Origin of the sequence: Tenacibaculum sp. SZ-18 (genome assembly GCF_002813915.1) — a bacterium.
GTDB lineage: Bacteria > Bacteroidota > Bacteroidia > Flavobacteriales > Flavobacteriaceae > Polaribacter.
The window spans coordinates 2026850-2084520 of the sequence record NZ_CP019335.1 but is presented as its reverse complement, the minus strand read 5'-3'; the positions used below and the strand labels follow the sequence as shown (position 1 = coordinate 2084520).

General features: G+C 32.7%; 33 protein-coding genes (2 of these 33 running past the window's edge). 16 read left to right on the top strand and 17 right to left on the bottom strand.

Going from position 1 to position 57671, the window contains the following annotated elements:
• From BTO06_RS09165 to BTO06_RS09135, 7 genes are all read left to right on the top strand, one after another.
• On the top strand, nucleotides 1-14992 hold the 3' portion of the coding sequence (locus tag BTO06_RS09165; RefSeq protein ID WP_100925015.1) for a T9SS type B sorting domain-containing protein. 10604 nt of this gene lie to the left of the window's left edge; 14992 of the gene's 25596 nt are visible here — the last part of the coding sequence; its start codon lies off the left edge, out of view; the stop codon is at nucleotides 14990-14992.
• A gap of 9 nt (nucleotides 14993-15001) precedes the next feature.
• A complete protein-coding gene (locus tag BTO06_RS09160; RefSeq protein WP_100925014.1) occupies nucleotides 15002-15949 on the top strand; it encodes a PorP/SprF family type IX secretion system membrane protein in 948 nt (315 codons plus the stop codon).
• Nucleotides 15950-16017: 68 nt separating this feature from the next.
• Nucleotides 16018-16842 (top strand): 23S rRNA pseudouridine(2604) synthase RluF, encoded by an 825-nt coding sequence (rluF, locus tag BTO06_RS09155; RefSeq protein WP_100925013.1) that lies wholly within the window; start codon nucleotides 16018-16020, stop codon nucleotides 16840-16842.
• Nucleotides 16843-16896: 54 nt separating this feature from the next.
• Nucleotides 16897-18027 (top strand): tRNA guanosine(34) transglycosylase Tgt, encoded by a 1131-nt coding sequence (tgt, locus tag BTO06_RS09150; protein ID WP_100925012.1) that lies wholly within the window; start codon nucleotides 16897-16899, stop codon nucleotides 18025-18027.
• A 2-nt stretch (nucleotides 18028-18029) separates the two neighbouring features.
• Nucleotides 18030-19109: an LptF/LptG family permease gene (locus tag BTO06_RS09145; RefSeq protein WP_100925011.1), complete on the top strand. Its 1080-nt coding sequence runs from the start codon at nucleotides 18030-18032 to the stop codon at nucleotides 19107-19109.
• Complete coding sequence (locus BTO06_RS09140; protein ID WP_100925010.1) at nucleotides 19096-19992, top strand: DMT family transporter; 897 nt, start codon at nucleotides 19096-19098, stop codon at nucleotides 19990-19992. The genes BTO06_RS09145 and BTO06_RS09140 overlap by 14 nt, the downstream gene beginning before the upstream one ends.
• A 46-nt stretch (nucleotides 19993-20038) precedes the next feature.
• Entirely contained in the window at nucleotides 20039-20992 is a 954-nt protein-coding gene (locus tag BTO06_RS09135; RefSeq protein ID WP_100925009.1) for an acetyl-CoA carboxylase carboxyltransferase subunit alpha, read from the top strand.
• 531 nt (nucleotides 20993-21523) lie between these two features.
• Here BTO06_RS09135 and BTO06_RS09130 read toward each other — a convergent pair.
• The 5 genes from BTO06_RS09130 to BTO06_RS09110 form a co-directional block, all read right to left on the bottom strand.
• Nucleotides 21524-22207: a response regulator gene (locus BTO06_RS09130; RefSeq protein ID WP_100925008.1), complete on the bottom strand. Its 684-nt coding sequence runs from the start codon at nucleotides 22205-22207 to the stop codon at nucleotides 21524-21526.
• Complete coding sequence (locus BTO06_RS09125; protein ID WP_100925007.1) at nucleotides 22197-24197, bottom strand: tetratricopeptide repeat-containing sensor histidine kinase; 2001 nt, start codon at nucleotides 24195-24197, stop codon at nucleotides 22197-22199. Before BTO06_RS09125 ends, BTO06_RS09130 begins: the two co-directional genes overlap by 11 nt.
• A gap of 76 nt (nucleotides 24198-24273) precedes the next feature.
• Nucleotides 24274-24468 carry a hypothetical protein gene (locus BTO06_RS09120; protein ID WP_100925006.1) on the bottom strand — a complete coding sequence of 65 codons (195 nt, stop codon included), beginning with the start codon at nucleotides 24466-24468 and terminating at the stop codon, nucleotides 24274-24276.
• A 1412-nt stretch (nucleotides 24469-25880) separates the two neighbouring features.
• Nucleotides 25881-26510, bottom strand: a complete 630-nt coding sequence (locus BTO06_RS09115; RefSeq protein WP_100925005.1) for a 7-carboxy-7-deazaguanine synthase QueE — start codon at nucleotides 26508-26510, stop codon at nucleotides 25881-25883.
• A complete protein-coding gene (locus BTO06_RS09110) occupies nucleotides 26482-26979 on the bottom strand; it encodes a RidA family protein (RefSeq protein ID WP_100925004.1) in 498 nt (165 codons plus the stop codon). The genes BTO06_RS09115 and BTO06_RS09110 overlap by 29 nt, the downstream gene beginning before the upstream one ends.
• Nucleotides 26980-27089: 110 nt before the next feature.
• Between BTO06_RS09110 and BTO06_RS09105 the strand changes: the two genes are divergently transcribed.
• From BTO06_RS09105 to BTO06_RS09095, 3 genes are all read left to right on the top strand, one after another.
• Entirely contained in the window at nucleotides 27090-28613 is a 1524-nt protein-coding gene (locus BTO06_RS09105; protein WP_100925003.1) for a helicase HerA-like domain-containing protein, read from the top strand.
• Between the two features lie 43 nt (nucleotides 28614-28656).
• Nucleotides 28657-29217 carry a hypothetical protein gene (locus BTO06_RS09100; protein WP_100925002.1) on the top strand — a complete coding sequence of 187 codons (561 nt, stop codon included), beginning with the start codon at nucleotides 28657-28659 and terminating at the stop codon, nucleotides 29215-29217.
• Nucleotides 29218-29307: 90 nt separating this feature from the next.
• Nucleotides 29308-30288, top strand: coding sequence for a PLP-dependent cysteine synthase family protein (locus tag BTO06_RS09095; protein WP_100925001.1), 981 nt, complete (start codon nucleotides 29308-29310; stop codon nucleotides 30286-30288).
• 467 nt (nucleotides 30289-30755) lie between these two features.
• On the opposite strand, the gene lipA is transcribed toward BTO06_RS09095, so the two are convergent.
• The 7 genes from lipA to BTO06_RS09060 all read right to left on the bottom strand — a co-directional run bounded on the left by lipA (nucleotide 30756) and on the right by BTO06_RS09060 (nucleotide 37515).
• Complete coding sequence (gene lipA, locus BTO06_RS09090) at nucleotides 30756-31655, bottom strand: lipoyl synthase (RefSeq protein WP_232731435.1); 900 nt, start codon at nucleotides 31653-31655, stop codon at nucleotides 30756-30758.
• A 44-nt stretch (nucleotides 31656-31699) separates the two neighbouring features.
• Nucleotides 31700-32155: a hypothetical protein gene (locus tag BTO06_RS09085; protein ID WP_157811791.1), complete on the bottom strand. Its 456-nt coding sequence runs from the start codon at nucleotides 32153-32155 to the stop codon at nucleotides 31700-31702.
• Between the two features lie 132 nt (nucleotides 32156-32287).
• Complete coding sequence (locus tag BTO06_RS09080; protein ID WP_100924999.1) at nucleotides 32288-33502, bottom strand: Nramp family divalent metal transporter; 1215 nt, start codon at nucleotides 33500-33502, stop codon at nucleotides 32288-32290.
• The gene (locus BTO06_RS09075) at nucleotides 33499-34005 is read right to left on the bottom strand and encodes an RNA polymerase sigma factor (RefSeq protein WP_100924998.1); all 507 of its coding nucleotides are present in this window, start codon (nucleotides 34003-34005) and stop codon (nucleotides 33499-33501) included. The genes BTO06_RS09080 and BTO06_RS09075 overlap by 4 nt, the downstream gene beginning before the upstream one ends.
• A gap of 63 nt (nucleotides 34006-34068) precedes the next feature.
• Nucleotides 34069-34272, bottom strand: a complete 204-nt coding sequence (locus BTO06_RS09070) for a membrane or secreted protein (RefSeq protein WP_100924997.1) — start codon at nucleotides 34270-34272, stop codon at nucleotides 34069-34071.
• Between the two features lie 1040 nt (nucleotides 34273-35312).
• Nucleotides 35313-36323: a UDP-N-acetylmuramate dehydrogenase gene (gene murB / locus BTO06_RS09065; RefSeq protein ID WP_100924996.1), complete on the bottom strand. Its 1011-nt coding sequence runs from the start codon at nucleotides 36321-36323 to the stop codon at nucleotides 35313-35315.
• Nucleotide 36324: 1 nt separating this feature from the next.
• The gene (locus BTO06_RS09060) at nucleotides 36325-37515 is read right to left on the bottom strand and encodes a pyridoxal phosphate-dependent aminotransferase (protein ID WP_100926760.1); all 1191 of its coding nucleotides are present in this window, start codon (nucleotides 37513-37515) and stop codon (nucleotides 36325-36327) included.
• A gap of 170 nt (nucleotides 37516-37685) precedes the next feature.
• Here BTO06_RS09060 and BTO06_RS09055 point away from each other — a divergent pair, with 170 nt between their 5' ends.
• Nucleotides 37686-39023 carry a retropepsin-like aspartic protease gene (locus BTO06_RS09055; RefSeq protein ID WP_100924995.1) on the top strand — a complete coding sequence of 446 codons (1338 nt, stop codon included), beginning with the start codon at nucleotides 37686-37688 and terminating at the stop codon, nucleotides 39021-39023.
• Nucleotides 39024-39077: 54 nt separating this feature from the next.
• Here the strand turns inward: BTO06_RS09055 and BTO06_RS09050 are convergent, their stop codons facing one another.
• Nucleotides 39078-39464, bottom strand: coding sequence for a DUF1573 domain-containing protein (locus BTO06_RS09050; RefSeq protein WP_100924994.1), 387 nt, complete (start codon nucleotides 39462-39464; stop codon nucleotides 39078-39080).
• A gap of 198 nt (nucleotides 39465-39662) precedes the next feature.
• Between BTO06_RS09050 and BTO06_RS09045 the strand changes: the two genes are divergently transcribed.
• Nucleotides 39663-42299, top strand: a complete 2637-nt coding sequence (locus BTO06_RS09045) for a valine--tRNA ligase (protein WP_100924993.1) — start codon at nucleotides 39663-39665, stop codon at nucleotides 42297-42299.
• Nucleotides 42300-42382: 83 nt separating this feature from the next.
• Here BTO06_RS09045 and BTO06_RS09040 read toward each other — a convergent pair whose 3' ends face one another.
• Complete coding sequence (locus BTO06_RS09040; RefSeq protein WP_100924992.1) at nucleotides 42383-43165, bottom strand: class I SAM-dependent methyltransferase; 783 nt, start codon at nucleotides 43163-43165, stop codon at nucleotides 42383-42385.
• A gap of 9 nt (nucleotides 43166-43174) precedes the next feature.
• The gene (locus BTO06_RS09035; RefSeq protein WP_157811790.1) at nucleotides 43175-46225 is read right to left on the bottom strand and encodes a glycosyltransferase family 117 protein; all 3051 of its coding nucleotides are present in this window, start codon (nucleotides 46223-46225) and stop codon (nucleotides 43175-43177) included.
• Between the two features lie 450 nt (nucleotides 46226-46675).
• Here BTO06_RS09035 and BTO06_RS09030 point away from each other — a divergent pair, with 450 nt between their 5' ends.
• The gene (locus tag BTO06_RS09030; RefSeq protein WP_100924990.1) at nucleotides 46676-49672 is read left to right on the top strand and encodes a T9SS type A sorting domain-containing protein; all 2997 of its coding nucleotides are present in this window, start codon (nucleotides 46676-46678) and stop codon (nucleotides 49670-49672) included.
• 159 nt (nucleotides 49673-49831) lie between these two features.
• Here the strand turns inward: BTO06_RS09030 and BTO06_RS09025 are convergent, their stop codons facing one another.
• Nucleotides 49832-50227 carry a hypothetical protein gene (locus BTO06_RS09025; RefSeq protein ID WP_100924989.1) on the bottom strand — a complete coding sequence of 132 codons (396 nt, stop codon included), beginning with the start codon at nucleotides 50225-50227 and terminating at the stop codon, nucleotides 49832-49834.
• 698 nt (nucleotides 50228-50925) lie between these two features.
• Here BTO06_RS09025 and BTO06_RS09020 point away from each other — a divergent pair.
• The gene (locus BTO06_RS09020; RefSeq protein WP_100924988.1) at nucleotides 50926-54393 is read left to right on the top strand and encodes a T9SS type A sorting domain-containing protein; all 3468 of its coding nucleotides are present in this window, start codon (nucleotides 50926-50928) and stop codon (nucleotides 54391-54393) included.
• Nucleotides 54394-54454: 61 nt separating this feature from the next.
• A complete protein-coding gene (locus BTO06_RS09015) occupies nucleotides 54455-55474 on the top strand; it encodes a hypothetical protein (protein ID WP_100924987.1) in 1020 nt (339 codons plus the stop codon).
• On the opposite strand, the gene BTO06_RS09010 is transcribed toward BTO06_RS09015, so the two are convergent.
• Nucleotides 55471-57018, bottom strand: coding sequence for a hypothetical protein (locus tag BTO06_RS09010; protein WP_100924986.1), 1548 nt, complete (start codon nucleotides 57016-57018; stop codon nucleotides 55471-55473). The genes BTO06_RS09015 and BTO06_RS09010 overlap by 4 nt on opposite strands.
• A gap of 133 nt (nucleotides 57019-57151) precedes the next feature.
• Between BTO06_RS09010 and BTO06_RS09005 the strand changes: the two genes are divergently transcribed.
• Nucleotides 57152-57671: the 5' portion of a 2-isopropylmalate synthase gene (locus BTO06_RS09005; RefSeq protein WP_100924985.1), read on the top strand. 656 nt of this gene lie beyond the right edge of the window; only the first 520 of its 1176 coding nucleotides appear in the window; its start codon is at nucleotides 57152-57154; its stop codon lies off the right edge, out of view.

Sequence of the window (57671 nt, the reverse complement as noted above, 5' to 3'; positions counted from 1 at the left end):
TCCATTCACAAATGTTGCGGCGGGAGCTCATACAATTATAGCTCAAGATACAAATGGATGTTTATCAGCAGTATTTAATATTACGGTAAATCCTTCAACTAATCCAACACATACAGCTGTTCCAACAGCATGTTATGATGGAACAAATGGTCAGATAGCAATTACAGCATCAGGAGGATCAGGAAGTGATTACAATTTTAGTATTGATAACGGAGCAAGCTGGCAAGTTCCAAGTCCAACAACTGCAACGAGTTATACGTTTACTGGATTAGCACCAGGAACATTTACAGTTTTAGTTAGAGATGGATTTGGTTGTGTATCAACAGCTTCAACAGAGACAATCAATACACAATTATTAGGAACAGTTGCAAGTACACCAGTTACATGTAATGACGGAAGTGTGACAGTTACAGCAAGTGGAGGAGATGGAAGTTATGAATATTCTGTTGTACCTACAGGAGATGCTACTTCTTTCCAGACAGGTAACGTTTTTGCTATTTCTACAGCTGGAGATTACGATGTCACGATACGAGATGGATTAAGTTGTACCTATACAGAGACGATTACAGTTGGATCGATTACAAGTCCAAGTGTTGTTGCAACTGCAACACAGCCAAGTTGTTCTGGCGATACAGGTTCGATTAGTATCAATATTTCAGATGGAATTGCAGACTATACAGTTACTGTTACAAGTACAGGAACAGCGATACCAGCAGCAACTTCAAGTGATGTTGTTCGTAATTACACTGGATTAGCTGACGGAGATTATGATTTTGTAGTAACAGATGCTAATGGATGTATATCCTCTACAGCAAGTGTTACTATAGCAACACCAAATCCTATAATAAGTAGTGCAAGCTTAACTCAGTCATATAGTTGTTTACAAAATGGTGAGATCACTTTCGTAGGAGCTACAGGAGGAACAGGACCATATACATATGGAGTAAATGGAGTTTACTCTACCGATTTAGTTTATAATAATTTAACTGAAGGTACTTATGTTTTAACCGTACGCGATTCAAATGGCTGTCAGTTAAATTTAGCAGATATTGTAATTGCACCATTACCAACAGAGCCTACATTTAGTTATAGTGTTTCATACAATTGTGATGGAAGTGGAAATGCAACACTTACACCGACAGACCCAAGTTATACTTATACTTTAGGCGGAAGTACCCAGACTTCAAATGTATTTAACAATTTACCAGTAGGAAATAGTACAATCACAATTGACTACGGAAGTTCATGTACAACAGATGTTATAGTAACTATTCAATCAAATCAGGAATTCCAGGCACAAGTAGTTAGTGCAAGTATTACGGATGCTACGTGTAACGGAGGAAGTGACGGAGAGTTTACAATAAATGTTTTAAACTTCTCAGGTACCTATGAATATAGTACTGATGGAGGAGCTACTTACACTTCAACTTCAACTTCACCAATTACAATTACTGGACTTTCTGCCGCAACATATGACGTTAGAGTAAGACCAGATGCAGCATCAGCGGCTTGTGAAAGAACACTTTCTGTAAATATTGGGGAAGCAACTCCAGTTTTAGCAAATGCTACAATAACGAAAGACGTAACATGTGATCCAGCTATTGGTGCAACAATAGAACCTACCGCTACTGGCGGTACAGGACCTTACACATATCAATTAGATGGTACTGGAGCATTCCAGACTGGGTCATTTACAGATGTAGCAGCAGGGGCACATACTCTTATAGCTCAAGATACAAATGGTTGTTTATCCGCAGTATTTAATATTAATGTGGCCGCTATAACTCCAGTTATATTTGATGCTGTTCCAACAAATTGTTATGATGGAACTAATGGAGAAATAGTTGTTACAATTACATCTGGTAACGGCGACTATCAATATATATTAAATGGAGGAGCGCCACAAGTACCTGGTACTCCAACTTATACTTTTACAGGTTTAGGAGCTGGTTCATATACAATTGATGTAATAGACGGAAGTGGATGTACTACGACACAATTAGTAAGAATTATTAATGATGAGCTTATAGCATCAGTTGATGTTATCGATGAAAGTTGTAATAACGGTTCTATTAATGTGAATGCATTAGGTGGTGATGGATCTTATGTATACTCTGTTACCGCAACTGGAGCAGGTACACCAGCAGACGTAACTTTTAATACAACAAATCCTATCAGTCTGCCATCTGGAACTTATGATGTTTATGTAAGAGATAATGCAGGAGCTACTGGTTATTGTGAGACGGTTGTGGCAAATGTTACAATTAATACTGTAACAGCTGTTTCTATATCTTTAACTGATACGCAACCGACATGTAATGGAGATTCTGGTAGTATAGAAGTGACTATATCAAATGGATTATCTCCTCATGATTTAACAATAACAGACGGTACTACAACTACTAATGTTAATGATTTCGCAGGAACAACATATACTTTTACAAACTTGTCAGCAGGGAACTATACTGTAAGTATTACGGATGATTTAGGGTGTACTGATAGTGAATCTGTAATTTTAACAGATCCACCATTATTAACTGCAACGTTAGCCCCTATTTTACCTACATGTGGTACACCATTTGTTGGAAATGAATCATTATTTGGTTTTGAATTTACTGGAGTGCCTGCAGTTACACCTTATACTTTAGAGTATAGTTCAGATAATGGAACTACATGGCAACCATCTCCTATATTTACAGGAATCAATCAAGGAACTATTGTAAATCCAGCTATTCGAATTGTAGATGGCGCAACAGTTCGTTGTTTAACAACTTTTGCTCCTTATACCATCCCATTTAATGTTGAAGGTCTTATTGTTGATCCAGTAGCGAATCCAGCGACATGTGCGAGCGGGTTTAGTGTGACTGTCGAAGCAATTAATGGAGTTGGACCTTTCGAGTTTGCAATTGATGATCCAACTATTTGGTTCCCAGCTGATGCATCAGGAATACCAGACCCTACAAGAACAAGAACATTTACTGGTTTAACGCCAGGTCTAACATATACTTTTTATGTACGTGACGCTTCTGGTTGTATCGAGGAAAATAATGAAGATGTTTATGATACATTTACACCAGGGGTTACAATTACAGGAACAGCTACTAATAATGATTGTGCTGGTGGACCATCAGATACAGGTGCTATTACTTTTGTAATTAATGATACTTCTGGAGATTTATCAGATCCATTCGATTACACATTATACGTTAGAGATCCATCAACCAATGCAGGTACTCCCGTAGTTGGTTATACTGGTATTACGCAAGTAGGCTTTGCTGATATTGTAGTCACAGGACTTGCGGCAGGAAGATATTATATTGAAACGACCTCTAGTCCATCAGGATGTTTATTTGGTAGTGAAGATGTACAAATACTAGAAGGAATAGCTATAGATGCAGATTTGACACTTATTAATAATATTGGGTGCTCTGTTCCTGGAGCTATAAGAATTGATAATGTTGTTGGTGGTTTTCCTCCATATTCGTATTCTGTATCTTCATTAACAAATGCTTCTACGGCTACAATTACAGGAAATTTAATTGAAGTGGCTTTTGCAGATGTCACGGATATTAATTTGCCAGTAGATGTTACAGTTACAATAACAGATAGCAACGGAATTTCATGTACAACGGTTATAGGTCCTCAATCATTAACAGTTGTTCCACCAGTCGTATTAGAAGGTGCAGATGTTACTTCTAATTCATGTGGTCCGAATAAGAGTATAACTATCGATACTACAAATGGTTTAGAAACAATCGGAGGTACTGGACCATACGAATTTTCTATTGATGGAGGAATTACATATTCTGCTCCAACAATGGATGTTACATATACGGAAACAGGTTTAACTGCTGGTAATTATAATGTTATAATTCGTGATGCTAGCGGATGTACAAGCTCTATTGTCCCCGTTATAATTTACGATGAGTTAGATTTCAGTTTGTCAGTTCAACAAAATTTAGACTGTACTTCTGGAAATGCTTTAATAAGAGTTTCAGTTACTTCAGGAGCTAATTTAGGGGCAACTGGAAATTTTACTTATACGATTAACGGTGTTGCTCCAACTACAGATCCAGCTACTACAACGGGAAGTATAACAGGTACTGATACTTTTACAGATCACTCTGTAGGAGCAGGTGGAACTTATGAAGTTGTTGTTACGGATGTAACCTCAGGCTGTATTATAACTAGACAGATTTCAGTTGAACCAGCAATAACACCAGTATTTACGGCAGTTGCAGTAGATAATGCTAATTGTGATGGAAGCAGTTCTGGTATTATTGAGATGACAGCTACAGATAATGGTTTGTTACCATTGAGTTATACCATTAGTCCAGATCCAAATGGAGTTGGAAGTATTACGACGAATCAGTTTACTAATTTACCAGCGGGTAGTTATGTAATAACAGCTACAGGAAGTAATGGATGTACAACAGTTTCATCACCAGTTTCAATCACAGAATTACCACCAGTAAGTTTTACATCTACTCCAGTTGTAACTGAGTTTGGTTGTACTACGGGTAATAATGCAGATGCAGCATTAGTAACGGTTAATACTGCAGATGTATCAGGAGGAAGTGGGACGTATGTAAGAGTAGTATTTACGTATACACCATTAGTTGGATCAGTTGAGACACAGGATAGCACCAGCTTTACTTTTGCAACATCAAATACATCGGGGGGTACAGTAAGTATTGATGTTTATGATGATGAAGGTTGTACGGCTAACACAAGTGTTAATATTGCAGCATTTAATGCATTAAGTTTACCAGTTGTTACAGTTGATAAGGCAATTGATTGTTCAACCGGAGAGGATATTACAGTAACGTACACATCTACAAGTTCACTTGTAGCGGACTTTGCTATCAGTGGAGCGAATACAGGATTTAGTGCTACTAACACTACTGGAGTATTTACAGGATTAGTAGAGGATATTTATGAGATTACGGTTACCAATCCAGCTACGGGTTGTGTATTAACGACGAGTCATCAGGTGAGTGCTGAGCCAGTATTTAATTTAGATATTAGTTTAGATAGCAATATTGTTTGTTTCGGAGATACAAATGGGGCAATTACTTTTGATTTTGCAACAAGTAGTCCATATGCAGGATTATATGATTACCAAGTAATGAATACAAATGGTACAGTTGCTACAGGAGATGATACAGTTGAGACCTCTGCTACAGGAGTTACAGGATCTACAACAGTTAACACTTTAGGAGCAGGTAGCTACTATGTAAGTATTACGATGACAGATAGTCCATTCTGTCCAGTAGTTTCACCAGAGGTTACTATTAATGAGCCAACAGCAGCATTAGATTTTACTACAGTTGATGGTCCAGTAAGTTGTAGTGGTGGAAGTGATGGAAGTATTACAGTAAATGCTACAGACGGATGGGGCAGTTATGAATATGAGTTAGCTGATGCAGCAGGAACAACGATTATCACTGCTTACGGAACTAGCAATGTATTTAGCGGTTTATCAGCAGGTACATATACTGTACGAGTAAGAGATGCTAATGGATGTGTTGCTGAAGCTACAAGAACTCTTACAGATCCAGTTCCAGTTACCTTTACTTTATTGAAAGATGACAATGTATGTGATTTAACGGGAGGCGGAAGTATCACTGTAACAGCAGTTGGCGGAACAGGAGTTTACACCTATATTTTATTAGATGCGACCAATACAGAGATTCGTAACCAGACGACAAATGTATTTACAAACTTACCAGCAGGGACCTACACAGTTCAGGTAGTTGATAGCAACAGTTGTCCAGGTACAAGTCCAAGTCCATCGATTACATTATTACCAAACTTAGAGTTTAGTTTAACAGAGACGAAGAAATTAGATTGTACAGTAAGTCCAGATGCTACGGTTGAATTATCGATTAGTTCGGGCTCTGGAAACTATGAATACGAAGTATTAGATAGTGGATCAGGAACAGTTGTAGCTAGAGTTGCGATTGTGGGCAGTACTGTTACTTTCTCAGTATCTACCGCTGATACTTATACTGTAGATGTTTATGATGTTGGAGTCACACCAGTTTGTTCACGCACAAGAGATATTACGATTGATCCAATTATCAATCCAGTATTTACGGCTGTTGCAGTAGATAATGCTAATTGTGACGGAAGCAGTTCTGGTATTATTGAGATGACAACTACAGATAATGGTTTATTACCATTGAGTTACGAAATTAATGGAACATTAACAGCAGGAGGAACTTATAATGCAACGACAACAGGAATACAATTTACAGGTTTAGCACCAGGAGATTATTTAATAACAGCTACAGGAAGTAATGGATGTACAACAGTTTCATCACCAGTTTCAATCACAGAATTACCACCAGTAAGTTTTACATCTACACCAATTGTAACTGAGTTTGGTTGTACTACGGGTAATAATGTAGATGCAGCATTAGTAACGGTTAATACCGCAGATGTATCGGGAGGAAGTGGGACGTATGTAAGAGTAGTATTTACATATACACCATTAGTTGGATCAGTTGAGACACAGGATAGCACCAGCTTTACTTTTGCAACATCAAATACATCGGGGGGTACAGTAAGTATTGATGTTTATGATGATGAGGGATGTACAGCAAATACAAGTGTTAACATTGCTGCATTCAATGCGATTAGTGATCCAGTTGTTACAGTTGATAAGGCAATTGATTGTTCCACAGGAGAAGATATTACAGTAACGTACACATCTACAAGTTCACTTGTAGCAAACTTTGCTATCAGTGGAGCGAATACAGGATTTAGTGCTACTAACACTACCGGAGTATTTACAAACTTAGCAGAGGATATTTATGAGATTACGATTACAAATCCAACAACAGGATGTGTATTAACAGTGAGTCATCAGGTGAGTGCTGAGCCAGTATTTAATTTAGATATTAGTTTAGATAGCAATATTGTTTGTTTAGGAGATACAAATGGAAGCATTACGTTTGATTTTGCTACAAGTAGTCCATATGCAGGTTTGTATGATTACCAAGTAATGAATACAAATGGTACAGTTGCTACAGGAGATGATACAGTTGAGACCTCAGCTACAGGAGTTACAGGATCTACTACAGTTAACACTTTAGGAGCAGGTAGCTACTATGTAAGTATTACGATGACAGATAGTCCATTCTGTCCAGTAGTTTCACCAGAGGTTACGATTAATGAGCCAACAGCAGCATTAGATTTTACTACAGTTGATGGTCCAGTAAGTTGTAGTGGTGGAAGTGATGGAAGTATTACAGTAAATGCTACAGACGGATGGGGCAGTTATGAATATGAGTTAGCTGATGCAGCAGGAACAACGATTATCACTGCTTACGGAACTAGCAATGTATTTAGCGGTTTATCAGCAGGTACATATACTGTACGAGTAAGAGATGCCAATGGATGTGTTGCTGAAGCTACAAGAACTCTTACAGATCCAGTTCCAGTTACCTTTACTTTATTGAAAGATGACAACGCATGTGATTTAACAGGAGGCGGAAGCATCACTGTAACAGCAGTTGGGGGAACAGGAGTTTACACATATATATTATTAGATGCGACTAATACAGAGATTCGTAACCAAACGACCAATGTATTTACCAATTTACCAGCAGGGACCTACACAGTTCAGGTAGTTGATAGTAATAGTTGTCCAGGTACAAGTCCAAGTCCATCGATTACATTATTACCAAACTTAGAGTTTAGTTTAGCAGAGACAAAGAAATTAGATTGTACAGTAAGTCCAGATGCTACGATTGAATTATCGATTAGTTCAGGATCAGGAAACTATGAATACGAAGTATTAGATAGTGGATCAGGAACAGTTGTAGCTAGAGTTGCGATTGTGGGAAGTACAGTTACGTTCTCAGTATCTACAGCAGATACTTATACTGTAAATGTTTATGATGTTGGAGTCACACCAGTTTGTTCACGCACAAGAGACATTACGATTGATCCAATTATCAATCCAGTATTTACAGCAGTTGCAGTAGATAATGATAATTGTGACGGAAGCAGTTCTGGTATTATTGAGATGACAGCTACAGATAATGGTTTATTACCATTGAGTTACGAAATTAATGGAACATTAACAGCAGGAGGAACTTATAATGCAACGACAACAGGAATACAATTTACAGGTTTAGCACCAGGAGATTATTTAATAACAGCTACAGGGAGTAATGGATGTACAACAGTTTCATCACCAGTTTCAATCACAGAATTACCACCAGTAAGTTTTACATCTACACCAATTGTAACTGAGTTTGGTTGTACTACGGGTAATAATGTAGATGCAGCATTAGTAACGGTTAATACCGCAGATGTATCGGGAGGAAGTGGGACGTATGTAAGAGTAGTATTTACATATACACCATTAGTTGGATCAGTTGAGACACAGGATAGCACCAGCTTTACTTTTGCAACATCAAATACATCGGGGGGGACAGTAAGTATTGATGTTTATGATGATGAGGGATGTACAGCAAATACAAGTGTTAACATTGCTGCATTCAATGCGATTAGTGATCCAGTTGTTACAGTTGATAAGACAATTGATTGTTCCACAGGAGAAGATATTACAGTAACGTACACATCTACAAGTTCACTTGTAGCAAACTTTGCTATCAGTGGAGCGAATACAGGATTTAGTGCTACTAACACTACCGGAGTATTTACAAACTTAGCAGAGGATATTTATGAGATTACGATTACAAATCCAACAACAGGATGTGTATTAACAGTGAGTCATCAAGTAAATGCAGCACCTACGTTTAATTTAGATATCAGTTTAGATAGCAACGTAGTTTGTTTAGGAGATACAAATGGAAGCATTACGTTTGATTTTGCTACAAGTAGTCCATATGCAGGTTTGTATGATTACCAAGTAATGAATACAAATGGTACAGCAACTACAGGAGATGATACAGTTGAGACCTCAGCTACAGGAGTTACAGGATCTACAACAGTTAATACTTTAGGAGCAGGTACTTACTATGTAAACATTACAATGACTGCAAGTCCGTTCTGTCCAGTAGTTTCACCAGAGGTTACTATTAGCCAGCCAACAGCAGTATTAGGCTTTACTACAGTTGATGGTCCGGTAAGTTGTAATGGAGGAAGTGATGGAAGTATCACAGTAAACGCTACCGGAGGATGGGGAAGCTATGAATATGAGTTAGCCGATGCAGCAGGAACAACAGTAATTACTGCTTACGGAACTAACAATGTATTTAGTGGTTTATCAGCAGGTACTTATACAGTACGAGTACGAGATGCTAATGGATGTGTTGCTGAAGCTACAAGAACTCTTACAGATCCAGTTCCAGTTACCTTTACTTTATTGAAAGATGACAATGCATGTGATTTAACGGGAGGCGGAAGTATCACTGTAACAGCAGTTGGCGGAACAGGAGTTTACACCTATATTTTATTAGATGCGACCAATACAGAGATTCGTAACCAGACGACAAATGTATTTACAAACTTACCAGCAGGGACCTACACAGTTCAGGTAGTTGATAGTAATAGTTGTCCAGGTACAAGTCCAAGTCCATCGATTACATTATTACCAAACTTAGAGTTTAGTTTAACAGAGACGAAGAAATTAGATTGTACAGTAAGTCCAGATGCTACGGTTGAATTATCGATTAGCTCGGGCTCTGGAAACTATGAATACGAAGTATTAGATAGTGGATCAGGAACAGTTGTAGCTAGAGTTGCGATTGTGGGAAGTACCGTTACTTTCTCAGTATCTACCGCTGATACTTATACTGTAAATGTTTATGATGTTGGAGTCACACCAGTTTGTTCACGCACAAGAGATATTACGATTGATCCAGTTATCAATCCAGTATTTACGGCAGTTGCAGTAGATAATGCTAATTGTGATGGAAGCAGTTCTGGTATTATTGAGATGACAGCTACAGATAATGGTTTGTTACCATTGAGTTATACCATTAGTCCAGATCCAAATGGAGTTGGAAGTATTACGACGAATCAGTTTACTAATTTACCAGCGGGTAGTTATGTAATAACAGCTACAGGAAGTAATGGATGTACAACAGTTTCATCACCAGTTTCAATCACAGAATTACCACCAGTAAGTTTTACATCTACTCCAGTTGTAACTGAGTTTGGTTGTACTACGGGTAATAATGCAGATGCAGCATTAGTAACGGTTAATACTGCAGATGTATCAGGAGGAAGTGGGACGTATGTAAGAGTAGTATTTACGTATACACCATTAGTTGGATCAGTTGAGACACAGGATAGCACCAGCTTTACTTTTGCAACATCAAATACATCGGGGGGTACAGTAAGTATTGATGTTTATGATGATGAAGGTTGTACGGCTAACACAAGTGTTAATATTGCAGCATTTAATGCATTAAGTTTACCAGTTGTTACAGTTGATAAGGCAATTGATTGTTCAACCGGAGAGGATATTACAGTAACGTACACATCTACAAGTTCACTTGTAGCGGACTTTGCTATCAGTGGAGCGAATACAGGATTTAGTGCTACTAACACTACTGGAGTATTTACAGGATTAGTAGAGGATATTTATGAGATTACGGTTACCAATCCAGCTACGGGTTGTGTATTAACGACGAGTCATCAGGTGAGTGCTGAGCCAGTATTTAATTTAGATATTAGTTTAGATAGCAATATTGTTTGTTTCGGAGATACAAATGGGGCAATTACTTTTGATTTTGCAACAAGTAGTCCATATGCAGGATTATATGATTACCAAGTAATGAATACAAATGGTACAGTTGCTACAGGAGATGATACAGTTGAGACCTCTGCTACAGGAGTTACAGGATCTACAACAGTTAACACTTTAGGAGCAGGTAGCTACTATGTAAGTATTACGATGACAGATAGTCCATTCTGTCCAGTAGTTTCACCAGAGGTTACTATTAATGAGCCAACAGCAGCATTAGATTTTACTACAGTTGATGGTCCAGTAAGTTGTAGTGGTGGAAGTGATGGAAGTATTACAGTAAATGCTACAGACGGATGGGGCAGTTATGAATATGAGTTAGCTGATGCAGCAGGAACAACGATTATCACTGCTTACGGAACTAGCAATGTATTTAGCGGTTTATCAGCAGGTACATATACTGTACGAGTAAGAGATGCTAATGGATGTGTTGCTGAAGCTACAAGAACTCTTACAGATCCAGTTCCAGTTACCTTTACTTTATTGAAAGATGACAATGTATGTGATTTAACGGGAGGCGGAAGTATCACTGTAACAGCAGTTGGCGGAACAGGAGTTTACACCTATATTTTATTAGATGCGACCAATACAGAGATTCGTAACCAGACGACAAATGTATTTACAAACTTACCAGCAGGGACCTACACAGTTCAGGTAGTTGATAGCAACAGTTGTCCAGGTACAAGTCCAAGTCCATCGATTACATTATTACCAAACTTAGAGTTTAGTTTAACAGAGACGAAGAAATTAGATTGTACAGTAAGTCCAGATGCTACGGTTGAATTATCGATTAGTTCGGGCTCTGGAAACTATGAATACGAAGTATTAGATAGTGGATCAGGAACAGTTGTAGCTAGAGTTGCGATTGTGGGCAGTACTGTTACTTTCTCAGTATCTACCGCTGATACTTATACTGTAGATGTTTATGATGTTGGAGTCACACCAGTTTGTTCACGCACAAGAGATATTACGATTGATCCAATTATCAATCCAGTATTTACGGCTGTTGCAGTAGATAATGATAATTGTGATGGAAGCAGTACTGGTATTATTGAGGTTGTACCTACAGATAATGGTTTATTACCGTTAAGTTATACAATTAGTCCAGATCCAAATGGAGTTGGAAGTATCACAACGAATCAGTTTACAAACTTACCGGCAGGTAATTATGTAATTACAGCTACAGGTTCAAATAACTGTATAACAGTTTCAGCACCAGTTGCAATAACTGAATTGGCTCCAGTTACTTTTACAGCTACTCCAGTTGTAACTGAGTTTGGTTGTACTACAGGTAATAATACTGATGCGGCGGTAGTAACGGTTAATACTGCGGATATTACTGGTGGAAGTGGAACTTATATTAGAGTGGTTTATACATATACACCAGTAACAGGTAATGTGGAAACACAAGATGATACAAGCTTTACTTTTGCAACAGCGAATACTTCAGGAGGAACAGTTGATGTTGAAGTTTATGATGATGAAGGATGTTCTGCAATGACCACAGTAAATATTGCTGCATTCAACGCGATTAGTGATCCAGTTGTTACAGTTGATAAGGCAATTGATTGTGCAACAGGTGAAGATATTACAGTGACATATACTTCTGTAACTCCTTTCACGGCAGATTTCACAATAAACGGTGCAATTACAGGATTCAGTGCAACAAATACTACTGGTATATTTACAGGATTAGCGGTAGATATTTATGAAATCACTGTTACAAATCCAACTACTGGTTGTGTGTTAACGACGAGTCATCAAGTAAATGATGCTCCAACATTTAATTTAGATATTAGTCTAGATAGCAACGTTGTTTGTTTCGGAGATACTAATGGAAGCATTACGTTCGATTTTGCAACAAGTAGTCCTTATACAGGATTATATGATTATGAGATATTCCAGACAGGAGGAATTAGTACAGGAATTACCGGTACTGGTGTTACTGGATCTACTACTGTTAATACATTAGGAGCAGGTACATTCTATGTAAGCGTTATAATGACTGACAGTCCATTCTGTCCAGTAGTTTCACCAGAGGTTACGATTAATGAGCCAGCTTCTCCGTTAGATCTTTCATTTACAACAACCTTAATTAACTGTTCTATCCCAACAAGTGGAGGAGTTATATTAACAGGATCTGGTGGATGGAGTAGTTATGAATATCAATTAGAGAATACAACTACAACAACAATTGTTCAAGCTTTCTCTAATAATAATATTATTGAAGGATTATCAGCAGGGACATATTTAGTAAGTGTTCGTGATGCAAATGGTTGTATTTCAACTGATACATTTACTCTTTCTGATCCAACAACAATAACGGCAACAGTAACCGAGACTACTTCAATAGCCTGTGAAGGTGATGAGACTGCTTCGATTAGAGTCGATTCAGTTGCTGGAGGTCAAGGAAATCCTGCTGTTTACACTTACAGTTTAACTTTCCCTAATGGAGATGTTTCTTCAATTCAACCTAATAATGAATTTACAGGTTTAGGTGCTGGGAATTATGTTGTAACTGTTTATGATGAATTTAGTTGTAGTAATACATTCCCTGTAACTATTATAGAGCCTAGCGATGTAACTTCATCTGCAGCGATTACATCTATTATTACATGTACTTCTCCTAATGCTACTATTGAAGTAACAGGAGCAGGCGGAACAGGTGCTTATGAATATAGTATTGATGGAATTAACTTTGTTCCTACAAATACTTTCCCAGTCCCTGCTGGAGATTACGAATTGTTCGTACGAGATGCTAATGGATGTATTTCTAATCCATCATTAATTTCGGTTCCAGCATTAATTCCATTAACGGCAACATTAAATACGGATTCGGCCTTTATTACATGTAATGGAAATGCAAATGCAGTATTGTCCGCTGATGCGACTGGAGGGTTAGGAAATTATATGTATGAATTATTAGATGGTTCGGGCACGTCAATTGTAGGACCTCAGTCATCAAATACTTTCGATAATATTGGTCCTGGTATTTATAGTATTAGAGTTACAAGTCAAGACTGTATTGCTATAACGGCTGATTATGAAATCGTTGATCCACCATTATTAGAGGTTACTGAAACTCATATTGATGTTAGTTGTAATGGATCTACAGATGGTAGTATTACAATTAATGCTACAGGTGGTACAGGTGCTTATGTTTATGAAATTGATACGGATCCAGGAAGATTCCAAACAAATAATCAGTTTAATAATTTACCAGCTGGCACATACACAATAACTACTCAAGATGAATTAGGATGTTTTGAAGTTATAACAGTTACAATTGAGGAACCACCAATATTAGAAGCTGAAATTGATTTAACAACTATTGTTCAACAGTTATGTACTCAAGATACAGCGCCATCATTCGAAATTACAATTAACGGGGGAACAGCTCCATACTCAACAAGTTTAAATGGAGGAGCATTTATTGCTGATAGAACTACATTCGATAATTTAACAGCTGGTGAAACTTATGTTGTAATAGTTAGAGATAGTAGAGGATGTATTGCACGAACAGATGCCTTTACATTTAATCCTTCCATTGATTTGGAATTCGATATAGATGTTATCTATAATTGTAATCAAGAAGGTGTTATTACTGGAACCGTAGCAGATATTTATGCAAATGAAGTAGTATATACGTTAACTGGACCAGAAAGTGAGAGTAATGATACGGGAGTATTTACAGTTGCTACACCAGGAACTTATACCTTAGAAGTAGAACATATCAATGGTTGTATAAGAGTAATTACGCCAATTGAAATTGAAGATATTGATCCTCTACAAATTACAATAGATGATTCTCAGATGAATTTATTGATAGCAAATGCTACTGGAGGAATTCCTCCTTATGAGTATAGCATTGATGGAGGAGACTTTACATTGGATAATCAATTTGTAATAACCCAAACGAGAGATTACACTATTGTTGTCCGAGATAGTAGGGGCTGTGAACAATCAATTACGGTACAAGGCGTTTATATTACAATTGAAGTACCAAACATCTTTACACCAGATGGAGACGGTATTCAAGATTATTGGTATCCATTAAATGTTCGAAGTTACCATCAGTTAAGAGTTACTATTTTTGATCGTTATGGTAGACAATTAAATAAATATAATGGTGATCAAACAGGATGGGACGGAATGTACGAAGGGCTTCCTATGCCTTCTGGTGATTACTGGTATACAATTGAGTTTTTTGAATTATCAGGTGAAAAACGTCAAATAATGGGTCACTTTACATTATATAGATAAAATTATTAGATGAAGAAATATAGAATAATCCCCATATTACTTTTATTTGTCTCGAATGTATTCGGACAAGAGAATGATTTACCTCAGTACATCAATCACATGGCTGACAATCCATTTCTGATATCTCCAGCTTATGCTGGTATTGGATCAGGGTTACAAGTAAGATTAAATGGAGTAAGTCAGTGGATTGGAGTTAAAAATGCTCCAGACACACAGTCCCTAACCGTGGAAGCTCGTTTAGCCGAGCGCTTCGGAGGTGGTTTAACAATGTTTAATGATTCAAATGGATTCACTTCTCAGAAAGGAGCACGTATATCATTGGCAAGTCACTTAATTTTAAGTGATGTCTATGATAGTTTTCTATCTTTAGGATTGAGTTATAGTTTTATCAATTTTGGCATTGATACATCTCAGAATAACACTGGTCAAGTATTACCTAATCGTGTTATTAATACGTCTAACTTTGATATTAGTATGTTATACCGTTTTGGTCGTTTTGCCATTAGTGGTAATGTGGTAAATTTGTTAGACAAAAAGGTAGATCAAGTATTTGGAAATGGTGAACCTGAAGTCTTAAGAAGATATTCTGTTTATACAAATTATAACTATCGAATCAATAGAGATACAGAACTAGAGCCATCTGCGTATGTTGAATATTTTGAAGCCACCAAAAGATCTAGAACTGATATTAATGTTAAGCTTAGAAAAAGAATTTTTAACGGATATGTTTGGGGTGGATTAAGTTATACTTTTTTAAACGATCAGTTCTTCAAGCCTAACGCTATTGCTCCTTTATTCGGTTTAAAGAAAGATAAGTTTTACGTTTCTTATGGATTCAGTATTACTGTTAATGAAGTAATTGGTTTCAACAACGGAACACACATGATTACCTTAGGTTTTGACTATGATAGAAGACCAAGTTTAGCACGTTGTACACGAAAAATGATAATGTTCTAAATGCAATAAAATATGATTATATAAAAAACCTCAGCTAGTCTGAGGTTTTTTATTTTAATTTTGTCCTAATGGAGAAAAATAATCAAGAGTCGACGAACCTAAATAAATTTATAAGCTCAACTGGAATATGTTCTAGAAGAGAAGCTGAACGATTAATAATAGCAGGTCGAGTAACTATTAATGGAAAACCTACGCAATTAGGAAACAGAGTATTTGATGGTGATGTAGTTAAAATTGATGGAAAATCTTTGAAAGCAAAACCAAAAACAATCTATATAGCTTTAAATAAACCTGTTGGAATTGTTTGTACTACTGATAGTAAAGAGCGTAAGAATATTATAAAATTTGTTGGCCATCCTCAACGATTATTTCCAATTGGAAGACTAGATAAACCATCAGAAGGATTAATCTTTTTGACGAATGATGGAGATATTGTAAATAAAATTCTTCGTGCAGGAAACAACCATCAAAAGGAATATATAGTTTCTGTAAATAAACCTATCAACGATAGATTTGCGCAAAGAATGAGCAATGGGATTCCTATTTTGGGAACCGTAACAAAGAAATGTAAAGTTGAAATCATTAATTCTACCACATTCAAGATTATACTTACACAAGGACTAAATAGACAAATTAGAAGAATGTGTGAATATTTAGGTTATAACGTTACAAAATTAAAGAGAACCCGAATAATGAATGTAGAATTGGGAACTTTAAAAGTAGGTGAGTGGAGAGAACTATCAAAAGAGGAAATGAGTAAGATAAATACCCTAGTTAAATCTTCTAGTAAAACTGAAGAAGCTTCAGTTCAAAAAACTCCTCAGAAGCCTCAGAGTAAAACCTCTTCTAAAAGAAACTTCAAATCTAAGTTTGGTCGTCAAAGAAAAAAATAGATTTACAAAACATTTAAGTTTTCACATTATTCCAATTATGTATCTTTGTCACATATGCAGTTTAAATTAGAAAATACGGATCCTAAAAGTAAAGCGAGAGCAGGTGTAATTACTACGGATCACGGGACAATTGAAACTCCAATTTTTATGCCTGTTGGTACGGTAGCTTCTGTAAAAGGAGTTCATCAGTCAGAGCTTAAAGACGAGATCAATCCAGATATAATTTTAGGGAATACTTACCATTTGTATTTAAGACCCAAAACAGCTATTCTTGAACAGGCGGGTGGCTTACATAAGTTCATGAATTGGGATAGAAATATTTTAACCGATAGTGGAGGATACCAGGTATATTCCTTGTCGGGGCGAAGAAAGATCAATGAAGAGGGTGTGAAATTTAAGAGTCATATTGACGGTTCTACGCATTTTTTTACACCAGAAAACGTAATGGAAATTCAAAGATCTATAGGAGCCGATATAATCATGGCATTTGATGAGTGTACACCTTATCCTTGTGATTATAATTATGCGAAGAATTCAATGCATATGACCCATCGTTGGTTAAAAAGATGTATTGAGCATTTGGGGAAAGTTCCAACAAAATATGGTTACGAACAAACATTATTTCCAATCGTACAAGGAAGTACTTATAAAGATTTGCGTAAGCAATCTGCTGAATTTATTGCTTCGGTTGAAGCAGAAGGAAATGCTATTGGTGGTTTATCGGTTGGTGAACCTGCTGAAGAAATGTATGCAATGACTGATGTTGTATGTAGCGTTCTTCCTGAAGACAAACCTAGATATTTAATGGGCGTTGGTACACCAATCAATATTCTTGAAAATATAGCGTTAGGTGTTGATATGTTCGATTGTGTAATGCCAACAAGAAATGCAAGAAATGGAATGTTATTTACAGCTTATGGAAGCATTAATATAAAGAACAAAAAATGGGAGAATGATTTTTCTCCAATCGACGAAATGGGTATAACTTTCGTTGATACTCTATATTCAAAGGCATATTTACGTCATTTATTTGCATCAAAAGAATTACTTGGTAAGCAAATAGCTTCTATACATAACCTTGGTTTCTATTTATGGTTAGTAAGAGAAGCAAGAAAGCATATCAAGGCAGGTGATTTCGCGCAGTGGAAGGATAAAATGGTGAAACAAATGAGTAATCGTTTGTAATAGTGAAAATACTTGATTGGTACATATTAAAAAGATATCTAACAACGTTTTTATTTACGTTGTTAATATTAATTCCAATTGCTGTAGCAATTGATATTTCTGAGAAAATAGATAAATTCTTACGTGATGAAACATTGACTTTTTTCATTATCGTCAACGATTATTACAAGAACTTTATTATTTACTATGCAAATACGTTTATGCCATTGGCATTATTTATTGCAGTAATTGTTTTTACTTCGAGATTGGCAAATAATACTGAAATTGTTGCTATAAATAATTCACAAATTTCATTTACCCGATTTTTATTTCCATACTTTATTGGTGCTACTATAGTCACAGTTCTTGCATTATATATGAATCATTATGTTGTTCCATCAAGTAGTAAAACAAGAAAAAAATTCGAAAACACATACCTTAAAAAGTCAAAGTACAAAGATCAAATGATTTCTGATTTTAGTCTGCAATTGAATGACAGTACCTACATGTTCGTTCAAACTTATAATCTTAAAAACAATAATGGGCATAAGTTCTCTACTGAAGTATACGATGGTTTAAAACTAAAATATAAACTTATTGCCGACAGAATAACCTGGAGAGATTCTGTTTTTAGTTTATTAAATTGGAAAGAGAGAAAGATTTTTGATGATCGAGATAGTATTTCTTCGGGAAATAGAATAGACAAGAAGTTTTTGTTTACTCCAAAAGATTTTAATTATAAATCTGCTATGGCTCAAGAAATGCCATCGCCTGAATTAGCTGAATTTATTAGAATATCAAGAAAAAGAGGTGTAAAAAACCTTAATGCCTATTTAGTTGAATTGTACAAAAGGACTAGTTTACCGTTAGCTTCATATATTTTAACATTAATAGCAGTAGCACTGGCTCATAGAAAAAGACGAGGAGGAATCGGTGTAAACCTAGCTTTAGGTATTGCTATTATGTTCGTATATGTGTTCTTCTTAAAAGTAGCAGAAGTTTTAGGTGCGGTAGCAGGAGCAAATTCTTTACTTAATGTCTGGATGCCAAATATGATATTTGGAGCATACGGAATCTATCTTTATATCAATGCAAGAAAGTAAACTTAAAAATTATCTATTATTACATTTCATAGTTTTTATTTGGGGATTTACAGCGATACTTGGAAAGTTAATTACCATTGAAGCAATTCCACTTGTTTGGTATAGAATGCTAATAGCGGTGGTATTTATTTGTATTTATTTTACTGTGGAGAAGAAATCTTTTAATATACCGCGAAAAGCACTTTTAAAATTTTTTATTACTGGTGCCATAATAGCAGTACATTGGATAACGTTTTTTAAAGCCATAAAAGTTTCAAATGTATCTGTTGCATTAGTAACAATGAGCACAGGAGCCTTTTTTACTGCTTTACTCGAACCTATATTTTTTAAAAGAAGAATTAATCCTCTAGAAATGATAATGGGCTTATTAGTAATTATAGGTTTATATATCATTTTTAATTTCGAAAGTCAGTATAGCTTGGGTATTATTTATGCTTTAATTTCTGCTTCCCTTTCAGCGTTATTTGCTGTTCTAAATGGAATTTTTATTAAGGATTATGAAGCAGATACAATATCGCTATATCAACTTTTATTTGGAGTAGTTGTTGTGACCATTTACTTAGGAGTTACTGGAAGTTTCACAACTGAATTCTTTGTGTTAGAAAGTTCTGACTGGTTATACTTAATCTTATTAGGAAGTATCTGTACAGCTTATGCCTTTATTGCTTCTGTAAAAGTGATGAAATATTTAACTCCTTACACAGTAATGCTTACAATTAATTTAGAGCCTATTTACGCTATTGTGTTGGCGCTCATTGTCTTTGGTGATACAGAGCAAATGAATGTAGAGTTTTATTACGGAGCATTTATAGTCTTATTTGTTGTTTTGTTGAATGGGATATTGAAAAATTCTTCAAAAATTAAAAAGAAATTACAACGATAATTTAGTATGTTTGCTTTACAAACAATTCGGAAATCAAACTTATAAAATGGAATATTTAGATTTTGAAATGCCAATTAAAGAGCTAGAAGATCAGTTGGCAAAATGTCATGATATCGGAAAAGAAAGTGAGATAGATGTTACTGAAACGTGCAAGAAAATCGAAAAAAAATTAGAAAAGGCTAGGAAAGATATTTACAAGAACTTAACTCCATGGCAGCGTGTACAATTATCACGTCACCCTAACAGACCATATACATTGGATTATATCAATGCTATTTGTGGTGATACATTCATGGAATTACATGGTGATAGAAGTGTTAAGGATGACAAAGCAATGATTGGTGGTCTTGGAAAAATCGGAGATCAGTCTTTCATGTTTATTGGACAACAGAAAGGGTACAATACCAAAACTCGTCAATATCGTAACTTCGGAATGGCGAATCCGGAAGGATACCGTAAAGCATTGCGCTTAATGAAAATGGCGGAGAAATTTGGAATACCTGTAGTAACTTTATTAGATACTCCAGGTGCTTATCCAGGTTTAGAAGCTGAAGAAAGAGGACAAGGTGAAGCGATTGCTCGTAACATTTTTGAAATGACGCGTTTAAAAACTCCAATCATTACAATTGTAATTGGAGAAGGAGCTTCTGGTGGAGCTTTAGGAATTGGAGTAGGAGATAGAGTTTACATGATGGAAAATACTTGGTATACTGTTATTTCTCCTGAGTCTTGTTCTTCTATTTTATGGCGTAGTTGGGAATTTAAAGAGCAAGCAGCTGAGGCTTTAAAATTAACTGGAGATGACATGAAGAAATTGAAGTTAATCGACGGTATTATAGAAGAACCAGCGGGCGGTGCACATACGAACAGAGAAGGAGCTTTTGAAGCGGTAAAATCTCAAATTGTAAAGGCTTTTGAAGAGTTAAAAGATTTAGATGACGCTTCGTTAGTTTCAAAACGTATGGATAAATATGCAAATATGGGTGTTTACAAAGAGTAGATATCAATTTAGATAAAATAGAAAGCCTGCTATTTAGCAGGCTTTTTTTGTTCGGTTTTAATGTCCTGAAATTATAAGGTTTATAATTGATTTAGAAAAGAAAGATGATATTTGGGATCGTATACTTGTCAAAGATGTTGTTATCGCAGAAATTGAATTTGATTACGTCTTTCTATAGACGAAAAGTAAAATTCTAAAATTATTAAAGATGATGAGAGATGGAGAAGTTCGTTTTTATGCAAATATTTCATCAAAACCTACTGTAGGTGTGAATAGTGCATTTTCATGAGTTTATTGTTCATGTAAAAGAGAAATAGCACATTGTTTAAAATGAGAAACTGAAAAGAAAGCATCAAGATTCGATAAAAATAACAGGAAGATTATTCTGAAATACTTTCAGAATTGTGATGTGATTTCTGATATCCTTGAAAGTAAAGAATACAAGAGGTTAACACCAGTAAAAATCTTTGACTTATATGATGTGTAATGTTATGAATAGTAACAATTTACTTTGCTACAAAGGTAGTTTTATTAAATAAACCCTTTGTCTTTCGCAGTTAATATAAGTTCTCTATCATCTGTTGAATTGAGTGCAAATATTTTTCTTAACTGACGTTTTCGTTTTTCAATGGCTGGCATCGATAAGTGAACAATTTCCGGTAAGTCTTTCGTTTTGCTACCTACAGATATTTCATATAAAATTTTTCGATCGATATCATCCAAAAGTAAGTCACTCGAAACTTCATTTCTCAAAAGTTTCATAACTGTTTTACTATAATATGGCGGATCTTCTAATACTTCTTCAATGGCTTGTACTAATTCATTTGGTGTTAAGTCATTTTTAACCAAAAATCCTTCGGGATTTAAGTTTTTTAGAATACTATGAACTCTATAATTATCATTGAAAGTAGTTGAAACAATGATTTTAGTTTCAGGCAAAAGCTCATTAATTCTCAATCCTAAATCTTCTCCCGATAATAAAGTTCCATCTTTAGAAGGTGGTAATCTCATATCAAGAAAAACAATTTCTAAATGATCATTATTATTAGCGTAATCATTTAAAATTTCACAGGCAGAATCGCAATCTGTAGCGGTTAAAATATTAAAAGAAATAGCTTCATTTCTATTCTCAATAAATTTAAAAGCGCTTTTGTAAGCTTCTGCAATTAGCGGATGATCATCAATAAGTAAGGCATTGTACTTTTTATGCTGCATTTTTAGGGCTATAAGGGATTATAATTGTTAATGTAGTACCATGGTCAATTTTTGATGAAAAGTCCACAGAACCGCTTAATTTGTCAACTCTCGTTTTAATATTCTTTATTCCAATTCCTTTTTTGCCTTTTTTCGTGTCAAAACCAACGCCATCATCAATTATGGTAATGAATAATTTTTGATTTTTTAAACTAAGATCCAAAGATACATTTTTTGCTTGTGCATGTTTGATAATGTTTTGTAGCGATTCTTGAATAATTCGATATACGTTTGCTTTTGTAACTTCATCAATACTTTTCCATGATATATTTGTATCGTGAGAAAAACGGTGTTTAAAATTACCAATAACGCTTTTATCTTTCAATAATTGTTCGATAATTGTGGTAAAATTAACAGTTGCGTCATCAAAATTCTCACTTAATCGATGAGAAACTTCACGAATTTCTTTTTCAATATTTTGGAGTTCATCTAAGAATGTTTGATGTTGTTCTTGCGTATCTGGTTGCATTTGCATTCCCAAAAAACCTAAACTTACTCTAGTTCCAAACAGTTTTCCTAAGATGCCGTCATGTAATTCCGCAGAAATTCTGTTTCGTTCATTTACACGTTCTTCTTCTAGTTTGGCTTGTTGTTGAAGGGTAAGTACATAAACTTCTTCATTCGCTTTTTGTTGTTCTGCTTCTAATTGAAGTTTTTCGTTTTGTACTTTTTGAACACGTAAAAAGTATAATAATGTTGATATAAGTAAAATAGCTAAACTACCCGCAAAGATCCAAATTCGTTGCTGACTCAGTTGTTTGTTTTGTTCAATGTGTTCATCAGTTTCAAATTCAATACGAGTAAATTTATTTTGAGCTCTTCGTTCTTCGCTTATCAAGCTATCATTAAACTGAATGTAACGGTCTAAATACTTTTTGGATTTTTCTGGTTGAAGATCTGCAAGTTGTTGAAGAGAGGCAAGATAATCTCTTCCATTTTTAATTTTTTTTGCGAGTTGATTAGCTTTATTAGAATAATTGATAGCTGTTAAAGTATCTTTTAAGTAAAGATAATATTTCGAAATTCTTAAATAGCTCATTAATATTCCTGAGTTAATATTGAGGCTATCTCGTATTTTTAATGATTTAAACAAATCTTTTTTTAGTCCTATTGTATCATTAAGGTCTAATCTGCAATTTGCTCTATTATCTAGTAAAGTTGCATATATACGTTTGTTTAGCTTTTTGTTTTTAAGTTCTCGATTATAAGCTTTTAGAGCTTTTGTATATTCACCTTTTTCATAGTAGGCATTACCGATGTTATTATAATGTCCAAAATAACTCTCTTTATTTGTTTTTTCATAAGTACTTATTGATTTGTTAAAATATTTCAAAGCGCGATCATATTCATAAATATCGAGTTGTAGAAGGCCTAAATAGTTATAAGCTTTGGTAAGAGAGTTGTTGTCGTTTAGTTCCTTAAATAACTTAATGGACTCAATTAATAAGATTTCACTACCTGTATAGTCTCTAAAAAAACCTTTTATTTGAGCCATACCATATAAAATCCTTGCAGCTTCTCGTTTACTATTTGTATTTTTAAAGGCCTTTAATGCTTTGTTGAAATAAACAAAGGCTTTATCACGAATTTTACCGTTTATATAAAATGTTGCCATATTCCAATTAGAGTCTCCTAGAGCATATTGATCATTTAATTTTGTTGCAGATTTTATGGCTTCATTATTTATTTTTAAGAAATTAAGAGTGTCTTGTAGAACATAAAATTCATAAGCAATAGAACTAAGATGAATAGGTTTTTTTATGTAATAACTTTTATAATGATTGTAAGCATCTAATAGGATTTTTCTTCTCTGAGATTTTGTGATATCTCTATTTCTTGCTTTTTTGATGAGTATTTTAATAGTATCATTATCTTGAAAGTATGTGAATTCTGAGCCAAATAATTTTGAACTAGAAAATAGAAGAAAAAAATAAAAAAGATATTTATACATTAAATGGAATTGAGTAAACAAAATTAAAAAAAAACCTCCAACATAATGTTAGAGGTTATGTAGAAGGAGTATTTTGTTATCCTTTTCCTCCTTTTCCACCATTATCATTTTCATTTGTACCATTTCCTCCGGTATCAAAAGCGTTGATATTATCAGGGTTAGTGATTTCTGTGTTTTGTGTAGTATCAGTAACTAGATCTTCGGTGTTGTCGGTACAACCGATTGTGAATACTAATACGAACGTTAACAATAACAATTTTAAATTTCTCATAACTTTAATTTTTAATATTTGACAATAGTTTTCCTAGCCGTGTAAAACAGCTTATTAGTTGATCGAATGCAATTTTCGATTGTGTAGCGCCAGAAAAATCTGGGCAATAATCATCCAGCCCGAGTAAATCAGGTGGTTTGTAGAATTGAATTGACGTGAAATCAATCCGTGAAGACTTTGAACTACCAAGGCCTATTGAGCTAAGGCTTCAGGAAATTCTACATTGTCGTTAAATAGGAAGCGTTTGTTTGCAATTTTTTGGTAACGCTAGCTGATTTTTTAATTAAATTATTTCAGAATTGTATTCTGTACAATTTAGTTTTAGTGATCGCAAGGTTCCATTGAGTAAACGTCCTTTTTCATTAAGAATTAGCAATATTGATGTTTTCATAACTTTTCATTTTCTATATACAATATACGAAATATTAAGGATATTTCAAAGAATTTAATCAACTTTCGTATGTGTTTTTCAAATAAAAAAGACACCTATTTCTAGATGCCTTTGTTCTTTATTAATTGAAATTTGATATTACTCATTTTCAATAAATTTTAGATTACAAAAAACATCTTTATTTATTCGTACTCCAAAGTGAACACCTCTATTTGAGCATCCTTTTAAACTTTTAGATAAATAAATTAATTTCATAATACTTATTGTTTTACATCTTACTTAATAGTAACTATTTATTGTTAAATAATCACAGAACAAATATATATCGTTTTTTCCATTTTACCAAAAAATTTAACATTTAAATAATTGATAATCAGATTTTTACGTTGTTATTAGGTAATGGTTTTCCTGTCCAGAAAAATTCTAGATAATTGGTTTCGTTGTAAGCTTTGTGGCTCAGTGAATTATGCAATAAACCTGTCAAATTGCTATATGTTGATTAATTTTCTATTCATTTATTTAATTCATAAAAAAAGCGTTCAAGTTAATTTGAACGCCCTATATATTTATTGATTTTATTCTTAAATCATTGTAATAATATCTCTGATAACGTTCTCTTTTTAGAAAAACCTTTTAAAGTTTCCCTAAAATCTACCGGAGTTAATCCTCCATTTGTTATACTATGGATGTTTAAATTTATCATTGCATTGCAAATATAAGAAATTTATTAATAATGTTAAATAGTGTTAAAAAATTAACAATATATGAAATTTAGAAAAAGTATGGTTTTCCCATACCAAAAGTATGGGAAAACCATACCTCTGTCTTTTAGACTAGAAATATCTTTGTACTTGTTACAAAAAGCCTTGAACATATATAAGGTCGGGTATAAAAAGTTTTATATCATAGTCGTCGGGGAAAATCTATGAGAAAAAGAAAACAAAAGCGTATCCTTTTTACTTCAACCAAAGTAAAAACAGATCGAACAAAAGACGCCCTTTATGGGCGTTTTGCTTTTTTATTAAGGTATATTTAAATACTTATGTGTTTGAAGTGATATTTTCCATTTAGGATTATTCATTACATAATCAATAATAAAAGGAATCATTTTATCGCGTTTACTCCATTCAGGTTGCAAGTATAACAAACATTTATCATTCACTTTAGCAGCTTGTTCTTCAGCAAATTCAAAATCATGTTTATTATGTATAATCATCTTTAATTCGTCAGCCTCTTGATAAGCTCTTTGAAGAGGTAATTTTGTTTTCTTAGGAGATAAGCAAAACCAATCCCAAACTCCAGAAAATTTATAAGCTCCAGACGTTTCAATATGAGTTTTTATATTTTGCTGCTGTAATTTTTCAGTAATATAATCCAAACTCCACATTAAAGGTTCACCACCAGTTACTACAACAGTTTCTGCATATTTTTTAGCATTGTTAACAATAAGATCAGTTTCTGTTGGAGGATGTAAATTAGCATCCCAGCTTTCTTTGACATCACACCAATGACAACCAACATCGCACCCACCAATTCTTATAAAATAAGCTGCCGTTCCTGTATGCGCTCCTTCACCCTGTATAGTGTAGAATTCTTCCATTAAAGGAAGCATTTTTCCTTGTTTAATTAACTCTTGCTTCTTTGAATCCATCTGCTTTTACCGCTATTACATCAATTTCGATTTTCGCTCCTACGAGTAAACCGGCTGCAAATGTAGTTCTTGCAGGCTTATTATTAGGAAAATATTCACGGAAAATTTTATTAAATTCTGCGAAATCATCGGTTGTTGATAAAATTACAGTGCATTTTACAACATGGTCAAGGTCAGAACCATGTAATTCTAGAACTTCCTTTATATTTTCTATGGTTTGACGAGTTTCTGCAGTTATACCACCTTTAGGTAATTTACCTGTAATGGGATTAATACCAACCTGCCCAGCTAAATATAAAGTATTGCCTACTTCAACAGCATCAGAAAAAGGAGCATTTTTTTTACGCTTTAATTTTGAAGAATGAAAAATTAAATCCTTCTCTTCTTTTTTTATTTTCTGCTGATCAGTATTTGTACAAGACGATAAGAATAGGATTGCAACTAAACTTAGAATTTGAAACAATTTCATGTAACTTATGTATTGGTCTTCAACAAATTTAGCGAAAACATCAATAAGCGACTTTAAAATTAATTTTGAAATGCTGATATTAATAGTATTTTTATCAAAAATAACATAAGATGAGTCAGACGGAGGCGTTTTATAATTATATCACCGAAGGTTACAAAAGTCAAGGGGATTTCATTACTCTAGGAGCTGGAATGTTAGGAGAAGAAACTGTAACCAATGCATTGGTAAATATTCCATTGAAGACATTAAATAGACATGGTTTAATCGCGGGTGCAACGGGAACAGGAAAAACCAAAACTTTACAGATTCTTGCAGAGAACATGTCAGAAAAGGGAATTCCGGTTTTATTAATGGATGTGAAAGGCGATTTAAGTGGATTGGGACAACCAAGTTCTGGTCATCCAAAAATTAATGAACGACACGAAAAAATTGGTATTTCGTTTGATGCCAAAAAATTTCCAATTGAGATTTTATCAATTTCAGAACAAGATGGTGTTAGATTAAGAGCGACTGTTTCTGAATTTGGACCTGTTTTATTGTCTAGAATTTTAGATTTAACCGAAACACAATCGGGAATTGTAGCGATTATTTTTAAATATTGTGATGATAATCATTTACCATTGCTCGATTTAAAAGATTTTAAAAAGATGCTGCAATTCATTACGGCAGAAGGGAAAAAAGAAATTTCTGCTGAATATGGAAGAATTTCATCATCTAGTACAGGAGCAATTCTTAGGAAAATTGTTGAATTAGAGCAGCAGGGCGGTGAGTTGTTTTTTGGAGAAAAGTCTTTTGAAGTAGATGATTTAACTCGTGTTGATGAAAATGGGAGAGGAGTAATATCAGTATTACGATTAACAGATATTCAAGATAAACCTAAATTATTCTCAACATTTATGCTACAACTTTTAGCTGAGGTGTATGAAACTTTTCCTGAACAAGGTGATAGCGGAAGACCTGAGTTAATTATATTTATAGATGAAGCTCATTTGGTTTTCGATGAAGCATCAAAAGCGTTACTAAGTCAGATAGAAAGTATTGTGAAGTTAATACGTTCTAAAGGAATTGGATTATATTTTGTTACACAAAACCCGAAAGATGTGCCAGAAGATGTTTTAGCTCAGCTAGGAATGAAAGTACAACATGCTTTACGTGCTTTTACCGCTAAAGATAGAAAGGCATTAAAATTAGCAGCAGAAAATTATCCAGATTCAGAATTTTACAATACCAGTGAAGTACTGACAAAATTAGGGATAGGTGAAGCTTTTGTAACTGCTTTAAATGAAAAAGGAATTCCCACTCCATTGGTAAGAACAATGTTAAGAGCTCCAATGAGTAGAATGGATATCCTTACTGAAAAGGAAATTCAAGAAGTACTGAATAATTCTAATATCATAAAAAAGTATAATAACGAGATTGATAGAGAGAGTGCTTATGAATTATTAGGAGAAAAAATTGAACGTATTAACAAGGAAAAGTCAGATGAAGATCGTCGAAAAGAAGAAGAAAAAATTAGAAAAAAGAGAAGTTCTGGATATTCAAGAAGAAGCAGTCGACAAAATCCTGTCGTAAAAGTATTAACAAGTGCAACTTTCATAAGAGCTGTTTTTGGTATTTTAAAGAAGGTATTATAAACTAAATAGTAAAAAGAAACTTTATATTTTGAAATTAAACTATATGAAAAAATTAACTAAAATTATATCAATACTTTATCTTTCATTTTTGTTCATTCAATGTGGTAATGATAATTTTTCAGTTGCTAAAGGTAAAGTTGGAGAATTAACGACAAAAACTACAGTTCAAGAACTGGAGAAAATTTTTGCTAAAGATTCTTTAGTTAAAATATTAAGTGAAGGAGCAAAGGGAAATAATTATTTCCAAGATGATGATGTTTATAAGGTATATGAAAAAGGAGGTAAGCTATTACTGAAAATTATACCTAAAGAACAATTAGATTCTAGCTCAGTTATAAAAAGCGTTGAAATTTTTGATGAGAGATTTAAAACTGAAAATGGATTAAATATTAATTCAACATTCAACGAAGTGGATGCCAATAATGCAATTAGTAAAATAGAACCGTCTTTTTCGTCGGTTACAGTTTTTATTGATGATTTGAATGCGACTTTAGCAATCGATAAAGAAGGATTAGGATTAAGTGATTTCAACATGAAAAAAGTCAGTAAAGAACAAATTCCTGATCTAGCCAAGATGAAATCCTTTACCATTTGGTTCAATTAAAAAAATAAAATCCGCACTAGCGGATTTTTTTATGCCCCTAACTCAAAACAAAATTCCAAACTTATATATTTGCACAACAAATCAAAGAAAATGAATTACGCAAAGAATATTCTTGAAACTATCGGTAATACACCGTTAGTGCAGGTAAATAAATTAGCAGAAGAGTTGCCATGTTTAGTTTTAGCTAAGTATGAAACTTTTAATCCAGGAAATTCTGTAAAAGATAGAATGGCGCTAAAAATGATTGAGGATGCTGAAGTCGATGGGAGATTAAAACCAGGAGGAACTATTATTGAAGGAACCTCAGGAAATACAGGAATGGGATTAGCTTTGGCGGCAATTGTAAAAGGTTACAAATGTGTTTTTGTAATGGCAGATAAGCAGAGTAAAGAGAAAATAGATATTCTTAAGGCAGTAGGAGCAGAGGTTGTTGTTTGTCCTACAAATGTTGAGCCAGACGATCCTAGAAGTTATTATTCGGTTTCTAAAAGATTAGCAGAAGAAACAGAAAATGCATGGTACGTAAATCAGTATGATAATCCGAGTAATGCAAAAGGCCATTACGAAAGTACAGGTCCAGAAATTTGGGAGCAAACCGAGGGTAAAATTACTCATTTTGTTGTTGGAGTTGGAACAGGAGGAACAATTTCAGGAGTTGGAAAGTATTTAAAAGAAAAAAATCCAAATGTAAAAGTTTGGGGAATTGATACCTATGGATCTGTCTTCAAAAAATATCACGAAACTGGAATTTTTGATGAGAATGAAATTTATCCATATGTAACAGAAGGTATAGGTGAGGATATTTTACCAAAAAATGTTGATTTTAGTATTATTGATGGATTTACAAAAGTAACAGATAAAGACGCTGCTGTTTATACTCAATTATTAGCAAAGAAAGAGGGAATGTTTCTTGGTAATTCAGCGGGAGCAGCAATGAAAGGACTCTTACAGTTAAAAGAACATTTCAATGAAGATGATGTTGTTGTTGTTTTATTCCACGATCACGGAAGCCGCTATGTGGGAAAAATGTTCAACGACGATTGGATGAAAAAAATGGGTTACTTAGAATAGATTAGAATCCATGTTCCAACTATTTTGTGGAAGTCCAGAGAGTTTAATTGGGATACTATTTGTTTTGTTGATATTTACTCTTCCAGTAGTTATACTTGTAATTATTGCAAATATTATTTTAAAAACAACTGAATTTTATAGAAAGCAAATAACCAACAGTTTTAGAAGAGTATTTTATTTTATTTCTTTATTTTTTTTAGCTCTTTTAATTTGTGGAATCTTCACAATCAGACTTTAATTAAAAAAATAACATAAAACCAAAAAGCCACCTAAATAAGGTGGCTTTTCGTTAATCAACTAATTCAAATAATTTACACAATGAAAACAATAATTATTGTTAACAATTGCTTGATCTCAATTTACATGCCAAAATTAATAATAAAAGCAATATAAACTGATTTTTATTTGATAATTTACACTTTTTTAACTTTTGAAGTTGTCTTTGTTAAGAAATTAATAATAGAATGTTAGCTTGCATGCTTATGAGCTTTGTAAGAAGATCTTACTAAAGCACCGCTTTCTACATACATGAATCCCATTTCTTTACCAAGAGTTTCATACTTTTTAAATTGATCTGGTGTAATAAATTCTTTTACTGGTAAATGTTTTTTTGTTGGTTGTAAATATTGACCAATGGTAATAATGTCTAAGCCAACTTTTCTCAAATCTTTCATAGTTTGAATTACTTCATCTTCTGTTTCACCTAAACCAAGCATAATACCAGATTTAGTTCTCATCCCATTATCTTTTAAGTATTTTAAAACACCTAAACTTCTATCATATTTCGCTTGAATTCGTACCTCTCGAGTAAGTCTTTTTACAGTTTCCATATTATGAGAAACTACTTCTGGATGTACTTCTATAATTCTATCGATAAGTTTTGTGCTTCCTTGAAAATCTGGAATTAGAGTTTCTAAAGTTGTATTAGGATTTGCTCTACGAATAGCTTCTACTGTTTCTGCCCAGATTATAGAGCCCCCATCTTTAAGGTCATCCCTATCTACTGAAGTAATTACAGCATGTTTAATTTTCATTATTTTAATCGAACGAGCGACCTTTTCAGGTTCATCCCATTCAACTGTTTCAGGTCTTCCAGTTTTAACACCGCAAAATCCACAGGAGCGAGTACAAATATTACCCAAAATCATGAACGTAGCAGTACCCTCTCCCCAACATTCTCCCATGTTAGGACAACTACCACTGGTACAAATTGTATTTAACTTGTACTTATCTACTAAACCACGAAGTTCTGTATATTTTTTACCAACAGGTAATTTAACACGCAGCCATTTAGGTTTTTTAACTCTTTCGGTGCTCGCGCCTTTTATAATTTTAGTTTCTGTAGGAATTAGAATCTTTTCTGACATTCACTATTAATTTGAAAAGACAAATTTACGAAGAATGTTTTATTTTATTGCATGATTCCTAATTCTGTGGCTTTATCAATTGCAAGTTGTAATATAGCGTCGTCACCTTTAATAGATGCAACAACTCTCCCGATTTTTTCAAGATCCTCTTTGCTAGCACTCCAAAATGTAACTCCTGTTACCTCAACTTTCATTTCTACGTTATCAATTAAGTTGTTGTCGCAAAGTTTAAAAGCACCATAAATGATACCAAGCCAAGAAGGTCCACCACCATGATATCCACTAGCTTGTAAATCTTTAGCTAAAGAATTTTCTTGATAAACGTCATGATAATCGTATCTAAATTTTCCAGCTTCTTGTTGAAGTTTTCCTTGAAACTTAACCGAAGTGTCTGAAATAGCGGTTTGAATTTTCTCAACTTGCGAGAACGAATTTTGGAAAGAAAAAAGTGTAAAAGAAAATACACATACCAACCTTAAGAAAAATCTTTGTGTTTGCATTAGTAATATTGGGATTTTATTATACTCCGTGGTATGCACCAAAAAGCGTGCTAATTTAATTTTTTTTCTTCTTTTTTTTGCTTTTTTCCAATAATATTTGTCTAAGTTTTGATAGATTGTTTTTTGTGTTTGTTAAATGGTTAAGTACCAAATGCTAAAACCAATTAAGAAGAGTATACCTGCGAAGCTTAAGTATTTAATTATTGGTTTAGGATGATGTTCTTTAGGAGTGAATTTACTTGTTATTAGTTTATAATTTAGAATCGCGTAAATGGGAGCTGTTAAAAATGAAAATATGGTAGCAACCTTAACTAGCATTAACATACTGTTCAATAAAAGTATTAAAATGGTTAGAGTACCGCTGATTAAAATAATACTCCAAAACCAATAATTTAGTTTTTTAGTTTCAAATAATAGTTGATAGGCTTTTTCCATAGCTCTTGGTGAAGCGTCAAGTGTTGTGATTGTTGTGCTAAACATGGTTGTAAATGCCGCAACTGCAATTAAAGGTTTTGCAAAATTGCCTAAATTTTCTGTATATAGATTTATTAATTGAATGGCGAATTGACCTCCATTAGTAGCAAATTTTTCATTTGTTGAAAACATTACCGTTGCTCCAAGTATAATGAAGCATAAACCTAAAAACATCGTTCCAAAATAACCTATATTGAAATCAAAAATTGATTTTTTGACACTTACTTTTTCTGCAGTATTTTTTTGTTTTTCTATTGACCATAGCGAATGCCAAATTGATATATCTAGAGGAGCCGGCATCCAACCTAAAAATGCAATTAGAAAGCTTATCCCAACTGCGTTTTTTGGTAAAATTTGCTCAAAAGGTAAAGTCATTTCGTTTTTACCAATAGCAATCGATACAGCGAGGATTGTACTTATGGTAAGAAAAAGGATAATATATTTCATAAGTTTATCCAAAAACTGATATTTTCCCAAGGATAAAATCATAAAACTAATGAATAAGATGATTGTTGACCAGTAAACTAAATCATTTGTTATACCAAAAAGTTGAGCTGCTAAACTTGCCGTTACAATAGTGACCGCCGCTTGGATAGTAAACATAGTTGCTAAGTTCACAATAAAGTATAGTGCTAGGTATCCTTTACCAAGTTTTTTATATCCATCAAGTAAGGTTTCTCCTGTTACAGAAGCATATTTTGGTCCGAATTTAAAAAAGGGATATTTAAAAAAATGAACTAAAATTAAAGCCCAAACCAAACCTAATCCATATTCCGCACCAGCTCTAGTTGACTGTACTAAATGAGAAACTCCAATTGCAGCGCCAGCAAATAACAATCCTGGTCCTAAAGAGATAAAAATATTTTTTTTCATGATTTGTTTTTCTCAATAATCTCAGCAAGTAGTTTTTTAGCTCTTAATAATTTAACTTTAATATTATTCATTGGTTCGTCAAGTTGTTCAGAAATTTCCTTGTAACTCAATTCTTGAAAGAACCTCAAATTAATTACTTCCTGATATTTTGGTTTTAATTGTTTAATATCTCGGAGTAATTTAGCTAAATTTTGTTCAGTAATAATTTCATCTTCTGGGGAAGGTGAATCATCTATTACTTTATGAGCCTCATCGTCAACTTTAGAGGATTTGAGAATGAATGAAGGTTTCTTCTTTCTAAGTATATCTTGATGTATATTTTTAGAAATTGCAATTAGCCATGTACTAAATTGATAATCTTCATTAAATGTATGTAGCTTATTAAAAGCCTTTGCAAATGTTTGAATAGTGATGTCTTCAGCATCATTTTCATTAGCAACTTTTTTCAGTTGATAACCATATACAATAGACCAGTAGGCATCTAAAAGAAAGTTGAAAGACATTTGGTGACCTTCTTTAGCCTTTTTAATATTGTGTAAAGTTTTGTCTTTTATTTGGATGATCTTTTATTTATGTTGAGGTTCTGAACATGTATCAAATTGATCTGGGGTTTTACCGCAAAATCCACATGCATCACCTGATTTATTTAACATTGGATTTTGACTTGCGCATGTTCCAGCAAATTCACCATCTTTTTTTGCCCAAATTTTAATTGCTATCCCTGCAAAAGCTAAAGCTAATAAACCTACTGTTAATAAAACTAATTTCATGAATACATATTTAATGGTGCAAAGATAATGAAACTAATTTTTTTAAATGTGTGACTTTTAATTATTCATTTTACATAAATATTCAGTCAGGTTATGAAATTTATAAAATGAAATTATTCATAGTATTCTTCAACATCATGCAAAAAATATTTTTCAGAGCACTCTATAGAATCCAAGTGAAGTAACAAATAAATTGAAAAATAGCTTTGTTCGGATAGCTTTATCAGTAAATTAACTAGTCTTTGCAAGAAGTGCGTAAGCCCAAACCATTAGCTGTAAAACAATTTTTAATAAACCTTAGGAGCTACACATTATTATCATTTGAATCATATATTTGACGAAAGGATTTAAAGAATCGACCTTTTTAGATTCATTAATGGAAATTGTTCTTACAGTACATTATGAAATACTTCTTAATGAAAAGTGAAGATGCTTTTTCATTCGTGTAGTAGATTATTTTCTCTTACATTAAAATATCGTATCAGAAACAAATTTATAAGTCTAACATACTATCTTTTTTAATCACTATTTAATTTACTCCGCAATGGTTATCTGATTATAATTAAGATCATAACAATATTCAAAAGAATGTAGATTTTAGTTTTAGTCATCAAAATGAAGTTGAGGTCAATATTAAGAATCACGAGGAAAGAATTTATGTATTCGATTTTTATTGTAGTTCTTAATCATACTTATATAGTATCAGAAAAAACATAACGCTTTATTAAAGGAAGCATTGTTATCATAAAAAATATCTAACGATTATCTCATACATTTAAAGTCTAACATAAAATTAGTTTCTATTTAAAGGGAATTCGCTATTAAAAAAGATAAAATCTAGTAAATGGAGTGTTAATTACAGGTCATAAAGAGAAGCCGAATGTAATCGTTAGAAATTTCAATTTCGTTGATTAAAATTTGCAGAATCTAAAGTTGCAAATGCTTATTTTCTGTAGATGTAAAATAAAAGTTTATAATCGAACTGTTGAACTCGAAGTTCATCGCTTATTTCTTTATTTTGCCTTAATGAAAAAAGAAGATTAACGGATAATATTAACTTCAATTTCTAAACCAATTTTAAAATTCTCTTTAACAGTATTTTGTATGTGTTGAGCAAGTTGATAAATTTCTTCACCATTGGCATTGCCATAATTTACCAGAACAAGTGCTTGTTTCTCATGAACACCATATTCACCGAAACGTTTACCTTTAAACCCCGATTGTTCTATGAGCCAACCTGCAGGAATCTTTACTTCACTATCAGATACTGGATAACTTGGAAGAGTTGGGTATTTACTCTTAAGTTCATGAAAAAGCTCAATAGAAATTATTGGATTTTTAAAGAAACTTCCACTATTTCCAATTTCATTTGGGTCGGGAAGTTTCGACTGTCTTATTGCAATGACAGCATCTGAGATATCTTTAAGTGAAGGGTTTTGAATATTTCTTTTACTCAATTCTTTCTCGATAGCTCCGTAAGAAGTATTCAGTTTATGTTTTGATTTAGATAATTGAAATCCTACAGATGTAATTATATATTTTCCTTTGGCATCATTTTTAAAAACCGAGTTTCTGTAGCCAAAAGCACAATCTTCATTCGAAAATGATACTAGTTTATTCGTTTCAATTTCAATAGCTTCAACTTTAGTGATAGTATCTTTAACTTCGACACCATAAGCTCCAATATTTTGAATAGGACAAGTACCTACATTTCCAGGAATTAAAGATAAGTTCTCAATTCCTCCGTATCCTTGTTCAATAGACCATAATACAAATTCGTGCCAATTTTCTCCTGCGTTAACAGTTAAATAAACAAAATTGTCATCTTCTTTGTCAATTGAAATTCCTTTGATGTTTAAATGAACAACTAACTTTTCTATATTTTTTGTTAGCAGCATATTACTTCCTCCAGATAAAAGGAATAAATCCTTTTCATCTTTTAAAAGTTGTTGCAATTTGTATACTGAATCTACAGAAATAAAACGCTTGGCATTTACATTAACGCCAAACGTATTATATTTCTTTAATGATATATTTTCCTGAATATTCAATTTATTGGTTGTATTGCTCTAAAGCTAATTTCAAAATTTCAACCGAACGTTTTAAATCTTTTTCGTTTAAAACGTACGCAATACGAACTTGATTTTTTCCTTCTCCTTTCGTAGAATAAAATCCACTTGCGGGAGCAACCATAACAGTTTCATTGTTGTCATGGAATTTTTCTAAAATCCATTGTGCAAAATCATCAGAATCTTCTACTGGTAATTCAGCAACGCAATAAAATGCACCTTTTGGATTAGCTACTTTTACACCGCTTATTTTTTTTAATTCGGAGATTAATGTATTTCTTCTCTCAACATATTCCCCAATTACATCATCAAAATAACTTTGTGGAGTATCTAAAGCAGCTTCACTAGCTAATAAAGCATAGGTCGGTGGACTTAAACGTGCTTGAGCAAATTTAATGGCAGTTTGAATGAATTCTTTGTTTTTAGAAACAATACATCCAATTCTAGCACCACACATACTGTATCGCTTAGAAACAGAATCAATCATAATTGCATTTTGCTCTAAACCTTCTTCCTTCATTACAGAATGATGTTCTTCACCGTCATAGGCAAATTCACGATAAACTTCGTCAGCAATTAAGAATAAGTCGTGTTTTAAAACAATTTGTTTTAATTTTTCAATTTCTTCTTTGCTATATAAATATCCTGTTGGATTTCCTGGGTTACAAATTAATATAGCTTTCGTTTTAGGTGTAATTAATTTTTCGAAATCTTCAATTTTAGGTAATGCAAAGTTGTCATCTATTGAAGAAATAACAGGTACAACTTTTACACCTGAAGCAATTGAAAACCCATTATAATTCGCATAAAACGGTTCAGGTATTATGATTTCATCTTCTGGATCAGTAATACTTCCTATAGTAAATAATAATGCTTCAGAACCACCTGTGGTAGCGATAATATCATGAGCCGTTACATTGATATTGTTTTTTGCATAGTAGTTCGAAAGTTTTTCTCTGTAAACTTCAGATCCTTCAGAACGAGCATAAGACAATACTTCAATGTTATTGTTCTTAACTGCGTCTAGAGCAACTTGAGGTGTTTTTATATCAGGTTGTCCTATATTTAAGTGAAAAACTTTAACTCCATTTTTCTTTGCATTTTCTGCGAAAGGAACCAATTTACGTATTGGTGATTGAGGCATTAAATTACCTTTTTTTGAAATTGCAGGCATTCCTTTGTTTTTTTGTTTGTTTAGTTCGCAAATTTCCGAAATTATATTCATTTGAGATTAGTTTTACTCACAAAAACTAACCTAACATTTAAAGAAATGGTTAAAACTATCTTAAAAAAAAGTGAGTTCTACAATAAGGTTGTATATTGTTTAAGTGTAAAAAACAGAATTTGAGAAAATCATTACTATCACTATTTTTTATTCTTGTTATTTTTAAGAGTCAATCACAGTCGAAGTTTCAGTTTTATGGAAGTAAAGATATAAAGCAAAAAGTGAAATTCACGCTGATTAATAATCTCATTATTATTCCTTTAAAAATTAATGACAAAGAGCTAAATTTTATTCTAGACACAGGAGTAAACAAAACTATTCTTTTCAACCTAAGTAAAAATGATAGTTTAGGTCTTAATGATGTTGAAAAAATTCAATTAAAAGGATTAGGAAGCGGAGATCCTGTAGATGCATTACTTTCCCGAAATAATAGATTTAGAATTAATGATTTAGTTAACCCGAATGAAGACCTCTATGTAATTTTACGAGATAATTTCAATATATCTGCGAAAATGGGCATGACAATTCATGGTATTATTGGATTTGACCTATTGAAGAATGTAATTGTTAAGATAGATTATGCAAACAGATATTTAACCTTTTATAACCCGAAAAAATATGATCTAAAAAAGTGTCGTAGGTGTGAAGAATTTAGGTTAGAGTTTTACAGAAATAAACCTTATATCAATACTTACGCTCAGTTAGATACTTTAGGGAATAGAAAAATTCCAACAAAGCTATTAATAGATTCTGGTGGGAGTGATGCATTGTGGTTTTTTGAAGGAACTCATAACGATATTCTAACACCTAAAAAGTATTTTAGAGATATTTTAGGTGAAGGTTTAAGTGGAACGATTTATGGAAATAGAAGTAAAATACCTTCTTTTAAATTGGGAAGATTTAAAATTGAAAATCCAACTGTATCTTTTCTTGATACGACTTCAACGGCAAATGCAAGGCAGTTTAGGCTAAGAAATGGAAGTATTGGAGGAAATATTTTAAAAAGATTTAAAGTTTGGCTTGACTATGGAGGAAGACGTGTGATTTTTAAAAAGAGTGGTTCGTTAAAAAGAGGGTTTTATTACAATATGAGTGGCTTATCAGTTATTTATGATGGACAGGAGCTAGTGAAAGAAAAACAAAATTCAATCTCAATGGACGGTTTAGGAAGTGGTGAGGTTTCTGATAATAAAACCATTTCATTTGTTACTAGTTATTTTTATCGATTTAAACCAGCTTATAAAGTCAGTAATGTTTTAGAAGGTTCTCCTGCATATCTTGTTGGATTAGAAAAAGATGATGTAATAAAAAGGATTAATGGGAATCCCGCTTATACGTATACCTTAAGCCAAATAAATGGTTTGTTCCAAGAAAGGCCAGAAAAAAGAATTACTTTAGAGATAGAACGGGCAGGGCAGAGGTATAAATACAGATTTAGATTGAAGAAGAGAATTTAAGATAAAAAAAAAGAGCTGTTAAGCTCTTTTTTATTTTTCGAGAAGTGATATATATTAAGACTTTCCTTTAGCGTCTGCACCTTTCGTAATAAATCCTTTAATCTTTAACATTTTTCTTTCTTGCTTGGCATTCGAGTAAATTGTGATCGCTTTAGAAAAACCACCTAACCTCTTAGTATCATAAGAAACTTCAATTTGTCCTTTCTCTCCTGGCATAATTGGCTTTTCTGGCTTACTAGGTACTGTACAACCGCAAGTTGATTTAATTTCGCTTATAATTAATGGAGCATCTCCTACGTTTGTAAACTCAAAAACTCTTTTTCCTTCTGATCCTTGAGTAATTTTTCCATAATTAATTAACTCACTTTTAAACTTAAATTCCTGTGCGTTTACCGCTAAAGTTACAAAGCAAATTACGATGAATGATAAAATTGTTTTCATAATTCTGATAATTGTTTTAGGGATTTCCTCTAATATTACAAATCTAATATAAATTTTTAGTTATAAAAAATCAACTACTAATTTTATCACATCATAGATAGTTGTATTTTTGTCCATCATTATTCAAAAATGATGCCATACTCAATATTGTTGAATACGGCTAAACTTAGTAAATAATTAAAATTTTAAGTACACCAAATGGGTATTCCATCGAAATACAATGCAAACGAAGTAGAAAGCAAATGGTACGAATATTGGATGAAAAACAACTATTTTCATTCAGAAGTAGATGAAAGAGAACCTTATACGATTGTAATTCCACCACCAAATGTCACAGGTGTTTTACACATGGGACATATGTTGAATAATACAATACAGGATGTCTTAATCCGTAGAGCTCGTTTACTCGGTAAAAACGCTTGTTGGGTACCAGGTACTGACCACGCGTCGATTGCAACTGAAGCAAAGGTAGTGGCAAAATTAAAGGAAGAAGGAATAAATAAGAATGACCTTACAAGAGAAGAATTCTTAAAACATGCTTTTGATTGGAAAGATAAGTACGGGGGAATTATTTTAGAACAGCTTAAGAAATTAGGTGCTTCTTGTGATTGGGAGCGTACAAAGTTTACAATGGATGATGATATGAGTGAAGCGGTTATTAAAGTTTTTGTTGATTTATACAACAAAGGTTTAATTTATCGTGGATACAGGATGGTAAATTGGGATCCTGAAGCTAAAACAACTCTTTCTGACGAAGAAGTTATTTATGAAGAGCGTCAAGGTAATTTATACTACTTACAATATGATATCGTTGGATCTGATGAGAAAGTAACAATTGCAACTACTCGTCCAGAAACTATTTTAGGCGATACAGCGATTTGTATTAACCCAAAGGATGAGAGATATACTCATTTAAAAGGAAAGAAAGCCATTGTTCCTTTATGTAATCGTGAAATTCCTATTATTGAAGACGACTATGTAGATCTAGAGTTTGGTACGGGATGTTTAAAAGTAACTCCTGCTCACGATGAAAATGATAAGGTTTTAGGAGATAAGCATGCATTAGAAGTAATTGATATTTTTAATGAAGATGCTTCTTTAAATTCGTTCGGTTTACATTATCAAGGCAAAGACCGTTTTGTAGTTCGTAAAGAAATTTCGAAGGAGTTAGAAGAAAAAGGATACTTAGTTAAAAATGAGCAACATACAAACAAAGTTGGGACTTCTGAGAGAACAAAAGCTGTCATCGAACCAAGATTATCAGACCAATGGTTTTTAAAAATGGAAGATTTAGCAAAACCAGCTTTAGAATCTGTTTTTGGAGAAGGTAGAGATGTTAAGTTGTATCCTCGAAAATTCGAAAATACCTATCGTCACTGGATGGAAAATATCCGCGATTGGAATATTTCTCGTCAATTATGGTGGGGACAACAAATTCCTGCATTTTACTATGGTGATGGTAAAGAAGACTTTGTGGTTGCAGAGACGAAAGAAGAAGCTGTAAAGTTAGCTTGGAAAAAAACTAATGATTATGAAATTACAGCTGAAGATTTAAAACAAGATCCTGATGTTTTAGATACTTGGTTTTCTTCTTGGTTATGGCCAATGTCTGTATTTGATGGGATAAGAAACCCTGAAAACAAAGAAATTAAATATTATTATCCAACAAATGATCTAGTTACCGGTCCAGATATTTTATTTTTCTGGGTGGCTCGTATGATTATTGCTGGCTATGAATACAAAGATGCACGTCCGTTTGAGAATGTTTATTTAACAGGATTAGTTCGTGATAAGCAACGTCGTAAAATGAGTAAACAATTAGGGAACTCGCCTGATGCATTAAAATTAATTGAAGAGTTTGGTGCTGATGGTGTTCGCGTTGGATTATTATTAAGTTCAGCTGCAGGTAATGATTTGTTATTCGATGAAGCTTTATGTCAGCAAGGAAAAGGATTAAGTAATAAAATTTGGAGTGCGTTTTATTTAACTACACTTTGGGAGGTTTCAGAAGATATAGAACAACCAAAGCATAGTAAATTAGCAATTGATTGGTATAAAGCTAAATTCCAGAAAGCGTTAGAAAGTATCGAAGATAACTATAGTAAGTATAGGTTGAGTGATTCTTTAATGACAATGTATAAATTGATTATTAATGATTTTTGTGGTTGGTTATTAGAAATAATAAAGCCAGCTTATCAACAGCCAATAGATAAGAAAACATATGACGAGGTTATTGCAATTTTTGAAGATAACTTAAGAATATTACATCCATTCATGCCATTTATTACAGAAGAGATTTGGCATTCTATTTCTGATAGGTCGGTAGAGGAGGCACTAATCGTTGCTAAGTATCCTGAATTAACAAAATATGACGATAAGTTAATTTCAGATTTTGATTTTGCGACTGAAGTTGTTTCAGGTATTAGAACAATTCGTAAAGACAAAAATATTGCTTTTAAAGAAAGTATCGAATTGTCAGTTATAAATAACGAGTCTGTTACAACAGAATATGATGAAGTAATCAAGAAGTTAGTAAACGCTTCTGAGATTTCTTATGTTGAGGAGAAAATTGATGGAGCTTCATTTAGAGTAAAATCAAATGAATATTTTATTCCTATTTCAGTTGATAGTATTGATGTAGAAGAAGAAATAAAGAAAATTACAGAAGAGTTAAACTATACAGAAGGATTCTTAAAATCAGTTCAAAAGAAATTAGCTAATGAGCGTTTTGTAAATAATGCACCAGATCAAGTTGTAGCCAATGAACGTAAAAAAGAAGCTGATGCGGTAGCTAAAATTGAAACATTAAAGGCAAGCTTGGCCAACTTAAAATAAGTTAGTAGTTTAAAAGATACAAGTTATAAAGCGTTCTAGTTAGAGCGCTTTTTTTGTTTTAAGTTGAAATTATATTGTGTTCTCTATTTTTTCAGTTCACAGAAGAAATCTAATGTGTTTTCATCGCATTCTTCAGTAAGAAAATAGCTATTTTCATCAATGTTGGTTATAATTTCAGAATGCTTTTTAAGTAAGTTAGTTCTATTGAATCTGTTTAACAGTTCATATGGTAGTTTTAAAATAAATCTAGGTGCATGTTTTTCTATTTTAAAAATGTCCCATTTTAAAATTTTAGCAACCGATTTTTTATTTTTTTCATAATAATTCATAGCAACTTCTGAACCTGTAATTCCTTTAACTTTAGATTCTTGAAAAATTCTATTATTTAGTTGCAATAATTCTTCAAAAGTATATTCTTTGTAATGCCATGGATTTCTACTAACAGAACGATTTGCATTTGGAGTTGTTAGGAATAACGTTCCATTAGGTTTTAAAACTCGATGAATTTCTTTTAAGAAGTAAGTATCGTTTTTAATATGTTCAATAACTTGAAAAGCAATGACAAAATCTTGACTATCAGACGCTATTTTTGAAAGCGGTGGAACTCTCTGTTGAATTACATTCGCGTTAGGGAATTTATTCTTTAGTCTTTGAATAGCATATTTAGATTTATCTACAGCAGATATATTTAGTTCTTTTTGAGTTTGTGATAAAATTTCTAAACCGTAACCTTCACCTGGTCCAATTTCTAAAATATTACCGTGAATTTTATCTTTAACTAATTCATAGGCCTTTTTAGTTCTTTGAAATAATGGGCTATCAGACGAAATTTGAGATGAGGTAACTTCTGTTGAGTAAAAGAACATAAACAATAATTAATAGGGCCAATTTTTCTTTTTCCATCGATTTAAAAGCTTTTGAATAGCCTTTAAGTCGATTGATTTTTCTTCGAAATATGCTTTATCTAATGGTTGCATTTGATTGATCATTTGACTATATATTTGAAATAGATAATTAGCATGTCTAACGTTAATAATAGGATTTGGAGTATTAAAGGAAGTCATCCATTTGATTTCCTGTTCAATGTTATTAATAGCCGTTTTACATATTGAAGATCCGTTTTCAACTTTGTTCAAACGATAATATAATTTCCCTAATGCAAATGCAAACTCTCCGTAAGGAATATTTTCATTTGGAAATTGATTCTCGGCAAACTCTAATACCCTTAAAGCTTTATTGTACTTTTTTTCTTCAATTAGTGCCTGAGCTAAAAAGTAGTATTTTCTTCTTAAAATAATTTTAGAAAGACTTATAGCTTCGTCAGTTACTTTGGTTTCGTAATCGTTTAGTTTTAAGAAATTCGTTTTCTGAATTAAAGTTTCGTAGGTACTTTTTGTATTTACAATTTTAGGATTTTCGTCCTTCAATGTTGAAACTGGGATCAATTGATTGACTAATCCTTTTTCTACCAAATAAGAATTTAAACCAACGGTATGTTTGTTGTTTCCCATTTCTGTAAAACAAATTGGTCTTGAATCTACATTGCTTGCAATAATATCTAATAAAGCAATATCATTTTTTCTGTATCCTGGCTTTTTATATTGCCAGCGCAATGTATCCATTTGATTCAAGTTTCGATTTAATAATTTTTTTTCAAGACTGAAATAAGGAACATTTCGTATAGGTAATATTAAATTTTCTGTAGGGAAAAAGTTTAATTCTTTATCTTGATACTTTATTCTATTCTGAGGATTATCATAGAAAGAAGCAATACTTTTAATATTGAAATATTGATTTGTTATTTTATTATAAGCAATATCCGTCGAAAAAGGTTGAGATATAAATTTTTCCGATAAAGTAGTCTTTACTGGCTCAGATTCATTCATCTTATACTTCAATTTCTCAACATACCAATCTAAAACTAATTGGTCATAATTAATTACTCGTATATCCGTTCTATAATTTTTTACTTCTTGTAAATACCACAAAGGAAATGTTAGGTTATCTGCATTGGTTATGAGAATAGTTTTTTCTGGACAAGAGTCTAAGTATGTTTTTGCTAATTGATATGCAAAAGTATCATGTTTTCTATTCTGATTATCCAGGCCTTTAGCAAACAATTGAAGAGGAGAAGCTAAAAAAGTAACTACAGCTGTAATTATTAATCTTGTGGATTCTTTTTTTATAAATTTTAATGATTTGAATATCCCTATAACCGAAATACCAATCCATATAGAAAAGAAAATGAAGGAAGCAGCGAAAATATAATCTCGTTCACGAATAAGTAAACTTTGAGGAACAGGATTAACATATAAAGTTATTCCGATACCAAATGTTAGAAATAATAATAAGGAGACACTAAAGAATAATTTGTTTTTTCTAAGAAGAAAAAGTCCCCAAATTCCCATTAAAAAAGGCAAGAAATAGAAGGTATTTCTACTGTTTTTGTTGTTATAATATTTTGGAATGTATTTCGTGTCTCCAATTAATGATTTATCAAAGAAGTTAAATCCTGATATCCAATTTCCATTTTTTATGGCTCCAGTTGCTTTTAGGTCGTTTTGTTTACCAATGAAGTTATGATATAAATATCTTAGATATAACCAATTTACTTGATAATTATAAAAGAAAGCCACATTTTCCGAGAATGTCGGTTTTGAAATAGTTATATCTTGGTTATTGAAATTGGTTTTAATTGGTTTTCCTTTAATGGTTGTCCAAGTTTTATAAGCATTTTGATTAATAGAGTTTTTATGAAATAGTCTAGGAAAAAACATATTAAAACGACGATCGTAATTAGGAACTTCAAATCTTGGATCATTAATAGCCACATATTTCTTTTGGGAAGTCAAGTATTTATATTGAATTTTTCCTGTAGTATAAGGTTCTCTTGCATCTAATGGAGCATTAAAAGATGTCCCTCTTACTAAAGGAATTTTATCTACTCCAAATTGTTTCGCTTGAATGTAATTCAGTAATTCACTTGCTGTTTTTGTAGTATTGGATAGAGGAGTGTTTACTTGAGATCTGATGATAGGAAACAAAAAACTACTACAGCCAATTATAAACATGCATACACTTAAAGTTAAGTAGTGCAAAACTCTTTTTTCATTTTTAAACGTGACAAAGATTGCTGTTATCAATAAAACTAAAATAGTAATTAAAGTAAATAAAGCTCCTTGATTTACATTAAAATCTAAAGAATTTACAGTCCAAAAATCAATAGCTGAACATAATTTTATAATTCCCTGAAATACAAAGTTCAATAAAAAGAAAAATAAAAATATACCAACAAAAATAGCGGTGAAAATATGTTTTATTGAAAAACCATATTTCTTGTGCGTAAAAATTAATGCGAGCGGTATAATAACAGCAATATTAATTAAATGAACACCAACTGATATTCCTAGTAAAAGAAAAATTAATAAGATATAGGTTATTTCTGTTCTTGCGTCTTTTGTTTCCTCCCATTTAAAACCAATCCAAACAATTAACGTTAGCAGGAAGAATGAAAAAGTATACACTTCAGTTTCTGTTGAGGCGGTCCAAAAGCTATTACAAAAGGCAAAGGACAATGAAGAAACAAGCCCAGTGACCAAAGAAATTTTACTGTTTTGGTTTTGTAATAATCCTTCACTAAAATGAAACGTAATTTTATAAATTAAAGGAACTGTTAATGCACCGAACAGCGAAGAAATTAAATTCGATACAAGTGCCGGTTTCAAAAAGAAAAATAACCCCATGATACTATTACAAATCAATGTATAGAAAGGTGCCCCAGCTGGATGAGTGATTTGTAATTTATAATTTGATGCTATAAATTCTGGACTATCCCAAAATGTTGTTGTTCCTGATGAGCATAAAGCATAAACTAAAAATGTAATGCCAAAAAGTGCCCAAGAAATGATGTAGTTAGTTCGTTTCACAGTTTCCAAATATAGATAATTATAAAGGATGTATTCCCAATAATAATTTTTTTTAAAAAAATCGGGTCGATTTTATCATTCATATTTTGAAGTTATCTCAGTTTAGAATATTGAGTGTTTTTAAATGAACATTTTTTTTGTTAAAAATATCTTAAAAATCAATTTTTAATTTAGTAACTTATTGATAAACATAACATAAGAAACATAAATACACACGCAAAACAAAAAGTTGTGCTTGTTTTTATGATGTTATTAAAATAATTTTCATATGCACAAATATTAAACGAAACATCTGGTACCGGTTCAGGAGTAAATATCTCCTCTGGAGATTTTAATACGTTTTATGGAGACAGTACTGGTGCGTTCATAACATCAGGAAGTAGAACAGTTTTTATTGGTTACAGTGCGGGTAGATCGAATACAACTTCAGAGGGAGTATTTATTGGTTACTTGGCCGGTTATAGTAACACAACCGGTTTCGATAATACTTTTATTGGATATGAAGCTGGTAGATTAACAATTAATGGAGGAGATAATACTTTCGTTGGTGCCGAATCTGGTGAAAATAATACAACAGGTTATGATAATACTTTTGTAGGAGAGGAATCTGGGGCAAATAACACAACTGGTTATGAAAATACTTTTATAGGAGAAGATGCTGGGTTTAGTAATACAACTGGTTATAAAAATACGTTTGTTGGAAATGAAGCTGGTATTTCAGCCGATGTAGGATATCGAAATACAGCAGTTGGTTCCGAGTCAATGTCAGATGTCGATGACGGTCATCATAATACTGCTCTGGGAGATTCTGCTGCAATTGATCTTGGAGATGGAATTCATAATGTTATGGTAGGTGCTGCATCTGGACCAGCAACTGAATGGGCTGACTTTAATACATTTGTCGGGGCGATGTCGGGTTGGGATAATAATCGAACTAATAGTACCACAAATGCCAATAGAAACACATATGTTGGTTACATTGCGGGGGCATCCAATAGAGAAGGACAAGATAATGCAGGTTTTGGTGCTTTTTCAGGATATGGCCGAGCACAAGGTACTGTACAAGGACAACGCGTTACAGTATTTTCTGGTAATACAAATAGAAATCGAACTACTTTTGTTGGTTCTCAAGCGATTGCCGCTCAAAATGATGTAATTACTATGGGGTACTATTCCTACAATGAAGGACAATATTCAATAGGTATCGGTAACCTAGGTAATATGCAAAATGCGGCAGGAGCCATTGTTTTAGGGTACGACTTTGATACAACTGATAATTCAGATTATTCTGTAGGTATGGGATATCAAACAAATATAGCTACTGCAAATGCCGTGGGTATTGGTGCAAATACAGTAGTTCAAAATGACGGTGCTATTGTTATCGGGTATCAAGCGGCTTCCAATGATGCAGGAAGTTCAGCGACAAATAATATTGCCATAGGATATAATGCAACTGTCAGTGGAGATAATTCTATAGCGATAGGAAATGGAGCCTCTGCTGTAAGTGCTAATACGATGGTTTTAGGAGGAGCTACGAATCCATTGAGTGTAGGAATTGGTACGGATTTTCCAAATGCAAATGCTTCCTTAGATTTAAGTGGAACTAACAAAGGTTTATTATTAAATAGATTAACAACAGCAGAGAGGACAACTTTAGGAACTAGTTTATCAGTGTTAGAGAAGGGATTGTTTGTATACGATATAGACTTGGATTCTCCTTTCAGTTGGAATGGTTCACAATGGATTGCTTCTGAAGCAGATACCGATGCTCAAGATTTAGATTTATCAGATAATACGTTAAGTTTAACCAATGATGCAACTACTGTAGATTTATCTGGATATTTGGATAATACGGATTCACAAGCACTTTCTGTGGCGTCAAATATTTTAAGTATTACTGGAAATTCAGATACAGTTGATTTATCACCGTATTTAGATAATACAGATAGTCAAGATTTAACTATTTCAGGAAATACACTTAGTTTAACCAATGATGCTTCCACGGTTGATTTATCACCATATTTAGATAATACCGATGCGCAGAATTTAAGTTTATCAGGAACAGACTTAAGTATTGCGAATGGAAACTCAGTTGATTTATCTGGATATTTGGATAATACAGATTCACAAGGCATTTCTTTAGCGTCAGATATTTTAAGCATTACTGGAAATTCAGATACAGTTGATTTATCACCATATTTAGATAATACAGATAATCAAGATTTAACTATTTCAGGAAATACACTTAGTTTAACAAATGATGCTTCCACAGTTGATTTATCTGGATATTTGGATAATACGGATTCACAAGCACTTTCTGTGGCGTCAAATATTTTAAGTATTACTGGGAATTCAGATACAGTTGATTTATCTTCATATTTAGATAATACAGATAATCAAGATTTAACTATTTCTGGAAATATACTTAGTTTAACAAATGATGCTTCCACAGTTGATTTATCTGGATATTTGGATAATACGGATTCACAAGGTCTTTCTGTAGCGTCAAATATTTTAAGTATAACAGGAAATTCAGATACAGTTGATTTATCTCCATATTTGGACAATACTGATAGTCAAAATTTAGGATTATCGGGTACGACATTAACGATATCAGGAGGAATAGGAGTAGATTTATCGGTATTACAAGATGGAACAGGAACGGATTCACAAGGCATTTCTGTAGCGTCAAATATTTTAAGTATTACTGGAAATTCAGATACAGTTGATTTATCTCCATATTTGGACAATACAGATAGTCAAAATTTAGGATTATCAGGTACGACATTAACGATATCAGGAGGAATAGGAGTAGATTTATCTAGTTTACAAGATGGAACAGGAACGGATTCCCAAGATTTGACTTTAACAGGAAACACGTTAAGTCTAACAAATGACGCAAGCTCAGTTGATTTATCATCATATTTAGATAATACGGATAGTCAAAGTTTAACTTCTGCTACACTAGTAGGGACTAATTTAAATGTAGCTATTGAGAATGGATCATCTGTAAACGTTGACTTGGCACCATTAATTTCAACTTTACAGAGTGATTTATCAACTGCACAAGCAGAAGTAGCTCAGTTAAGAACAGAAATGACTTCGGTTTTATCAAGATTAAATGAACTAGAAAATTGTGCTTGTGATGGAACGTTAAGTGCAGATGGTGGACTAACGGCAGGTAAAAATCAAGCTATTTTGTATCAGAATATTCCTAATCCTTTCAACGGAACCACCTCTATTAAATATTACGTTCCTGAGACAATGGAAAAAGCAGCGATTGTTTTCAGTAATACTTCTGGTCAAGTTATTGATACAGTATACTTAGAAAAATTAGGAGAGCAAGAAATATTCTTTAATAGTTCTTCATTACCAGTAGGAGTGTATTTCTACACGTTGTATGTTCGAGGACATAAAGTAGCAACTAAGAAAATGATTATAGAATAGTAGTTTTTAAACAAAAATTTTAAAGTGATAGCAATTTTCTTTTGTTATCGCTTTTTTATTTTTTTATCCTTTGACCCTAGTAAAACCTTAAGACAAAAAGGCGCTTGTAAAATTAAGAAACAAAAGCCTTAACTAAATAAAACTTATATCTTTCAGGGTTTAGGGAATCCATTCGAGATATTGATCCTCAATTGGTTTTTTCATGATTTTCTTGTCTTTTTTATAATTGTGAACAACTCTCCACGGGAGTTTTTTTCCTTGTCTTGGTAAGGTGTTACCTCCTCTTTTTACATAACCTGAGTTTAACGAGTCCAAAACGCTTTCATCTATATTACTTTCACTCGAAGTACGAGGAATAACAGCCGTTCTTTTTCTTTCTTTCATTTCTTTAATTAAACGTGCTAGATAACTAGCAGCGATATTAATTTTAAGTGTCCATGATGCATTTGTATATCCGAATAGGTAAGCAAAATTAGGTGTGTCTTGAGCGAGAACACTCTTATAGGTCATTTTTTGATTTAATTGATGCGGTTCATTATCAATATGCAATTTCATTCCACCTAAAACTTGCAGTTGTAAGCCTGTTGCTGTAATAATAATATCAGCCTCTAAATGGTCACCAGATTTTAATTGAATTCCATTTTCTGTAAAAGATTCTATATGATCAGTTACTACAGAAGCTTTCCCGTTTCGAATAGCCTTGAATAAATCATTGTTGTGTTAATGATATTTTTTTTTCAGCTTAACGACTTGGGTGTTATATTCAACGACAATGTTAATCGTCACCTTTTTTGCTTCTATACTCCATAAAAACTTAATCAAATCTATTAATAATTTCGTACCCTTACTAGATTGGAAATTTTCAAATAGCAGGCACCCAAGATTCAAACAAAAATACTGGAAAGTAGAGATCAAGCTTTTGGATATAGCTGCTAGTGATATGTATAAATGTTAAATACCGAGGTTCTAAACCTAAAGATTTTGAAGAATTTCTTAGTATTATCCTGGAAAATAGAAATAATATAGTTTGTGCGTTACACAGTTTCCAAAAGTATGATAGTTATACGGAGATGTTTTAAACAAGGAGATATATGACAATCTTACAGGTTATAAAATTTAAATCTCATTTTTATCCGCTCTTTTAAGGTTTTTAGCACTCTAGTTGAGGTGAAAATTTAATTTCAAAAACTTAAGTTTTTGTTAAATAATTTGCTTAAAATTTGTATATTACCCTAGACTAAACTTAAAAATAAATGGAAAAATTACTACGATTACTAACGGTCTTAGCTATGTTAGGAACTGTTTTTTCTTACTCACAAACATATAACGAAACATCAGGTACTGGTTCAGGAGTAAATATTTCCTCCGGAGATTTTAATACCTTTTACGGAGACAGCACCGGTTCGTTCACAGTATCAGGAAGTAGAACAGTTTTTATTGGTTACGCTGCAGGTAGATCAAATACAACATCAGAGGGAGTATTTATTGGTTACTTAGCAGGTTACAGCAACACAACTGGATTCGATAATACTTTTATCGGATTTGAAGCTGGTAGATTAAATCGAAATGGAGGAGATAATACTTTCGTTGGTACCGAATCTGGTGAAAATAATACAATTGGTTATGATAACACATTTGTCGGAGAAGAATCAGGAGCTTTAAATACAACGGGTTATGAAAATACTTTTATAGGAGAAGATGCTGGTTTTTCAAACACAACGGGATATAGAAACACCTTCGTAGGTAATGAAGCTGGAATTTCTTCGAATGTAGGTTACAGAAATACTGGTATTGGAGATGAAGCTTTAAGTGATGTTGATGATGGGGATCACAACACAGCAGTAGGGGACTCTGCAGGGATTGATGTTGGTGCTGGTCGTTGGAATACAATGATTGGTGCGGCTTCCGGAGTTGCTACAGAATGGGCAGATTACAACACCTTCGTTGGAGGTATGTCTGGTTGGGATAATAACCGTACTAATAGTACAACCAATGCGAATAGAAATACATATGTAGGATTTCAAGCAGGTTTTTCAAACAGAGAAGGTGAAGACAATGTGGGTGTGGGTGCGTTTTCTAATTTTGATAATACAAATAGAAGTAGAACAACATTTATAGGAGCAAACATTACACCTTCAAATAATGATATTATTGCAATGGGTTATGGAATTTTTGCTGATGGAGAATATTCTGTAACGATAGGGGAAAGTAGTGATACACGAGCAACAGGAACTGTTGCAATTGGATACGATTTTGCTATTCCGTCTGCAGCACAATATTCAGTTGCTTTAGGATATCAAGCAGATGTAAATGAAGATCACGCTCTAGCTATTGGACAAGAAGCAACGGTTAATAATAATCATGGTATGGCAATTGGTTATCAATCTCAAGTTGATGCAGATTACTCTATTGCTATTGGTTATCAAGCAACTACCACAACTGCTAATGCAATGATTTTAGGAGGCTCGGTGCAACCTTTGAGCGTTGGAGTGGGTACTAATGCACCAAATGTTAAGGCTTCATTAGATTTAGCAGATACGAATAAAGGTTTTAAAATAAATAGTTTAACCAACGCGCAACGAACTGCGTTAGCATTAACAGTTGCTGATGAAGGAATGATGGTTTATGACAATGAGGATGATGTTTTATACGTTTGGACGGGTTCCACTTGGGTTGATAACTCGTCTCAAAATGTTGATACAGATAACCAAACAATTGATACATTTACATTAGCATCAAACACATTAAGTCTATCATTAGAAGATGATGGTGAAGCGGAACAAACTGTTGATTTATCTGGATATTTGGATAATACGGATGCACAATCGATTTCACTAGCTACAAACACATTGAGTATATCAGGCAATGCTTCCACAGTTGATTTATCAGGATATTTGGATAATACGGATTCACAAGGAATTTCTGTAGCATCAGATATTTTAAGCATTACTGGAAACGCCGATACAGTTGATTTGTCACCATATTTAGATAATACAGATAATCAAGATTTAACTATTTCAGGAAATACACTTAGTTTAACAAATGATGCAACTACTGTAGATTTATCTGGATACTTGGATAATACGGATGCACAATCGATTTCACTAGCTGCAAACACATTGAATATTTCAGGTAATGCTTCTACAGTTGATTTATCTTCATATTTAGATAATACCGACGCACAAGATTTAGATTTGTCAGGGAATACACTTAGTTTAACAAATGATGCTTCCACAGTTGATTTATCAGGATACTTGGATAATACGGATGCACAATCGATTTCACTAGCTGCAAACACATTGAATATTTCAGGCAATGCTTCTACGGTTGATTTATCTTCATATTTAGATAATACGGATTCACAAGGACTTTCTGTAGCGTCAAATATTTTAAGTATTACAGGAAATTCAGATACAGTTGATTTATCGGGATATTTGGATAATACGGATGCACAATCGATTTCACTAGCTGCAAACACATTGAATATTTCAGGTAATGCTTCTACAGTTGATTTATCTTCATATTTAGATAATACAGATAATCAAGATTTAACTATTTCTGGAAATACACTTAGTTTAACAAATGATGCAACTACTGTAGATTTATCAGGATACTTGGATAATACGGATGCACAATCGATTTCACTAGCTGCAAACACATTGAATATTTCAGGTAATGCTTCTACAGTTGATTTATCTTCATATTTAGATAATACGGATAATCAAGATTTAACTATTTCAGGAAATACACTAAGTTTAACAAATGATGTTTCTACAGTTGATTTATCTGGATACTTGGATAATACGGATGCACAATCGATTTCACTAGCTGCAAATACATTGAGTATTTCAGGTAATGCTTCTACGGTTGATTTATCTTCATATTTAGATAATACGGATAATCAAGATTTAACTATTTCTGGAAATACACTAAGTTTAACAAATGATGCAACTACTGTAGATTTATCAGGATACTTGGATAACACAGACAGTCAAAATTTAGGATTATCGGGTACGACATTAACGATATCAGGAGGTACGGGAGTTGATTTATCTGGTTTACAAGATGGAACAGGAACGGATTCACAAGATTTGACTTTAACAGGAAACACGTTAAGCCTAACAAATGATGCAAGCTCAGTTGATTTATCTTCTTACTTAGACAACACAGACGCACAAACCCTAAATTTATCGGGAGATAATTTATCTATTGCAAATGGGAATACGATCGATTTATCGACATATACAAATACTGACAGTCAAAATCTAACTTCAGCTACCCTTTCTGGAACTACTTTAACAGTTGCTATTGAAAACGGAGCCTCTGTAAATGTTGATTTAGCACCAATTTTAAGTGCGCAGCAAACGCAAATTAATGATCTGATTTCTAGAGTAGAGAGTATTGAAAACTGTGCGTGTAATGGTACTTTAAGTGTTGGAGGGAATGGAACAGCAAATAAAAGTCAATCAATTTTATATCAAAATATTCCTAATCCATTTAATGGAACAACATCTATAAAGTATTATGTTCCTGAAACAATAGATAAAGCAGCAATTGTATTTAGTAATACATCAGGTCAAGTTATTGATACTGTTCATTTAGAGAAATTAGGAGAGCAAGAGATTTATTTTAATAGCAGTTCTTTGCCTGTAGGAGTATACTTTTATACTTTATATGTAAGAGGACATAAAGTAGCTACGAAGAAAATGATTATTGAATAATACTAAATATATTAGTAACATAGAGCTTCATCAAATTTGATGAAGCTTTTTTTAAAACTCCATGAAATTTAATACGGATACACTTAATACGCTATTAATAATAGTTTCTTTAATATTGGCTTATATGCTTCCTTTTGAGTTATTTCTTATCTCATACGCAATTTTAGGTCCATTACATTACATTACAGAAATAAATTGGATTCAAAACAAAAAATACTTTGTAAAAGAAAAATACTGGCTTCAGCTTTGTGTAGTATTTGCTTTAATTGTTGCTGTTCCAGCACTTGTAGATCTTAAAATTGTTGAATCTTATCTTTCAGAGAATTTGTTAAAAATAACTAATAGTATAAGATCTTATTCCAATATGGCAATATTCTTATGTTTAGTAATTGCGTATTCTCTATTGTTTATAAAGAAAGTTTATTTCAGATTTATTGTAGTTGCAATAATGGCAATTTTGAGTTTTATTTTAGTAAATGAATCAACATTTAATTTAGTAGTTGGGATTTTATTACCAACACTTATCCATGTTTACCTTTTTACACTTTTATTTATGTGGTATGGAACACTAAAAAAGAGTTCAAAAGTTGGCAGTTTTAATGTGGTATTGTTAATGTTAATACCCTTTGTCATTTATTTATTGCCATATCAAGATAGTTGGCGGAAATTATCGGAATATGTCACAAACACCTATGTGGAAAGTAACTTTTACTTATTAAATGTGTATGTATCAAAATTAATTGGTGCTTCTGACGGAACTAACTTTAATTTCTCTGATATAATCACAAGAAAAATTCAGTTATTCATCTCTTTTGCATATACCTATCATTATTTGAATTGGTTTTCAAAAACGACAGTTATTGGATGGCATAAAAATATTAATGCAAGTAAATTGATATTACTATTAGTTATCTGGATTTCTTCAGTAGCTTTATATGCATATAATTTCAAATTAGGACTAATTTTACTATTATTCCTAAGTTTTATGCATGTCTTTCTTGAGTTTCCCATTAATATTATCTCTATCAGAGAGATTTCCAAACATTATATCACTAAACTGAATAATGTAAAAGAAAATTAATGAATTTTATCTTTAATTATTTGTGCAACGGGTCTGTTCTCAATCTTGCTTTCTAACCAAGATAAAATATCTAAATAAAGGAATGCTCTTTTTTCATAAGGATGATGTTCAAAAGCTTTTAATCTTTTATGTATGTTTTGAAATTCCTTTTTAAATTGATGTGGATATAAATCTCCTAGTGATTTAATAGACTCTATAAATATTTTTTGTACTTCTTGTAGATTCTCCATTTTTAATAAAAATTTGTAGGTCTCTTTAAATTGTCTTTCTAAATGATAATCTAGTCCACATTCATAGTGAGCGATAAGATTTAAAACTCTTGCGAAACACTGCAAATCTTCACCGACATATAGTTTTTTTGCATCAATAATTTTCGATAAGTATTCAATACATCTTTTATTATTTCCCATTCCAAAATATAAACATGCAATTTTGTAGTAGAATTGTACGATATGATGTTTATCCAGTCTACTACTGTAACAATGTATTCGCTTGTTAATTTCTTCAATTAAATATTCACCTTCTTTAAAGGTGCCTTCAATAAAATGTTTATGAAGTTTATTGGCAAATAAATACTGAAACATTAAAATTTCAGTATTACTATTCAAAGTAATTTTTTCATTATTAATTTCTTCTTCAAAAGAAGCTAATTCTTTTATGAATTCATCTTTTTGTCTCGTAAAAAACAAGGATTCCAGTAGATAATTTTTCCCTTTCAAATAGAAAACAGGATTGATTAATTTCATTTTAGGATACGCTTTGAATAAAGTATTCCATTTACTCGCATATTTATATCCGTTTAAAAAATCTTGGGTTAAAAAACAACGCCAAAGATGTGCTTTGTACAACCAAAGTTTTTCTCTAAAACCTAATTTGTGATAATCGAATTCAGGTAGTCGTGCATTGAAGTAATCATTTATTTTTTTTAATTCCTCATCATTACGTGCGTATCCTGTTTTTAATAAAATCCCGTAAAGTTGAAGAGATAAATTTGAAAGTTTACTGGTAATCACATTTTGTTGACTTAAATCTTTTGCTTCAATAGTAAGTTCATCAGCTCTTGTATCAATACTTCTTGTGATGTATTGACTTTCAATGATTTTCTCTAATTCAACGATTTCGTAAGCAATGTTTTTCTCTTCATTATCAATTGCCATGGTTTTGGCTTTATCCAATAGTTTTAAACTTTGCTTATATAATCCTTTCTGGTATAAAACTGTAGCAAAATCAAGTTGTTCACGAATTTGAACTCTGATATTTTTATGAGCAGGATTCATTCTTAAACTTGTAAGAATCTGTTTATATAAATGTGCTTTTAAGTTTGAAAGTTGTTGTTTACTTACAATTCCGCTTTGAATTATAGCTTTCTCATCATACTTTTTTTGTTTTTCAAGAAATTTAAAAAGAGCATAAAATTTAGCTTCATTATTTCCAACCAATCTGCCTACATATAAGTTAAACTGTCTTTTTTCAGACTTAGTTAATGACTGAATAAGTGCGAATAAAGTATCTTGAATTTGATTAGCTCTTGTAAAATTATTCATTTTAAATAATTGTAAATCAGTTATTTGTAAATATATTCAATGGGTTTAGGTGTCGTAAATACAACTTGGAGAATCAAGATTTCTCTAGGCCCAATATATACATTTGATATAGATAACAACAACTATTTGAAAAATGAAAGACAATAAAGTCCAAATTTTTGATACAACATTAAGAGATGGTGAACAGGTACCAGGTTGTAAATTAGATACTCAACAAAAGCTAGAAATTGCCGCTCGATTGGATACTTTAGGTGTAGACATTATTGAAGCTGGTTTTCCAGTATCTAGTCCTGGTGATTTTAATTCGGTAATTGAAATTGCTAAGTTGGTGAAAAACGCAACTGTTTGTGGTTTAACTAGAGCTGTTCAGAAAGATATTGAAGTTGCAGCCGATGCGTTGAAACATGCTGTAAAGCCAAGAATACATACAGGAATAGGTACTAGTGATTCTCATATAACACATAAATTTAAAAGTACACAGTCAGAGGTTATTGAACGTGCTAAAAAAGCTGTTTCTTATGCTAAAAATTTTGTAGATGATGTTGAGTTTTATGCTGAGGATGCAGGTAGAACGGATAACGTATTCTTAGCAAAAGTATGCGAAGAAGTAATTAAATCAGGAGCAACAGTTTTAAATCTACCTGACACAACAG

Excerpts from the sequence above, each read along its gene's own strand:
- BTO06_RS09160 (WP_100925014.1), top strand. The coding sequence starts at position 15,002 with ATGAAGAAATATAGAATAATCCCCATATTACTTTTATTTGTCTCGAAT.
- BTO06_RS09045 (WP_100924993.1), top strand. The coding sequence starts at position 39,663 with ATGGGTATTCCATCGAAATACAATGCAAACGAAGTAGAAAGCAAATGG.
- BTO06_RS09095 (WP_100925001.1), top strand. The coding sequence starts at position 29,308 with ATGAATTACGCAAAGAATATTCTTGAAACTATCGGTAATACACCGTTA.
- BTO06_RS09075 (WP_100924998.1), bottom strand. The coding sequence starts at position 34,005 with ATGTCTTTCAACTTTCTTTTAGATGCCTACTGGTCTATTGTATATGGT.
- lipA (WP_232731435.1), bottom strand. The coding sequence starts at position 31,655 with ATGTCAGAAAAGATTCTAATTCCTACAGAAACTAAAATTATAAAAGGC.
- tgt (WP_100925012.1), top strand. The coding sequence starts at position 16,897 with ATGCAGTTTAAATTAGAAAATACGGATCCTAAAAGTAAAGCGAGAGCA.
- BTO06_RS09140 (WP_100925010.1), top strand. The coding sequence starts at position 19,096 with ATGCAAGAAAGTAAACTTAAAAATTATCTATTATTACATTTCATAGTT.
- BTO06_RS09110 (WP_100925004.1), bottom strand. The coding sequence starts at position 26,979 with ATGAAATTGTTTCAAATTCTAAGTTTAGTTGCAATCCTATTCTTATCG.
- BTO06_RS09080 (WP_100924999.1), bottom strand. The coding sequence starts at position 33,502 with ATGAAAAAAAATATTTTTATCTCTTTAGGACCAGGATTGTTATTTGCT.
- BTO06_RS09015 (WP_100924987.1), top strand. The coding sequence starts at position 54,455 with ATGAAATTTAATACGGATACACTTAATACGCTATTAATAATAGTTTCT.
- BTO06_RS09125 (WP_100925007.1), bottom strand. The coding sequence starts at position 24,197 with ATGTATAAATATCTTTTTTATTTTTTTCTTCTATTTTCTAGTTCAAAA.
- BTO06_RS09085 (WP_157811791.1), bottom strand. The coding sequence starts at position 32,155 with ATGCAAACACAAAGATTTTTCTTAAGGTTGGTATGTGTATTTTCTTTT.
- BTO06_RS09100 (WP_100925002.1), top strand. The coding sequence starts at position 28,657 with ATGAAAAAATTAACTAAAATTATATCAATACTTTATCTTTCATTTTTG.
- BTO06_RS09130 (WP_100925008.1), bottom strand. The coding sequence starts at position 22,207 with ATGCAGCATAAAAAGTACAATGCCTTACTTATTGATGATCATCCGCTA.
- rluF (WP_100925013.1), top strand. The coding sequence starts at position 16,018 with ATGGAGAAAAATAATCAAGAGTCGACGAACCTAAATAAATTTATAAGC.
- BTO06_RS09020 (WP_100924988.1), top strand. The coding sequence starts at position 50,926 with ATGGAAAAATTACTACGATTACTAACGGTCTTAGCTATGTTAGGAACT.
- BTO06_RS09070 (WP_100924997.1), bottom strand. The coding sequence starts at position 34,272 with ATGAAATTAGTTTTATTAACAGTAGGTTTATTAGCTTTAGCTTTTGCA.
- BTO06_RS09120 (WP_100925006.1), bottom strand. The coding sequence starts at position 24,468 with ATGAGAAATTTAAAATTGTTATTGTTAACGTTCGTATTAGTATTCACA.
- BTO06_RS09135 (WP_100925009.1), top strand. The coding sequence starts at position 20,039 with ATGGAATATTTAGATTTTGAAATGCCAATTAAAGAGCTAGAAGATCAG.
- BTO06_RS09060 (WP_100926760.1), bottom strand. The coding sequence starts at position 37,515 with ATGCCTGCAATTTCAAAAAAAGGTAATTTAATGCCTCAATCACCAATA.
- BTO06_RS09010 (WP_100924986.1), bottom strand. The coding sequence starts at position 57,018 with ATGAATAATTTTACAAGAGCTAATCAAATTCAAGATACTTTATTCGCA.
- BTO06_RS09115 (WP_100925005.1), bottom strand. The coding sequence starts at position 26,510 with ATGGATTCAAAGAAGCAAGAGTTAATTAAACAAGGAAAAATGCTTCCT.
- BTO06_RS09040 (WP_100924992.1), bottom strand. The coding sequence starts at position 43,165 with ATGTTCTTTTACTCAACAGAAGTTACCTCATCTCAAATTTCGTCTGAT.
- BTO06_RS09105 (WP_100925003.1), top strand. The coding sequence starts at position 27,090 with ATGAGTCAGACGGAGGCGTTTTATAATTATATCACCGAAGGTTACAAA.
- BTO06_RS09025 (WP_100924989.1), bottom strand. The coding sequence starts at position 50,227 with ATGAAATTGCATATTGATAATGAACCGCATCAATTAAATCAAAAAATG.
- BTO06_RS09050 (WP_100924994.1), bottom strand. The coding sequence starts at position 39,464 with ATGAAAACAATTTTATCATTCATCGTAATTTGCTTTGTAACTTTAGCG.